The organism is Nonomuraea sp. ATR24 (genome assembly GCF_041950485.1).
GTDB classification, from domain to species: domain Bacteria; phylum Actinomycetota; class Actinomycetes; order Streptosporangiales; family Streptosporangiaceae; genus Nonomuraea; species Nonomuraea ceibae.
Map to the genome: position 1 here is coordinate 166,133 of NZ_JBGNUU010000007.1, position 54,066 is coordinate 220,198.

Sequence of the window (54,066 nt, forward strand, 5' to 3'; positions counted from 1 at the left end):
GGCTGGTCGAGCGGCCGGAGGCGGGCAAGCGGCTGCAGCACGCCATCGACGAGCTGGACGAGACCATCCGGCAGATCCGCTCGTCCATCTTCGCCCTCCAGGGCCCGCGCGAGGAGGCGGCGCCGAGCCTGCGCGGGCAGATCGTCGACCTGGTCGAGGGCGCGGGCGGGCATCTCGGCTTCATGCCGGGCCTCCGGATGGAGGGCCAGTTGGACACGCTCGTCCCCGACGCGGTCGCCGAGCACCTGCTGGCGGTGCTGCGCGAGGCGCTGTCGAACGTGGTGCGCCACTCCCGGGCCACCCGCGCGGACGTGCTGGTCGAGGTCGCCGGCTCGGCGCTCACGCTCGTGGTGAGCGACGACGGCGTCGGCGTGGGGGAGCGGGCCCGGCACAGCGGCCTGCGCAACATCGGCGAACGGGCGGCGCTGCTGGGCGGCGAGGCGGACGTGGAGTCGCCCGAGGGCGGCGGCACGCGGCTGCTCTGGCACGTGCCCCTCTGACGCGGTCCGCGCGGGCCCATCGGGCCCGCACCTAGGGACTTTGGTCCCTGCCGGGACAGGCGCCGACAGCACGAGGCTGAACTCATCCGACGGTGAGGAAGACCTGTGACTGATATCGACGCCATCCCCGGCATGGGGCCGCTGCTCGCCGCCCGCGCCTTCTTCACCAGGTCGGAGGTGTCGGCGGACGGCCGCACCCTGCACCAGGTGGACCCGAGCGCCTGGGACCGCTTCTACCGGGACCGGTGGTCGCACGACAAGGTGGTGCGCTCGACCCACGGCGTGAACTGCACCGGCTCGTGCTCCTGGCAGGTGTTCGTCAAGGACGGCCTGATCACGTGGGAGCACCAGGCGACCGACTACCCGTCGGTGGGGCCGGAGTCGCCCGAGTACGAGCCGCGCGGCTGCCCCCGTGGCGCGTCCTTCTCCTGGTACACCTACTCGCCGTCGCGGGTGCGCTACCCGTACGTGCGCGGGGTGCTGCTGGAGATGTGGCGCGAGGCCCGTGCCCGGCTGGGTGACCCGGTGCTGGCGTGGGCGGAGCTGACCGGCGACCCGGAGCGGGCGCGGGCCTACAAGCGGGCGCGCGGCAAGGGCGGCATGGTCCGGGCGAGCTGGGACGAGGCCGTCGAGCTGATGGCCGCCGCGCACGTCCACACGATCAAGGAGTACGGGCCGGACCGGGTGGTGGGGTTCTCGCCGATCCCGGCGATGTCGATGGCCTCGTTCGCCGCGGGCACCCGGTTCCTGTCGATGATCGGCGGCACGCTGCTGTCCTTCTACGACTGGTACGCCGACCTGCCGATCGCCTCCCCGCAGGTGTGGGGCGACCAGACGGACGTGCCGGAGGCGGCGGACTGGTGGAACTCCCGCTACCTGATCATGTGGGGCTCCAACATCCCGGTCACCCGCACGCCCGACGCCCACTTCATGACCGAGGCGCGCTACCAGGGCACCAAGGTCGTCGCGGTCAGCCCCGACTACGCCGACAACGTCAAGTTCGCCGACGACTGGCTGGCGCCGCACCCGGGCACGGACGGGGCGCTGGCCATGGCGATGGGGCACGTGACGCTGACGGAGTTCTTCCGCGACCGCACGGTGCCGTACTTCACCGATTACGTCAGGAAATACACCGATCTGCCGTTCCTGGTGACGCTGGAGCCGCGCGGGGACGCGTACGTGCCCGGCGGGTTCCTGACCGCCGCCGACCTCGGCGAGGAGAGCGAGAACGCACGGTTCAAGACCGTCCTGCTGGACGAGCCGACCGGCCGCCCGGTCGTGCCGAACGGATCGCTCGGCTTCCGCTGGGGGCAGGAGGGCGAGGGCCGCTGGAACCTCGGCCTGGACGGCGTCACGCCGAAGCTGACGCTGCTCGGCGCGCCGGACGCGGTCTCCGTCGACCTGCCGCGCTTCGACACCGGCGACACCGAGGGCGGCGCCGCGATGCGGCGCGGCGTCCCGGCCACCGAGGTCGGCAGCAGGCTCGTCACCACCGTGTTCGACCTGCTCATGGCCCAGTACGGGGTGGCCCGCGACCTGCCGGGCGAGTGGCCGGCGTCGTACGACGACGCCGCCCAGCCGTACACGCCCGCCTGGGCGGAGGAGATCACCTCCGTGCCCGCGGCGACGATCACCCGGATCGCGCGGGAGTTCGCCCGCAACGCCGAGCGCACCCGCGGCCGGTCGATGATCGCAATGGGGGCGGGCACCAACCACTGGTTCCACTCCGACCAGATCTACCGCTCCTTCCTCACGCTGGTGCTGCTGACCGGCTGCCAGGGCGTCAACGGCGGCGGCTGGGCGCACTACGTCGGCCAGGAGAAGGTCCGGCCGGTGACCGGCTTCCAGCACCTGGCGTTCGCCTTCGACTGGCAGCGGCCGACCCGGCACATGGCCGGCACCGCGTTCTGGTACCTGGCCACCGACCAGTGGCGCTACGAGCGGATCGGCGCGGACGAGCTCGCCAGCCCGCTCGGCCCCGGCAGATTCGCGGGCAGGTCGTTCGCCGACTGCAACGCCCAGGCCGCGCGGCTCGGCTGGCTGCCCTCGCACCCGACGTTCGACCGCAACCCGCTCACCCTCGCCGACGAGGCCGCCGCCAAGGGCGTCCCGGCGGCCGAGCACGTCGTGGCCGAGCTGAAGTCCGGGCGGCTGCGCTTCGCCGCCGAGGACCCCGGCGACCCGGCCAACTTCCCGCGCGTGCTGACCGTGTGGCGGGCCAACCTGCTCGGCTCCTCGGGCAAGGGCAACGAGTACTTCCTGCGCCACCTGCTCGGCGCCGACGCCGAGACCCGCAATGAGGAGGGGCTGCGGCCCGCCGAGGTGACCTGGCGCGAGGAGGCCGCCGAGGGCAAGCTCGACCTGCTGACCACGATCGACTTCCGGATGACGTCCACGGCGCTGTTCGCCGACGTGGTGCTGCCCGCCGCGACCTGGTACGAGAAGCACGACCTGTCCTCAACCGACATGCACCCGTTCGTGCACGCGTTCAACCCGGCCATCGCGCCGCCGTGGCAGGCCCGCAGCGACTACGACGCCTTCCTCACGCTGGCCGACCGCTTCTCCGAGCTGGCCGCCGCCCACCTCGGGCGGCGCACCGACGTGCTGGCCGTGCCGCTCGCCCACGACACCCCGGACGAGCTGGCCCAGCCCGGCGGCCGGGTCCTGGACTGGAAGCACGGCGAGTGCGAGCCCGTCCCCGGCCGGACCATGCCGAAGATCGTGACGATCGAGCGCGACTACGCCGCCGTCGGCGAGCGGATGCGCGCCGTCGGCCCGCTCTTCGAGGAGCTGGGCCTGACGACCAAGGCCGTCACGTACGAGGTCGGCCCCGAGCTCGACCACCTGCGCGCCAAGAACGGCGTCACCCCCGGCGGCCGGATCTCCCTGGAGAGCGCCGACCGGATGTGCGAGGCGATCCTGGCGCTGTCCGGCACCACCAACGGCAGGCTGGCCACGCAGGGCTTCGAGACGCTGGAACGGCGCACCGGCACCCGGCTGGCCGACCTGGCCGCCGAGCACGAGGGCAAGCGGATCACGTTCGCCGACACCCGGACCCGGCCGCAGCCCGTCATCACCTCACCCGAGTGGTCGGGCTCGGAGACCGGCGGGCGCCGCTACTCCGCCTTCGTCATCAACGTCGAACGCGACAAACCGTGGCACACGCTGACCGGCCGCCAGCACTTCTTCCTCGACCACGAGTGGATCGCCGAGCTGGGCGAGCAGCTTCCCGCCTACCGGCCGCCGCTCAACATGCGCCGCCACTTCGGCGAGCAGGGCGACGGGGACGCGGCCGAGGTCACGGTCCGCTATCTGACCCCGCACTCCAAGTGGTCGATCCACTCCGAGTACCAGGACAACGCCTACATGCTGGCGCTGTCACGCGGCGGGCCGACGATCTGGATGAGCGACGCCGACGCGGCGAAGATCGGGGTCGCCGACAACGACTGGATCGAGGCGTACAACCGCAACGGCGTCGTGGTCGCCCGCGCGGTCGTCTCGCACCGGATGCCGGCCGGGACCGTGTACATGTACCACGCCAAGGACCGCAACGTGAACGTGCCGCTGACGGAGAAGTCCGGCAGGCGCGGCGGCGTGCACAACTCGCTCACCCGCCTGCTGCTCAAGCCCAGCCACCTCATCGGCGGCTACGCCCAGTTCACCTACGGCTTCAACTACTACGGCCCGACCGGCAACCAGCGTGACGAGATCACGGTGATCCGCCGGCGCGGCCAGGAGGTGACGTACTGATGCGCGTGCTCGCCCAGGTCGCCATGGTGATGAACCTGGACAAGTGCATCGGCTGCCACACCTGCTCGGTCACCTGCAAGCAGACCTGGACCAACCGGGACGGCGTCGAGTACGTGTGGTTCAACAACGTCGAGACCAAGCCCGGCGTCGGCTACCCCAAGCGCTACGAGGACCAGGAACGCTGGCGCGGCGGCTGGCAGCTCGACCGGCGCGGCCGGCTCAAGCTCCGGGCCGGCGGCCGGGCCAGGCGGCTGCTCAACCTGTTCGCCAACCCCGACCTGCCGCAGCTCGACGACTACTACGAGCCGGCGACCTACGACTACGACACGCTGATCAACGCGCCCGCCGGCCCGCACACCCCGGTCATCCGCCCCAAGTCGGCCATCACCGGCGACGACATGGCCATCACCTGGGGCGCGAACTGGGAGGACGACCTCGGCGGCGCCCCCGAGCACGCCCACGGCGACCCCAACCTGGCCGCGATGGCGGAGAAGGTGCGCCTGGAGTTCGACCGGACGTTCATGTTCCACCTGCCGCGCATCTGCGAGCACTGCCTCAACCCCGCCTGCGTCGCCGCCTGCCCGTCGGGCGCCATGTACAAGCGCGAGGAGGACGGCATCGTCCTGGTCGACCAGGACCGCTGCCGAGGCTGGCGCATGTGCGTCTCGTCGTGCCCGTACAAGAAGGTGTACGTCAACCACCGGACCGGCAAGGCCGAGAAGTGCACGTTCTGCTTCCCGAGGATCGAGGCCGGGCAGCCGACCGTGTGCGCCGAGACGTGCGTGGGCCGGCTTCGCTACATCGGCCTCGTCCTGTACGACGCCGACGCGGTCCTGGACGCGGCCCGGGTCGCCGACCCGCGCGACCTGCTGGAGGGGCAGCGGAAGGTGTTCCTGGACCCGGACGACCCCGCCGTGGCCGAGGCCGCCCGCGCCTGCGGCATCAGCGACGACTGGATCGAGGCGGCGCGGCGGTCGCCGATCTACCGGCTGGCCATGCGCTACCGGGTGGCGCTGCCGCTGCACCCGGAGTACCGGACGCTGCCCATGGTCTGGTACATCCCGCCGCTGTCGCCGGTGCTCGACGCGGTCACCGGGGCGGGCGCCGACGCCGACGACCCCGACAACGTCTTCCACGCCATCACCGACCTGCGCATCCCGCTGGACTACCTGGCGAGCCTGTTCTCCGCCGGCGACACCGAGGTGGTGGCCGGGGTGCTGATGAAGCTGTCGGCGATGCGCGCCCACATGCGGGCCCGGACCCTCGACGGCGCCGTCTCCGGCGACCTGCTGGAGTCCGTCGGCATGCCGGCGGCCGACCTAGAGGAGATGTACCGGCTGCTGGCCATCGCCAAGTACGAGGAGCGCTACGTCGTGCCCGCCGCGCACCGCGAGGACGCCGCCGCGCTGTCCGCCCAGGCCGGCGGATGCAGCCTGGACGGCGACGGCGGGCCCGGCATGAGCGAGTTCCACCCCGCCGCGCTCACCGGCCGCCGCACCGACGGCCGGACGGGCCTGAAGCTCTTCGTGGGCAAGGGAGGCACGCCGTGAAGCTCCTGACCAGACGCACCCCGCGCGCCGAGGACGCGCCCGGCCGGGCGACCCTGTTCCGGCTGGTCTCCCTGCTGCTGCAGTATCCCGACGCCGGGCTGCTCGCCGCCCGCCCCGGGCTCGGCCGCGCCGCCGCGGCGCTGCCCGCCTCGCCCGCCCGCGACGCGCTGGAGCGGTTCCTGCGCTGGTTCGCCGACGCCGAGCCGATGCCGCTGGCCCGCGCCTACGTCGAGACGTTCGACCTGCGCCGCCGCTCCAGCCTCTACCTCACCTACTACCTGCACGGCGACACCCGCCGCCGCGGCATGGCCCTGCTCACGCTGAAGCAGCGCTACCGGGTGGCCGGGCTCACCCCGCCCGACGGCGAGCTGCCCGACTTCCTGCCCGTGGTGTGCGAGTTCGCCGCCCTGGCCGGGCCCGCCGCCGGCGAGGCGCCGCTGCGCCAGCACCGCAAGGGCCTGGAGCTCATCCGCACCGCCCTGCACGACAGCGGCTCCCCGTACGCGCTCGTCCTCGACGCGCTCTGCGCGGAGCTGCCCGGACTGTCGGCGGCCGAGCAGGCCGCCGTCGCCGACCTCGCGCTCGCCGGGCCGCCCGCCGAGGAGGTCGGGCTCGCGCCGTTCGGGCCGGCCGTGAACGAAATGGAGGCGCGGCCATGAGCGTCGCCCTGTGGGTCGTCGTCCCGTACATCGCCCTGACGGTCTTCGTCGTCGGGCACGTGTGGCGCTGGCGCGTCGACCAGTTCGGCTGGACCACCCGCACCACCCAGGTGCTGGAGAGCCGGCTGCTGCGGCTCGGCTCGCCGCTGTTCCACCTCGGCGTGCTCGCCGCGATCGGCGGGCACGCCCTGGGCCTGCTGGTGCCCAAGGGCTGGACCGAGGCCGTCGGCGTGTCCGAGCACGCCTACCACCTGGTGTCGGTGACCGCCGGGACCGTCGCCGGGGTGATGGTGGTGGCCGGGCTGGCGCTGCTGCTGGCCCGCCGCCTCACCAGCCCGCGCGTCCGCCGCACCACCACCCGCACGGACAAGGCGCTGTTCGCCGTCATGGCGGTGGTGATCCTGCTCGGCATGGCCGGGACCGTGGGCGAGAACCTGATCGGCGGCGGCTACGACTACCGGGCGACGATCGCCGTCTGGTTCCGCGGCGTGCTGACCCTGCGCCCCGACCCGTCGCTGATGACGGGCGTGCCGCTGATCTTCCAGCTGCACGCGCTGTCGGCGTGGGTGTTCCTGGCGATGTGGCCGTTCACCCGGCTCGTCCACGTGTGGTCGGCGCCGGTCGCCTACCTGTGGCGGCCCTACGTCGTCTACCGCCGCCGCACCGCGCGCCCCGGGAGCACCCGGTGACCGGCCGCCGGTTCGCCACCCCCGGCGGCACGGACGCGCTCGTCGGCGCCGCCGCCCCGGCGGTCCCGCTCCTGATCCAGGGCGGCATGGGCGTGGGGGTGTCCGGGTGGCGGCTGGCCCGCGCCGTGGCCGCCACCGGGCAGCTCGGCGTCGTGTCCGGCACCGCGCTGGACGCCACCCTGGCGCGGCGGCTGCAGCGCGGCGACCCCGGCGGGCACCTGCGCCGGGCGCTGGCCCGCTTCCCGGCGCCCGAGGTCGCCGAGCGGGTGCTCGCCCGCTACTTCGTGCCCGGCGGGGCCGATCCCGGGCTGCCGTACCGGCCGGTGCCCCGGCTCGGGCTGCGGCCCAGCCGCGCCCGCGACGAGCTGGCCGTGGTCGCGAACTTCGCCGAGGTGTTCCTCGCCAAGGAGGGCCATGACGGCCCGGTCGGGATCAACTACCTGGAGAAGATCCAGATGGCCACGCCCGCCGCCGTCTACGGGGCGATGCTGGCCGGCGTCGACTACGTGCTCGTGGGCGCCGGCATCCCGGCGGAGATCCCGAGGCTGCTCGACGACCTGGCCGCGCACCGGCCCGCCCGCGTCACCGTCACCGTGGCGGGCGGCGACGACACCGGCCACCACGCCGAGCTGGACCCGGGCGCGCTCCTCGGCCTCACCCGGCCGCTCGCCCGGCCCCGGCTGCTGGCCATCGTGTCCTCGCACGTCCTGGCCCTCTACCTGGCGCGCACCCCGGCCACCCGGCCGGACGGCTTCGTCCTGGAGACGCCCGTCGCCGGCGGCCACAGCGCGCCGCCGCGCGGCCGGATGCGGCTCGACGCCGACGGCCAGCCCGTCTACGGGCCGCGCGACGAGGCCGACCCCGCCAAGATGGCGGCGCTCGGGCTGCCGTTCTGGCTGGCCGGAGGCTACGGCACGCCCGGCGGCCTGGCGCGGGCGCGGGCGGCCGGGGCCGCCGGCATCCAGGTCGGCTCGGCGTTCGCGCTGTGCCGCGAGTCCGGCCTCGACCCCGGGCTGCGGCGGCGGCTGCTGCGGCAGGCCGCCGACGGCACGCTGGAGGTCCGCAACGACCCGCGCGCCTCGCCGACCGGCTTCCCGTTCAAGATCGCCGACGTGCCGGGCACGCTGTCGGACGCCACCGTGTACGCCGACCGGCCCCGCCTGTGCGACCTGGGCTACCTGCGCACCCCGTACGTGCGACCGGGCGGCGGGATCGGCTACCGCTGCGCGGCCGAACCGGTCGACGCCTACGTGCGCAAGGGCAGGCCCGCCGAGGAGGCCGACGGCCGCCGGTGCCTGTGCAACGCGCTGCTCGCCGCCGTCGGCCTCGGCCAGCACCGGGCCGACGGCTACCGCGAGCCCGCCCTGCTCACGCTCGGCCAGGACACCGGCTTCCTCACCGGGCTCCCCGAGGACCACTCGGCCGCCGACGTCGTGGACCGCATCCTGCGCGAGGTGACCCGGTGACCAGGCAGGAGATCCCCGTCGGGGTGCGCCTCCGGCCGGGCCCTGCGCGTCCGCGCGCGTCGTGGCACCTGCGGGCGAACGCCATCGTCGTCGGCTGGCTCGGACTGACCCTCGCCACGGCGCTCGCGGGCGACGCGCTGCCCGCGCCGCGCTGGCTGCTCGTCCACGTGTTCCTGCTCGGCGCGGTCTCGACCGCGATCCTCATCTGGAGCGAGCACTTCGCCGTCGCGCTGCTGCGCGCCCGCGCGCCCGCCCGGCACGGCAGCCTGGCGCGGCTGGCCCTGCTCAACGCCGCGACGGCGGCGATCCTGTACGGGGTCGCCGCCGGCCCGTGGCAGCCCGCCGTCGCCGGGGCGGCCGTGGTGGTGGCGGTCGTGCTGTGGCACGCGTACGTGCTGGTCACGCTGCTGCGCCGGGCGCTGCCTGGCAGGTTCGGGCACGTCATCGGCTGGTACGTGAGCGCGGCCGTGGCGCTGGCGGCCGGCGGCGCGCTGGGCGGGCTGCTGGCCGCCCAGCCCGGCGGCGGTGTGACGCACGAGCGGCTGCAGGCGGCGCACGCCGAGGCGAACGTGCTCGGCTGGGTGGGCCTGACCGTGCTGGGCACGCTGTTCACGCTGTGGCCGACCGTGCTGCGCACCCGCATGCCGGACGGCACCCGCCGCGCCTCCCGGATCGGGCTGTGGCTGGCCGCGCCGGGTCTGGCCGCCGCCGTCGGCGCGCTCGCGGCGGGCTGGCGGTGGGCGGCCGCCGCGGGACTGGTCCTGTACGCGGCCGGGGCGCTGACGGCGCTGGCCCCGCTCGTCCCGGCGGTACGCGCCCGGCGCCCGCACACCGGGGCGGCCTGGACGCTGGGGGCCGGTGTGGTGTGGTTCGAGGTGGCGCTGGCGGCGAACCTGGTCGTCGTGGCCACCCGGCCGGCCGGGCAGGTGGCCGCCGCGCTGGAGCCGCTGCTGCCGCTGGTGCTCGCCGGGTTCGTCGCCCAGGTGCTGCTCGGCTCGCTGCTGCACCTGCTGCCCGCCGTGCTCGGCGGCGGCCCGGTCCGGTTCAAGGAGAACGCCGCCCTGCTGGAGCGCGGCTGGAAGGCGCGGCTGGCGGCGCTCAACCTGGGCGTGCCGCTGCTCGCGCTCCCGGTGCCCGAGCCGCTGCGGCTGCTGGGCTGGGCGCTGGTGCTGGCCGCCGTCGCCGCGTTCGTGCTGCTGGCCGTGCTCGCGCTGGTCCGGTCCCGCACCGGGGCGGACGCGGACGGGACGCGGGCCGGGCGCGCGTCCGCGTGGCCCGCGGTGGCCGGGGTGGCGGCCGGATGCCTGCTGACGGCGGGCGCGGTCGTCGTGTCGATGACCGGCACGGGCGGCCCGCCGGTGACCGTCACCGCCACCGGGGCCCGCACCGTGGAGGTGACGCTGTCCGGCATGAAGGTCCGGCCCGCCGTGATCGAGGCCCCCGCAGGCACCGTGCTGACCCTGCGCGTCACCAACGCCGACGCCCAGCGGCACGACCTGCGGCTGGCCACCGGCGAGCGCACCCCGCTGCTGGGAGCGGGGGAACGCGCCACGCTGACGCTGGCCCCGCTCGCCGCGCCGGTGGACGGCTGGTGCACGGTCGCCGGGCACCGCGCCGCCGGCATGACCATGCGCATCGTCCCCTCAGGCGCCCGGACCGAGGCCCGGTCCGACGTCCGGGCCGACGCCCGGTCCGACGCCGGGGCCGCCACCGGGCACGGCGGGCACGCCACGGCGGGCGGCCTCGACCTGGCCGCCCCCATGTCGCCGGGCTGGAGCCCGTACGACGCGGCGCTCGACCCCGCGCCGGGCGGCACCGAGCACGCCGTCGAGATCCGCGTGGACGACACCGTCGTGTGGGAGGTCGCGCCCGGCGTGCGGCAGCGGGTGTGGACGTTCGACGGCACCGTGCCCGGCCCGGTGCTGCGCGGCAAGGTCGGCGACGTCTTCACCGTCACGTTCGTCAACGGCGGCACCACCGGCCACGGCATCGACTTCCACGCCGGGGCCAACGCGCCCGACGGCGTCATGCGCACCATCGAGCCGGGGGAGCGGCTCACGTACCGCTTCCGGGCCGGGTTCGCCGGGGCCTGGCTCTACCACTGCTCCACCATGCCGATGAGCCAGCACATCGCCAACGGCATGTTCGGCGCGGTGATCATCGACCCTCCCGGCCTGCCCACCGTGGACCGGGAGTACCTTCTGGTACAGAGCGAGCTCCACCTCGGCGAGCCGGGCGGCGACGCGCAGGTGGCCAAGATCCGCGAGGGCCGGCCGGACGGCTGGATGTTCAACGGCACCGCCGCCGGCTACGACCACGCGCCGCTGACCGCCAGGGCCGGCGAGCGGGTGCGGATCTGGATTGTGGCCGCCGGTCCCAGCTCGGGCACGGCCCTGCACGTGGTCGGGGCGCCGTTCGACACGGTCTACAAGGAAGGGGCGTATCAGGTGCGCACGGACGATCCGGGCGGCGCCCAGGTGCTGGACCTGGCCCCCGCCCAGGGCGGCTTCGCCGAGCTGGTCTTCCCCGAGCCGGGCACGTATCCGGTGGTCGACCACACGATGCGGCACGCCGAGGCGGGCGCGCACGGCCTGTTCCGGGTGGGCGCCCGATGACGTGGTGGGCGGTGGTGCGGTTCCTGCACGTGCTGGCGGCGGCGCTGTGGGTCGGCGGGCAGCTCACGGTCTCGCTGGTGGTGCTGCCGCTGGCCCGGCGGCAGCTCGACGACCGGCTGCGGGCCCAGATGCTGACCGCGGTCGGCCGCCGGTTCGGGGTGATCACCGCCGCGGTGTTCCTGCCCGTGCAGCTCGCCACGGGTGTGGCGATCGCCTGGCACAAGGGCGTCACCTGGGACTCGCTGGCCGAGCCCGGCTACGGGCGGATCCTGGCGGCCAAGCTGCTGCTCTTCTGCGCGGTCATGGTGGCCGCCGCGCTGCACGGCTGGGCCAGCGCCGCCGGCCGCCGCGCCCTGGCCCGGGCGCTGGCGATCTCGTCGCTGATCGGGTCGATCGGCGTCATCCTGCTGGCCACCGCCCTGCCCGTGACCTGAGCCGGTGCGGGCCCGGGCGGCGTCAGTGCGCCCCGGCCCCGCGCAGCAGGGCGGCCACCTCGGTCTGCTGCTTGGCGACGGCGTGGGCGAGCGGGGTGACGCCGTCGCGGTCGGCCAGGTCGACGTCGGCGCCGGCCGCGATGAGCAGGCGGACGATCTCCTGGTGGGCGGGGCCGCCGTCGCCCAGGATGACGGCCTCCAGGAGGCCAGTCCAGCCGAGGTCGTTGACGTGGTCGACGTCGATGCCGGTCTTGAGCACCTCGCGCACGTAGTCGACGTGGCCGCGCTCGCAGGCCGGGATGAGGGAGACGCCGCCGTAGCGGTTGCGGATTGTCAGGTCGGGGCCGGCCGGGAGGAGCGCCCGCAGCATCTCGACGCTCCCGGTCACGCCGGTGACCAGCCACGGGGTGTCCTGCCTGGCGTCCTGCGCGTCGGGGTCGGCCCCGGCGGCGACGAGCACCTTGGCGGCCTCGACGTGGTCGGCCGCCGCGGCCAGCAGCAGCGCGGTGCGGCGCTGCCCGTCACGGGACTCGACGTCGGCCCCGGACGCCAGCGCGTCGCGCACCGCTGCGGCGTCACCGCGCGCGGCGGCGGCCCGTAGTTCCTCGTTGAGCACGTTGTCTCCTTTCACACCGTCTCGCGTCCGGGAACCGCAGGCCGCGAGCAGCAGCCCGATCCCGCAGGCCAGAATCGTCCGGCGCCTCATCCCATCATCCTGCACGTCGGAGGGCGGTTCAGCCGAGCTGCCCGGCGACCGCCTTGGCGCCGGCGAGGGCGATGGCCTCGTCGATCTCGCCGCTGGGGGCGCCGCCGACGCCGATGCCCGCGACGGGGGCGCCGCCGGAGGCCAGGGGGACGCCGCCGCCCAGGAACAGGGTGCCCGGGATGTCGGCGATGTTCGGGCCGGAGCCGGTCAGGCCCTTGGCGAGCTCGCTGGTCGCCCGGCCGAAGGACACGGCGGTGAATGCCTTGCGCCGGGCCGACTCCTCGGTCTGCGGGCCCGCGCCGTCGCCCTTGAGCACCAGCCGGGTCGCGCCGGACCGGTCGACGATCACCACCGTGACGCGCTGCTTCAGCTTGGCGGCCTCCTTCAGTGCGGCGTCGGCGACCTTGAGCGCGGCGCCGGCCGACAGCGTGCCCGTCTGGACGACGGCGGGGGCGGGCGCGGCGGCCTGGACGGGGGAGGGGGCGGCGGTCAGGAGCGCGAGCCCCGTGACGGCGCCGGCGATCAGGCGGGTGCGGAACGATCCGGTCATCAGGTCTCCCAAGGTCAGCGGGTGAAGCTTGCGGTCCCAGCCTGCCGCCGGGCGGGCCTGCCGCCATCGCGAGGACGGACGATCCCCGCGCGCCGATCGGCCGGGCCGCCGGTCAACCGATCGGTTGATCCGCCCTCCGACCACAGGGGATAACGTCGGAAGATGAGCGGACGGGGAGGGGTGATGAGGGAGCGCACGTGGCTCAACTGGGCCATGCACGTGGGGTTCTACCTGCTGCTCGTGGCCTCCGCGCTGCGGCTGGTGTCGCGGCACGGGCTGGTCGCGCAGACCGTCGCCGCCCTGGTCGTCTGCGCCGTCCTCGCGGTGGCGTACGCGGTGGGGATCGTGTTCTGGGGCCGGCTCGGGCGCGGCCGGCTGGTGTGGCTCTGCTGCGTGGCCGTGATCTGGCTGGCGCTGGTGGTGCTCGCGCCGTCGTTCAGCTGGTGCGCGGTCCCGCTGCTGTTCGTGTGCCTGCGGCTGCTGAGCGCGCGGGGGTTCGCCGTGGCCGCCGCGACGCTCACGCTGATCGTCATCGCGGCCCAGCTCAAGATCGCCCGGGAGATCGACCCCAGCCTCATCCTCGCGCCGATCGGCATCGCCACCATGACCGCGGTGATCTTCTGGGAGCTCCAGCGGGAGAGCGCCGCCCGGCAACTCCTCATCGACGACCTGATCCGCACGCGCGGCACGCTGGCCGACTCGCGGCACCGCACCGGTGTCCTGGAGGAGCGAGAGCGCCTGGCCAGGGAGATCCACGACACGCTCGCCCAGGGGCTGACCAGCATGGGCCTGCTGCTGCAGGCGGCCGACCGGATGTGGACGGCCGACCCCGACCGGGCCCGCGCCCACGTCCGGCGGGCCGCCGCGGCGGCCGAGCAGAACCTCGACGAGGCCCGCCGGTTCGTCCGCGACCTCCAGCCGCCGGGCCTGGTCGACGTGACGCTGCCCGAGGCGCTGGCCCGCCTCGGCGAGAGCGAGGCGGGCGCGGCCCGGGTCCGCTTCCGGCTGGAGGGCGAGCCGTACCCGCTGGAGCCCGACGTGCAGGCGGCGCTGCTGCGGGTCGCCCAGGGCGCGCTCGCCAACGTCCGCGACCACTCCGGCGCCCGCACCGCCACCGTGACCCTGTCCTACCTCGACGGCGAGGTGACGCTGGACGTCTTCGACGACGGGACCGGGTTCGCCGAGCCGGTCCCGGCCCCCGGCCGGGGCTTCGGGCTGCGGGCGATGCGCGACCGGCTGGCGGAGGTGGGCGGCGTGCTGACCGTCGAGAGCGCGCCCGGCGAGGGGACGGCGGTCGCCGCCCGGGTGCCCGGCAGGATCGGGGAGCGATGAGGCTGTTCCTGGTGGACGACCATCCCGTGGTGCGGGCGGGGCTGGTGGCGTTGCTGTCCGGCGAGGACGACATGGAGATCGTCGGCGAGGCCGAGGGCGGGGCCGAGGCGCTGCGCGGCATCGCCGCCGCGCGGCCGGACGTCGTGCTCATGGACCTGCAGCTCGGCGACGGCATCGACGGCGTCGAGGTCACCCGGCGGGTCCGCGCGCTGTCCCCGCCGCCGCAGGTCCTGGTCCTGACCACGTACGAGACCGACGCCGACCTCATGCGGGCCGTCGACGCCGGGGCCACCGGCTACCTGCTCAAGGCCTGCCCGCCGGAGGAGCTGTTCCAGGGCATCCGGGCCGCGGCGCGCGGCGAGACGGTGCTGTCGGCCAAGGTGGCGACGCGGATGCTGCGGCGGATGCGCGAGCCCGCGCCCGCGCTCAGCGGCCGTGAGGTGGAGATCCTGGAGCTGCTGGCCAGCGGGGCGGGCAACCGGGAGATCGCCAGGCGGCTGTTCATCACCGAGGCGACGGTCAAGACCCACCTGGTGCACATCTACGGCAAGCTCGGCGTCGACACGCGCACGGCCGCCGTCACCGCCGCCGTCGAGCGGCGTCTCATCCGACTCCCGTGACGGCCAGGCCCGCGCCGTGGAAGGGCGGGTAGCTGTCGGCGCTCGTGCGCTCGGCCGCGACGATGTAGCGGGCCAGGGCGTCGCGCGACTGGGCGAGGCGGTCCATCTGGTCCTCCAGCCGCCGCATCCGCGCCCGCATGGCGTCCAGCAGCTCGGGACAGCCCAGCAGCTCAGGCTCCTCGCCGGCCGCGCACGGCAGCAGGTAGGCGATGTCCTCCGACGACAGCCCGGCCCCGAGCAGGTGGCGGATCTGTTTCACCCGCAGCACGGCGTCCTCGTCGTACTCGCGGTAGCCGTTGGACCCGCGCTCGGCCTCCAGCAGGCCCTGGGCCTCGTAGTAGCGCAGCTGGTGGGCGTTGACGCCCGTCCGGCGACTCAGTTCCCCGATCCGCATCGCACCCTCACTTGACCTTCATACCGGTATCAACGTTGACGATGCTGGCATGAACAACGAAACCACCTCTTCCGTTACCGTTCTCGGGCTCGGGCTGATGGGCCGGGCGCTGGCCGGGGCGTTCCTCAGGGCCGGGCACCCCACCACCGTGTGGAACCGCACGGCGGCCAAGGCCGGCGAGCTGGTCGCCGAGGGGGCGCGACTGGCCCCCACTGCCGCCGACGCGATCAAGGCGAGCCCGCTGACGATCATCTGTCTCACCGACTACCAGGCCGTGCGCGAGCTGCTGGCCACGGCCGACCTGGACGGCGCCACGCTGGTCAACCTGACGTCGGGCGACTCGGCCCAGGCCAGGGAGACCGCCCGGCGGGCCGGGGAGCGCGGCGCCCGCTACCTCGACGGCGCCGTCATGGCCATCCCGCCGTCCATCGGGACCGCCGGGGCGGTGATCCTGCACAGCGGGCCGCACCAGGACTTCGAGACGCACCGGCCGGTCCTCGAAGCGCTCGGCACCCTCACCTACCTGGGCGAGGACCACGGGCTGGCCTCGCTGTACGACGTGGCCGGGCTGGCCATGATGTGGAGCGTGCTGAACGGCTGGCTCCAGGGCGTGGCGCTGCTCAGGACGGCCGGCGTGGACGCCGCGACGTTCACGCCGTTCACGCGGATGATCGCCGAGGAGGTGGCCGGCTGGCTGCCCGGATATGCCGACCAGGTCGACGCGGGCTCCTACCCGGCCGACGTGTCGGCCCTGGAGACCGACGTGCGGGCGATGGCGCACCTGGTCGAGGAGAGCGAGGCGGTCGGCATCAACGCCGAGCTGCCCAAGCTCATCAAGGCGCTGGCCGACCGCGCGATCGCCGCCGGACGCGGCGGGGAGCAGTATCCGGCGCTGATCGAGGAGTTCGTCAAGCCCGGCGCCTGACCTGGGGCGTCAGCGGCGGGCGTGGCGGACCCGGCGGCCGCGGCGATCTCGGCCGTGGTGCCCGGGTCCTCCTCCGGGAGCGTGGCCAGCGCCGCCCGGAGCTCGCCGCGCGTCCCGGTCCTCCTCGGTGACCACGATCTCCTCCATGAGGCGTTCAGCGTCCTTTGCGCGCGTAGGCGCGCAGCGACAGCGGGACGAAGATCACCAGCAGCGCGGCCGACCAGAGCAGGACGGCGGCCACCGGATGCGCGAGCGGCCAGGCCGCGTCCCCGGGCAGGGCTCCCGGGCTGCCGGAGAGCCGCCGGATGGCGGCGGTGAGCGCGCTCACCGGGTTCCACTCGGCGACGAACCGCAGCCAGGCGGGCATGCCGTCCGTCGGGACGAACGCATTCGACAGCATCGTGAACGGCAGGCCCAGCGGCACCATCGCCTCGGCGACCTGCTCGTCCTTCACCGCCAGGCCCAGGTAGACGCCCACCCAGCCCAGCGCGTAGCGCAGCAGCACGATCAGCGCGAACGCCTCGGCGGCGGGGAGCAGGCCCTGCTGCGGCCGCCAGCCCACCAGCAGGCCCGTGACCACCATGACGCCCAGCAGCGGCACGCCGATCAGGGAGTCGGCCCCGCTGTGGCCGAACGGCACCGCCAGCCGGGCCATCGGCATGGAGCGGAGGCGGTCCATCACGCCACGGGAGGCGTCGGCGGCCATCCGCCCCATGACCCCCTGCACGGCGGTGAAGGTCACCATCGCGAACAGGCCCGGCATGAGGTACGCGCGGTAGTCGCCGCCGCCCGGCACCTGGATGGCGCTGCCGAAGACGTAGCCGAACAGCACCACCATGACGACCGGGAAGAGCAGCGCGGCGACGATCTGCCCGGGTTCCTGCCGTAACCGGCTCAGCTCGCGGCCGGCCAGGGTGAGGCCGTCGGTGAGCGTCCAGCGCAGGCGGTCCAGCGGCACGGGGATCGCGGTCATCGGACGGGCTCCTTGCGGTCGGTGAGGCGCAGGAACACCTCGTCGAGGGTGGGGCGGCGCAGGCTCACATCGGCGACGGCGACCCCGGCGCGGTCGAGGTCGCGCACGATGTCGGCGAGCCGGAGGCCGGTGGCCGGCAGGGCGACGCTGAGCCGGTCGGCGTCGGCCGTCGCGGGCTCGGCGCCGGCCAGGGCGTTCAGGACGGCGGCCGCCGCGGGCCGCGTGGCGGGGTCTTCGAGGACGACGTCGAGGCGGTCCCCGATCGTGGCCTTCAGCTCGTCCGGGGTGCCGGTGGCGATCACTTTCCCGTGGTCGATGACGGCGATGTCGTCGGCCAGCCGGTCGGCCTCGTCCAGGTACTGGGTGGTGAGCAGCACCGTGGTGCCGTCGGCTACCAGTTCGCGGACGCTGTCCCAGATCTCGCCGCGGCTGCGCGGGTCCAGGCCGGTGGTCGGCTCGTCCAGGAAGAGCACGTCGGGGCGGAGGATGAGGCAGGTGATCAGGTCGAGGCGGCGCCGCATGCCGCCGGAGTAGCCGCCGACCGGCCGGTCTGCGGCCTCCGTCAGGCCGAAGCGCTCCAGCAGCTCGTCGGCCCGGCGGTGCGCCTGGCGCCGTGGCAGGTGGTAGAGCCGCCCGAACATGCGCAGGTTGCCCCGGCCCGTGAGCTTCTCGTCCACGGCGGCGTACTGGCCCGCGAGCCCGATCCGCTCGCGCACCTGGGCGGCCTCGCGGACGACGTCGTGGCCGGCGATGCGGGCGTGCCCGGCGTCGGGGGCGGACAGGGTCGCCAGGATGCGCACCGCCGTGGTCTTCCCGGCGCCGTTGGGCCCCAGCAGGCCGCAGACCGTTCCTCTCGGGACGCTCAGGTCCAGGCCCCGCAGGGCGTGGGTGTCGCCGAAGGACTTGCGCAGCCCTTCGGCGACCACGATGGGATCAGACACGGACACCTCCACTGGGTACGTTGTACGCGGTTATGTCGGCAAGGCTAAGCCACTGGGTACTATGTACGCAACAAGGAGGTGCGACGGTGGCGGACGCCGAGTACGTGAACATCTGGATGCGGCCCGAGCGCCCCGCCCGGGGGCCGAAGCCGGCCTACAGCCGCGCCCAGATCACCGAGGCGGCCGTCCGCATCGCCGACGCCGAAGGGCTGGAGGCCGCCACCATGCGGCGGATCGCCGCCGAGATCGGCGCCGGGGCGATGTCCCTCTACCGCTACGTCCCGAGCCGCGACAACCTGATCGAGCTCATGGCCGACCGGCTGATGGGCGAGATCGACGTCACCGGCCTGCCCTCCGGCGACTGGCGGGCCGACCTCACCCGCTACGCCGGCGAGCTGCGGGCCATGTGGCTGCGCCACCCGTGGATCGCCGCCGTGCAGCGGTCGCTGCCCAGCTTCGGGCCCAACCAGCTGCTCCTGATCGAACGGCTGATGGGGGTGCTCGACCCCTTCGTCCCCATCGACGAGAACCTCAGCCTCGTGGGCCTGCTGAACAGCTACGTCGAGGGCACCGTCCGGGAGGAGATCAGCTCGGCCAGGGAGTTCCGCCTCAGCGGGCTCACCGAGTCGGAGTGGATGGCGCGCAGCTACCCGTACATCGACCAGCTCGTGAAGAGCGGACAGTACCCGATCTTCACGAAGATCGTGACGGAGGCGCGCCAGCCGCACCTGAGCCGCGACGAGCAGTTCCGCTACGGGCTCAGGCGGGTCCTCGACTGCATCGCCACGGCCGTCCCGTCTACGCCGGCCGGCGATCCCCGGCCAGGAACCCGGTGATCGACGCGGCCTGGCCGAAGATCGCGTGACCGACGCCGGGAAGCAGCTTCACGCTCGCCCGAGGGACGCACCGGCGGATCCGCCGGGCGGTCCCCCGGGAGTCGAACATCGCGTCACGGTCCCCGGCGATCACGAGGACCGGCATGGCGAGGCCGCGCAGCGCCTTGTCGGGGAACACCGGCAGCCGCTCCCTGCGCGGGTTGAAGTGCGTGAACGTCAGGACGACGGAGTCGAGCGCCTCCCGGTCCCGCTCCGCGTCCAGCCCGGCGACCGCCATCGCCGACTCGCGCACCCCGCCGCGCCGCGACAGGGTGCGCGACAGCACGGCCCTGACGACCCAGCCGACCTTCTGCCGCCCCACGCCGCCGGGGCACAGCAGGGCCAGGCGCGTCACCCGCTCCGGACGGCGGACGGCGTAGTCCAGGGCCGTCCAGCCGCCGAGTGACGTGCCCGCGAACGCGGCGCCGGTGAGCCCGAGCCCGTCCAGCACGTCGTCCAGCCAGGCGGCCACGGCTCCGGAGCCCAGCGCGGGACGTGACGGCGCGCTCAGCCCCGGCTCGCCGACGAGGTCGACGGCGTACACGCGGAAGTGCCGGGACCAGGTGGCGACGTCCCCGCGCCACATCGACGCGTTCGCGCCCGAGCCGTGCAACAGCACCAGCGGCGGCGCGTCCCGGGGGCCGGACACCAGCACGAACGTCTCACCCTCGCGCGTCGGCACCCGTACGTGCTCGGCGGGCACCGGCCACGCCGCCAGCTCCCGCAGGTAGCGCTCCCGGAGCTCGCGCCCGCCCGCCTCGGACTTGTAGATCGCGGTCATGCCGCCCAGCGAAGCCCTTGTCACCGTGTCAAGGTCAACCGGGGGCTCCGCGGTTCGCCCCCGCTGTGGTGCAATGGCGGGACCAGCGGGGAGAGGCAGGGCTGATGTCCGGCACGCAGTTGTACGACACCATCGGAGCCGCCTACACCGCGACTCGGCGACGCCAGGACCGTGCTCAACGTCGGGGCGGGCACCGGCTCGTACGAGCCCCGTGACCGCCGGGTCGTCTCGGTGGAGCCGTCGGCGCTCATGCGGTCGCAGCGCGCCCCCGACGCGGCGCCGTGCCTGGCCGGGTCGGCGGAGAGCCTGCCGTTCGGCGACCGGTCCTTCGACGCCGCGATGACTGTCTCCTCCGTCCACCACTGGCGGGACCCGATCGCCGGGCTGCGCGAGATGCGGCGGGTGGCCCGGCGCGTGGTCGTGTTCACGCACGACACCAGCGAGGGCGGATGGCTGCGGCGGTTCTGGCTCACGCGCGACTACCTGCCGGAGGTCGCCGGCCTGCTCACCGGCCGCCCGGCGATCACCGAGCTGGCGGCCGCGATCGGCGCCCGCACGGAGCCGGTGCCGATCCCGTGGGACTGCGCCGACGGCTTCTTCGAGGCCTACTGGCGGCGGCCGGAGGCGTACCTGGACGAGCGGGTCCGTCGCGGGATGTCGGTCTGGTCCAGGGTCGGGCCGGAGGCCGAGCGGCGCACGGTGCGCGCCCTGCGCGACGACCTCGCCTCCGGCCGCTGGGCCGAACGCAACCGGGAGCTCCTCGGCCTCGACGCGGCCGAGCTCGGCCTGCGCCTCCTGATCGCCTGAACGCGCGGGCCGCTAGGCGCCGGGGCGCTCGTCGTAGTTGAAGCCGAAGGCGCGCACGCCGGTCTCGGTGCGGGGCCGGTGGCTGGTGCGCGGCCCGAAGGCGACGTACGTGCCGGGGCCGTGGGTGCGCTCGCCCTCGATCAGCTCGCCGCTGACGACGAAGTACGCCTCGCCGTACGTCTCGTGGACGTCCACGTCAGGCCATTCGGCCCCCGGGGCGAGGTCGATCACCCACGTCCGGATGCCCGGCATGCCGGGGAGCGTCCGCACGACCACGCCGGGAGCCAGCTCGTACGGCGGGACCGTCTCGACGTCCACGGGGAGCACCTGCCCGGGTTGTACCTCCATGAGGTCCACGATCTCACAGGTCCAGATCTTTCAGCTCGCCGCGGGAGACGATGCCGAGCTTCGGGTAGGCCTTGTACAGGTGGTAGCCGACCGTCCGGTGGCTGAGGAAGAGCTGGGCGGCGATGTCGCGGTTCGACAGGCCCCGCGCGGCCAGCCGGGCGATCTGCAGTTCCTGCGGGGTGAGCGCGGAGGCGGCGCCTTCGGCCTGCTCGGCGGCCTGGGCGCCGGTGGCGGTCAGCTCGGCGCGGGCGCGGGCGGCCCACGGCCGCATGCCGAGCCGGTCGAAGACCTCCAGGGCGTCGCTCAGCGAGCCGCGCGCCTCGGCCTTCCTCTTGGCCCGGCGCAGCCACTCGCCGTGGAGCAGCGCGGTCCTGGCGTACTCCAGCGCGCGGCCGTCCTGGTCGTGGCGTTCGAGTGCCGCCGTGTAGAGCGACTCGGCCCGGTCGTCGTCGGCGAGCAGCGCGCGGCAGCGCAGGACGAGCGCGTCGGCCCACGGCTGGCGGACCGTCTCGGCCCACCGTTCGAAGCGGGCCAGCGGCTCGGCGGCGCGTTCGGGCGCGCCCACCCGTACGGCGGACTCCACGAGGTCGGGGGTGGAGCGGGTGGCGCAGATGTGGTGGCGCATCGGCTCGCGGGTCAGGCGCTCGAAGCGGGCCAGCGCCGCCTCGGCGCGGCCCAGACCCAGGTCGAGCAGGCCGAGCGACCAGTGCGCCCAGGGCGCGCCGGGGGAGACGGCCCCGGCTGTGGCGCCGGCCAGCCCCGCCTCGGCGTGGCTCCGGCAGGCCGCCTCGTCGCCCTCGGCGGCGGCGAGGTAGGCGAGCACGCTGCTGAACTGGCTGACCCACTGCTGCTGGCCGGTGTCGCGGGCGAGCCGGAGGGCCTCGGCGGCCGTGGCGAGCGCGTCGCGGTGCCGCCCGGTGAACACCTCGCCCTCGGCCACGAAGAACAGCACCGTGGGCAGCCGCCCGGCGCCGCCCCGGTCCCGCTGCTCGGCGGCGAGGGCGGTGGCCAGCTCGTAGGCGTCGGAGTCCTGGCCCAGCACGAGCGCCGCGCCGCAGAGGATCATCAGCACCTGGCCGGGGACCTCGCCCCGGCGCCGGATCGCGGCGAGCGTGCCGGCCAGCGGCGGCGGCCCGCCGGCCCGGCCCCGGTCGAGCCGGCCCAGCGGGTCGAGATGGACCAGGTACGGGCCCACGGGCGCGAGCGGGTCCGCGTCGTCCAGCGGCAGCGCGGCCAGCCGGTCCAGCGTGCCGGCGAGCTGCTGTTCGCCCAGGTACCAGGCGGTGTGCACGGCCTGGACGAGCAGCGTGGCGGCCTGGCCGGGGTCGGTGTCGCGGACGAGACCGGCGCCGTCGAGCAGCAGCCGGTGGGCGGCCGGGTAGGCGCCCTGCCAGAAGTCGGCGAGCGCGCGCACCTGCGCCATCCGCGCCCGTACCGCCGGGGGCCTGTCCGGCCCGGTCGCGCGGTCGCCGAAGGCGCGGGCGCGGTCCATGTCGCCGGCCTCCAGCGCCGCCTCCGCGGCCAGGGCCTCGCGGCGGGCCTTGGCGGAGGGGTCGGCGCTCAGCCGGGCGGCCCGCTCGTACGCGGCGGCGGCCGCCTCGTGGCCGCCGCGCTCGCGGGCGCGGGCGGCGGTGCGTTCGAGGGCGGCGGCGGCCTCCTCGTCGGCGCCGGTGGCGGCCGCCGCCAGGTGCCAGGCGCGGCGGTCGGCGTGCTCGGGCGAGCCGAGCGCGGCGGCGAGCGCGCGGTGCGCGGCGAGGCGTTCGCCGAGCGGCGCGCGCTGGTGGACGGCGGCGCGGATCAGCGGATGGCGGAAGCGGATCACGGTGCCGTCGGCGTCGCCGCGCACCACCAGGCCGGCCCGTTCGGCGGGGGACAGGTCCTCGACCGTGGCGCCCAGCTCGGCGGCGGCACGCAGGATCACGGCCAGCTCGCCGGTCTCGTCGGCCGCCGCCACCAGGAGCAGGCTCTGGCAGGCCGCGGGCATCCGGCTGACCTGGCCGTGGAAGGCCAGTTGCAGGCGGCCGGTGAGGGGCAGCGCGCCCGGCGCGAACGCGCTGCCGCCCTCGGCGGCCAGCGCGATCGGCAGCTCCAGCAGCGCCAGCGGGTTGCCGCCCGCCTCGGCGAGCAGCCGGAAGCGGACGGCGGGCGCGAGCGGATGCCGGTCGAGCAGGGCCGCCGCGGCCTCCGGGGCCAGCCCGGACAGGCGCAGCTCGGGCAGGCCGGGGGCGGGGAAGGAGCCTTCGCCGTCCCGCGCCGCGAAGATCATGACGATGCCCTCGGCGTGCAGGCGCCGGGCGGCGAACAGGAGCGCGTCCCGTGACGCCCGGTCGAGCCACTGCGCGTCGTCGACGAGGCACAGCAGCCCCGTCTCACCCGCGTGCTCGGCCAGCAGGGAGAGCGCGGCCAGCCCCACCAGCATCGGTTCGGAGCCCGTCGCGGGCCCGAGCCCGAACGCCGCCTCCAGGGCGGCGCGCTGCGGGCCGGGCAGCGCGCCGAGTGATCCGAGCGCCGGGCGCAGCAGCAGTTGCAGGCCCGAGAACGGCAGCTCCGCCTCGAACTCGACCCCCGTGCCGCGCACCACCCGCAGGTCGCCCGCGGTGGCGGCGGCGTGGTCGAGCAGCGCCGTCTTGCCGATGCCCGCCTCGCCGCGCAGCACCAGCGCCGAGCTGGCGCCGCCCCGGGCCGCCGTCAGCAGCTCGGCGATCGTGTCCTCTTCGGGCTTTCTCCCGTGCAGTTCCCCCGCGCCCATGCGCCCCATCCTGGCATTCTTCGCGAACCGGGTTCACCGCCTCCCCAGGCGCATCAGGGCGTTGCGCGGCCCGGCCAGGCGGCCCGCTCCGGCCAGGCGCGTCATCCAGCGCGAGGCGGTGACCATCCGCTCGGCCGCCGGACGCCGCCTGGCGTCGTACAGGCGCAGCGCCCCGGGCACGTCGCCGGGGTGGTCGCGCAGGCAGGCGGCCAGCGCGGCCGCGTCGAGCAGCGCCTGGCAGGCGCCCTGCCCGAGCGCGGGGGTCATGGCGTGGGCGGCGTCGCCCAGCAGGGCCACGTTGCCGGTCACGTACGAGGGCAGCGGCGGGGCGAGGTCGTGGACCTCGTGCCGCAGCACGGCGTCCGCCTCGGCGGCGGCGAGCACGCGCGGGATCGGGTCGTGCCAGCCGGCGAAGCGGGCGCGCAGGTCGCCGAGGGTCTCGCGCACCCCCTTCGGGGTCCGTACGGGCGCGTACCAGTTGGTGACGCCGGGGGACTGCGGCGTCATGCCGAACATCTGCCCGCGCCCCCAGGTCTCGCCGTAGTCCTGCGGCTCGAAGCCGTGGACGACGCCGCGCCAGGCGACGATGCCGGCGTAGCGGGGCCGGGTGGGGGCGGCGAAGAACGCCCGGCGCACCGCGCTGCGCACGCCGTCGGCGCCGATCACCAGGTCGTGGGAGTCGCGCAGCGCGGCGGGGTCGGTGATCTCCACGCCGGTGCTGATCGTCGCCGGGTCCACCTCCTCCACCAGCATCTCGATCAGCGACACGCGCGACAGCATGCGGACGGGCGCTCCGCCGCGCCGTTCGATGCGCTCCAGCGGCAGGTCGGCCAGGTGGCGGCCGTCGGGGGTGCGGATGCGGGCGTGCCGGTAGGGGACGGTGCGCTCGCGCAGCCGTTCGCCCAGGCCGAGGCTCGCCAGGGCGGCCTGGGCGTCGGGCCGGATGCCGAGAGCCGTGCCCTCGGCGACGATGCGCGGCCAGCGTTCGAAGATCGAGACCTCCCAGCCGATGCGGCGCAGGGCGATGGCGGCCGTCAGCCCGCCGACCCCGGCTCCCACGACGGCGGCTTTCCTCATTCTCATCACCCCAAATGTGGTACCACGCTTGTGGTGGTTGTGTCGAGCGGGAGAATGGGCCGTCATGGTGGAGAACAGGGACCGGCGCGACCGGCTGCGCGACGCGGCCATCGAGGTGCTGGCCGGGGAGGGCGGGCGCGGACTGACCCACCGCGCGCTGGACCGGGTCGCCGGGCTGCCGGAGGGCACGGCCAAGAACTACTTCCCGACCCGCGACAGCCTGCTGCGGGCCGCCGCCGAGCGGTGCGTGGAGCGCTACTGGAGCGACCTCCAGCAGGCCGAGGTCCACGACGTGGACGGACTGCTCGCGCTGCTGCGCCGCATGATCGACCGGGCGCTGACGGACAACCGGTCCCGCATCCTGGCCTACCTCGAACTGCACGCCGAGGCCGCGCGCAACGCCCAGGTGCGCGAGACCCTGGCCCGCCTCACCCGCGCCGACCTCGACCTGCACCTGGCCGCCCAGCGGGCCGCCGGGCTCCCGGCCACCCGGCACGGCGCGGCCACCGTGACGCTGGCGATCAACAGCGCGCTGACCTACCTGCTCACCCAGCCGCCCGACGTCCTGGCCGCCTACGGCCTCGACGACCTGGACGCCTTCCTGGCCCGCCTCGTCTCGACGGCCTACCCGCCCGCCTAGAGCGGCTCGTCGGCCAGATACGGCGGGGCGGGGTCGTACTGGATCTCGCGGCGGACGGCGCGCGCGTGGTCGCGGCCGTGCAGCCGGCCGACGAGCCACAGCGCGCTGTCGATCCCGGCGGAGACGCCCTGGGTGGAGATCACGTTGCCGTCCACGACATAGCGGGCGTCGCGGACGACGGTGACGTCCCCGCGCGCCTCCAGGGCGTCCTCGTAGGCCCAGTGGGTGGCCACCCGGCGCCCGCGCGCCGGTCCGGCGGCGTGGAGCAGGAAGGCCCCGGTGCACACGCTGGCCACCCAGGTGGCCTGCTCGGCGGTCTTGGCGATCCAGCCGGTGACGGCCGGGTTGTGCGGCTGGACCTCGCGGGCGCCGCGCCCGCCCGGCACGAGCAGGACGTCCAGCGGCGGGTTGTCGTCCAGGGTGCAGTCGGGCAGCACCCGCAGGCCCTTGCCGGCCCGGACCGGGCCGGGCCGTTCGGCGACGAGCACCGCTAGGTCGGCGTCGGCGCGCAGGATGGCGGAGGTGGTGAACACCTCCCAGGGCCCGGCGAAGTCCAGCTCCTCGACGTCGTCGAAGATCAGCAGTCCGTACGTGGTCACGGATGTCCTCCCGTGGTGGATCGGAAACGGTCTCGGTAGTCGGAGGGCGCGACGCCCAGGCGTCGGTGGAAGCTGCGCCGCAGGGTCTCGGCGGTGCCGAAGCCGTAGCGGCGGGCGATGACGTCGACGGGGTCGCCGCCGTCCTCCAGGGCCCGCTGCGCCGCCTCCACCCGGACCCGCTCGACGTAGGCGCCTGGCGGCAGGCCGAGCTCGGCGGTGAAGCGGCGTTGCAGGTGGCGGGGGCTGAGCCCGGCGTGCGCGGCCAGGTCGGTGATGTCGTGGCGGGCGCCGGGGTCGGCGTGGATGGCCGCCACGGCCCGGCGCACCGGGTCGGAGGAGGGCTGCGCGGACCACAGCCCCACGCTGAACTGGGACTGGTTGCCCGGCCTGCGGAGGAACAGCACGAGGTGGCGGGCCACCTCCAGCGCGGCCCGCTGCCCGTGGTCCTCTTCCACCAGCGCCAGCGCCAGGTCCATCCCGGCGGTCACCCCGGCCGACGTCCAGACGGGCCCGTCACGGACGAAGATCGGATCGGGGTCGACGGTGACCTCCGGGTGTTCGCGGGCCAGCCGCTCGGCCCTGGCCCAGTGGGTGGTGGCGCGGCGACCGGCCAGCAGCCCGGCCTCGGCCAGCAGGAACGCCCCGCTGCACACCGAGGCGACCCGCCGGGCGCCGCCGGCCGCGGCGGCGATCCAGCCGGTCAGCGCCGGGTCGTTCCTGGCCTCGTAGACGCCCCCGCCGCCCGCGACGACCAGTGTGTCGAAGCCGGCGGGCGGGAGGTCGGCGACGCCGTGGGAGGCGTGCACCGGCAGCCCGTGCTCGGCGCGGACCGGCCCGGGGACGGGGGCGACGATCGCGCAGTCGTAGCCTCCGGCGAGCTGGAACACCTCGTGCGGCCCGACCAGGTCGAGCGACTGGAAACCCTCGTAGATCACGAAGGCGATGCGGTGTGCTTGCACCCTTCCACGGTCCAGCCCGCACCCCGATGGCGTCAACGACACGCACCCCACAGATCGCGCCATCGGCCCTCGTCAGGGCGACAGGTGGGGGTGCCGCATCCGCCAGACGGTGCCGCGGGTGATGACCTCCTTGAAGAGCGCGGAGGGCCGCCCGGTCAGGACGGGCCCGCTCGGGCTGTCGTCGGCGCGGGTGGCCTGGGTGACGCCGTCGTGGCGGCCCAGGCTGATGTTCTGCCACACGTACCGGATCCGCGCCGGTCGCGGGGCGCGGCCGGTGAGCAGCGCGGCCGCCGCGTCGCCTGCCTGGAGGCCGAGCGGCAGGCCGGTCTGGCACGACATGCGCGAGCCCCGCACGGCGGCGGCGTCGCCGGCGCCGAGCACCTCCGGATGCGAGAGCGAGCGCAGGGTCGCGTCGACCAGCATGCGGCCGTGCTCGTCCGTGGCCAGCCCGCAGGCCGCCGCGAGCTCCGGGACGCGGAACCCGGCCGCCCACACCACCGTGTCGGCGGGCACCTCGCCGCCGTCGCGCAGGAGCAGCCCGCCGGGGCCGACCTCGGCGACGGGGGCGTGCTCGCGCACGGCGACGTCCAGCCGGTCGAAGGCCCGGCGCAGGTGGCGGCGGGCCCGCGGGGACAGCCCGGCCCCGATCGGGCCGCCGGACACCAGCCGGACCTCCAGTCCCGGGCGGGCCGCCTTGAACTCGGCCGCGGCCTCGATCCCGGTCAGCCCGCCGCCCACCACGGCGACCGACCGCGCCGCCGCGAGGCGGGAACGCAGCCGGGCCGCCTCGCGCTCGGTGGCGACCGTGTACGCGTGCTCGGCCAGCCCTTGCACCGCGCCGAGGTCGGCGCCGCTGCCGAGCGCGTAGACCAGCACGTCGTAGCCCAGCTCGTACGGGGCCGCGTCGAGGCGGACGACCCGGGCGGCGAGGTCGATCCCCGTCACCGTGGCCACCGCGAGCTCCACCCCGGCGCCGTCGAGCAGGCCGCGCAGGGGCAGGTCGGGCAGCCGCTGCCCGGCGGCGAGCTGGTGCAGCCGCACCCGCTCCACGAACCGGTCGGCCGCGTTCACCAGCGTCACCCGGGCCCCGGCGCCGCGCAGCCGCCGGGCCGCCCGCTTGGCCGCGCCCAGCCCGGCGTAGCCGCCGCCCAGCACGACGATGTGTCCTGTCATGGTTCCTCCCGTTCGAAGTCCCCACCTGAACCGGCGAGCCGGGCGATTCGTGACAGCGTCGCGCTGTGAGCGTGCTCACACGAGCTGGGCGGCGGCGAATGCCAGCTTGTCCGGGTTCACCATCGTCCGCACCGCGGTGACATGCTCGCCGGCGACCTCCACGGCCATGACCGCGCGCAGCTCGCCGTCGTGCCGCAGCAGCGCCGCGTACTCGCCGTTGACCTCGGCGATCACGGCCGTCACCGCCGCCGCCTCGGGACGGAGGCTGAGCCCGCCCAGGTAGCGCAGCACCCTGAGGCGCCCGCGCACCGGCCGCCGCGCCGCGGTCGAGCCGCCGCCGTCCGCCCAGGCGACGACGTCGGCGGCCAGCAGCCGTTCCAGGCCCGCCACGTCGCCGTCCAGGGTCGCGGCCAGGAACCTCTCGACGATGCGGCGGTGCTGGCCGCGGTCGGCGTCGAACCGCTTGCGCGCCGCGCCGACGTGCTCACGCGCGCGGCGGTGGAGCTGGCGGGAGTGCGCCTCGCCGAGGCCGAGCATGGCGGCGATCTCGGCGTGGCTGTGCCCGAACGCCTCGCGCAGCACGAACACGGCCCGCTCGGCCGGGCTCAGCCGTTCCAGCAGGACGAGCAGGCCCAGCGACACCGACTCGCGCTGCTCGACGGTCTCCAGCGGCCCGAGCGCGCCGTCGCCGGTGAGCACGGGCTCGGGCAGCCACGGCCCCGCGTAGCTCTCCCGCCGCCGCCGCGCGGAGGCGAGCTCGTTCAGGCACAGGTTCGTGATCACCCTGGTCAGCCAGGCGGCCGGCACGTCGGCCCGGCCGGCCTGACGCCAGCGCAGGAACGTCTCCTGGACCAGGTCCTCGGCCTCGGCCGCCGAGCCGAGCAGCCGGTAGGCCAGGCCGAACAGCCTGGGCCGCTGCTCCTCGAACACTGCCTCCAGCGTCTCTTCACCCATCGCTTCCACGCGCCCGATGCTAGGCCGCCGGGTAGTTCGCGGCACGAATTTGTTACGCTTGGCCGATGAGTGAGAATGTCGCCGGCGAGATAGGGGCGGTGGCCGCGCTGGTGCGCTCCACGTTCCTGGTCAATGCCGTGTACGTGGAGTCGGCCCGCGAATACGGCATCACCCAGCAGCAGGGTCAGTTGCTGTGCGTGCTGATGGCGCAGCCTTATGGCATGACCGAGCTGGGCGGGGTGCTCGGCCTGGCCAAGTCGAGCCTCACCGGCCTGGTCGACCGGACCGAGCGCAACGGCCTGGTGGAGCGCAGGCCCGACCCCGGCGACTCCCGGGCGGTGCGGGTGGCGCTCACCCGGCGCGGCGCCAGGCTGGCCGACGAGTTCTACGCCGAGACCTGCCGCCGCGTCGAGGAGCTGACGGCCGGGTTCACCGCCGCCGAACGCGACACGCTGGCCGCCCTGCTGGGCCGCGTGGTGACCGACAACCAGGTGCCGACCGTCTTCCTGGAGCCCGATCAGGTGCGCTGAGACGAAAGCCGGAATTTGCGGTTCGTGCCACGAACTAATATGGTTCGTGGCACGAACCGCAAACTTTTTTGGGCGCGGCCTGAGGGAAAGGCATAACCATGTCCGCACATGACGTCGTCTTCGGCTTCGGCGCGCATTCCGGCATCGACGACGTGCCGGAGCTGTTGCGCATGGCCCAGCAGGCCGACCGGGACGGGCTCGACATCTTCACCCTTTCCGACCACCCGTACCTCGGCGGGCGCCTCGACGCCTACGCCGCGCTCGGCTTCCTGCTGGGCCGCACCGAGCGCATCGCGGGATTCGCCAACGTGACCAACCTGCCGACCCGGCCCGCCCCGATGCTGGCGCGGACGGTGACGTCGCTGTCGGCGCTGTCGGGCGGCCGCGTCGTGCTCGGCATGGGCGCGGGCGGGCTGTGGGACCGCATCACGGACATGGGCGTGCCCCGGCTGTCGCCGGGCGCGGCCGTGGACGCCTTCGAGGAGGCGATCGTCCTGGTCAAGCTGCTGTCCGGCGGCGGCCCTCCGGTCACCTACGAGGGAAACCACTACCGGGTGCGCCGCATCGAGCCCGCGCCCGTCGCCGCGCCGCCGGTGTGGACGGGCTCGGTCGGGCCGAAGTCGCTGGCCGCCACCGGGCGGGTGGCCGACGGGTGGATCCCCGGCCACGCGGCCGACTGGCTCAGCGAGCGCTACCGGACCTCGCGTCCCGTCATCGACGAGGCGGCGGCAGCGGCAGGCCGGGACCCGGGCGAGATCCGTACCGTGTTCAACCTGCCCGGCCGCATCACCGACCGGCCGCTGCCCGCCACCCGCGACCGCGACGGCCGGTGGATCGGCGGCTCGGTGGCGCAGTGGGTCGAGGAGCTGACCGGGGCGGTGCTGGAGCACGGCGCGTCCGGCTTCACGCTCTTCGACACCGGCCACGGCGCCGCCGACCTCACCCTGCTGGCCCGCTGGGGCCAGGAGGTCGCCCCCGCCGTCCGCGAGGCCGTCGCGAAGTAACCGCTCAGGCCCGGCCGGCGGGCCCGCCGTCACGGGTCCCACCGCCTCGGGCGCGGTCGGCGGCATCCAGGGCGGGGGCGAGGGGGGCGAGCGCGGCGCGAAGGAGGTCCGGGAGCGACCCGGACGGCACGACCAGCCCGCCGGCCGTGACGGACGAGACGGTCGCGCTCAGCCACTGGTCCAGCGCCACGCGGACCGCGGCGGCGACGCTCGCGGCGAGCACCCGCGCGGCGTGCTGATGCTCGCCGCCATCGCCGACGCGCGCGGCGATGGCCTCGGCGAGAGGGTGCTCGATCGCGGTGGTGGCCTCGACGAACGCCTCGCGCAGCGCGGGGCGGGTGGTGATCAGCAGCAGCGCGTCCCGGCCGGCGGCGTCCGGGGCGGTGTACTGGTCCACGACCGCCTCGATGACGGCGTCGGCGAGCCCGACATCGGCGGGCCGGGCGGCCACCGCCGCCGCCACCCGCGCCTCCCGCTCGCCGGTGACGGCGGCGACGATCGCCTGTTCGCGGCTGGAGAAGTAGTTGTTGTACGTCCTGGGGGAGACCCCGGCGGCCTCGGCGATGTCGTCGACGCGGACGTTGTCCGGTCCGCGTTCGAGCGCCAGGCGCAGGGCGGCCGTGCGCAGGGCGTCCCGGGTGGCCTGCTTCTTCTGCTCGCGCAGCCCCGTCCGTCTCGTCGTCACGCGCCCAGCATCCCACCTTTCGATGCGTGTACGCAAACTTGCGTGCGCGCACTTTTCTGGCCTAGCGTGAGCGTCCCATCCCACCGGAAGGACCCATGCCATGAGAGCCAAGGGCATCACGTACGACACAGGGTTCGTACGCAACGGAGGGTCGTCCCGCGAGCGCTTCGACCCGGTCGCGGTCAGGCGCGAGCTCGGCATCATCCGGGACGACCTGCACTGCACCGCGGTCCGCGTCATCGGCGGCGACCCGGAGCGGCTGGAGCTGGCCGCCACCTACGCCGCCGAACTCGGGCTGGAGGTCTGGTTCTCGCCCTACCCGCTGGAGCTGACCCCCGAGGAGACGCTGTCGCTGTTCGCCGACTGCGCCGGGCTGGCGGAGCGGATCCGGCGGCAGGGCGCCGCGGTCGTGTTCGTCACCGGCGCCGAGCTGAGCCTGATGAACAAGGGGTTCCTGCCGGGCGGCACCCAGGAGGACCGGCTCGCCCTGCTGACCGACCGGGACCGGCTGCCCGAGCGGATCGGCGAGCTCAGCGCGCGGCTCAACGACTTCCTCGTCGAGGCCGTGGCCCTCGTCCGCGAGCGGTTCGGCGGCCGGATCACGTACGCCGCCGTCCCGCTCGAACGCGTCGACTGGACGCCCTTCGACCTCGTGGGCGTCGACCTCTACCGGTCGGCCGAGGTCGCCGGCCGGTTCGCCGAGGCCGTCCGCGCCCTGGTCGCGCAGGGGAAGCCGGTCGCGATCACCGAGTTCGGCACCGCCGCCTACCGGGGCGCGGGCGACAGCGGCGGCCGCGTCCTGGAGGTCGTCGAGTTCGACCGGGAGACCGGCGCGCCGATCCGGCTGAACCGCGCATGCGTCCGCGACGAGCCCGGCCAGGCCGCCTACCTGCGGGAACTGCTGGAGATCTTCGACGCCGCCGGTGTCGACAGCGCCTTCGTCTTCCTCTTCTCCCTCGGCAACTTCCCGCACCGGCCCGGCGGGGACCCGCGTGACGACCTCGACCTCGCCAGCCCCGGCATCGTCAAGGTCCTCGACGGCCGCCACGGGGACGCCTACCCCGGCCTGCCCTGGGAGCCCAAGGCCGCCTTCACCGCCCTCGCCGGCCACTACCATGGGAGCACACGTTGATCACCGATGTCGTCATCGCCGGCGGCGGCCCGAACGGGCTGATGCTGGCCTGCGAGCTGAGCCTGGCCGGCGTCCGGCCGCTCGTGCTGGAGCGGCTGCCCCGGCCGAGCGAGGAGCCGAAGGCGAACGGGCTGCTCGGCCAGGTCGTCCGCATGCTTGACCACCGAGGACTGTGCGAACCCCTCAGCGGCAGCGCGGAACCGCCGCGGCCGAACTCCGCGTACTTCATGTTCGGCGCGCTGGGCCTGGACCTGAGCCTGCTGGAGCACAGCCCCGTCCACACCCTGCCGGTGCCGCAGCGGCGCATCGAGCAGGTCCTGGAGGAGCGCGCCATCGAGCTCGGCGTGGAGATCCGGCGCGGCCACGAGCTCACCGGACTGGCACAGGACGAGGACGCGGTCACCGCCGACGTTGCGGGCCCGGACGGCACGTATCAGGTGCGGGCCCGCTACCTGGTCGGGGCGGACGGAGCGCACAGCGCCACGCGCAAGCTCGCCGGCATCGCGTTCCCCGGCGTCACCTACGACCGCATGACCGTGCGCTCGGCGCACGCGACGGTCCCGGCGGACTGGGTCGATCCCGCGACCGGCGCGCTGCACGTGCCCGGCTACGGCGCCGTCGCGCCGTTCATGCCCCACCGCACCGAGCGCGGCGGGTTCTCCTACGCGCCGATGCCCGGCCACCCTCCGCTGGTCAGCACCACCGAATGGGACCAGCCGGCGACCGCCGCCGCGATGAGCCTGGAGGAGCTGCGGGCGAGCGTCCGCCGAGTCCTCGGCGTCGAGGTGCCGCTCGGCCCGCCCGGCGGCCCGGGGCCGCACGCGCTGCGCCGGCTGACCGGCGGCAACACCCGGGTGGCCGAGCGGTTCGCCGACGGCCGGGTGTTCCTGATCGGTGACGCCGCGCACGTGTACGCCGCCACCGGGGGCGGTCCCGGGCTCAACCTCGGCCTGCAGGACGCGGTCAACCTCGGCTGGAAGCTCGCCGCCGAGATCCGGGGGAGCGCCCCGCCCGGACTGCTGGACACCTACGAGCCGGAGCGGCGCGCGGCCGCCCGCCGCATGGTGCTGAACGCGCAGGCGCAGGCGGCCCTGATCGCCCCCGGCAGCGACGTCACCGGCCTGCGCGAGGTGTTCGCCGAACTGCTCCGCGACCCCGGCGCCGTGCGCCGCCTGGCCGAGCTCACCACGGGCGCCGACGTCCGCTACGACCTGGGCGGCGGCGAGGCGCACCCGCTGACCGGCCGCTTCGCCCCGGACCTGGACCTGCGCACCCCCGCCGGACCGGTCCGCCTGGCCGAGCTGACCAGGACCGCGCGCCCCCTGCTGCTCGACCTGACCGACGACGCCTCACTGTCGCGGGCTCTCGGCCACGACCAGGTCGACATCGTCACGGCCCGCGCCGAGGCTCCCGCGCCGACGGCCCTGCTCCTGCGGCCGGACTGCTACGTGGCCTGGGCGTCCGCGTCTCCCCGGCCCGGCCCCGCGGAGGTCGAGGCGCTCCGGGCGGCCCTGCGGCGGTGGTTCGGCGTCAGCGAACCCGCCCGTACGTGAGCTCGGCGCGGTCGCGCCAGGCCTGCTCCCATCGGCGGGTCATGGCCGGGTAGACGACGAGGTAGCGGAACGGCTTGATGAGGGCCATGTACGCCCTGCCGAACAGGCCGTTGGGCTTGACCAGGGCCGCCATGCGCAGTTCGTACTCGCCGCCGGCGGTGGGCACCCAGCCCAGGTGGCAGACGGTGTGGACGGTCTTGTTGGCCAGTTCCTGGGCGGATTCCTCGGCGACCGCGTACAGCGGTGTGAACGGGATGTTGGGGTCGTTCACGCCGGGGGAGCGGCGCAGGTCGTCGGGCAGGCGGTCGAGCAGGGAGCCGACCCGCCCGCCGAGTCCGGCGCCGGGCTCGTCCCAGCCCAACAGCGCGCCGAGCTTCCACCGGACCGCGAACAGGAACCGGACCGGCCAGGACTGATATTGCGGCGCGGTGCGGGCACGCAGCGCGGCCAGCATCGCGGGGAAGTCGTCCGGGCCGGCGCCGGGCGTGCGGAAGGCCCACACGTCCTCGATGCGGAAGTCCGGGGCGATCTCGTGGATGCGCCACGGCCGCGAGGTGTGCTCGGTGACGGGGAGCCTCATGGACATGTCGGCCGCCCCGTCACCGCGACACCAGGAAGGTGACCTCGCGGGGCCGGACCTCGAGGTCACTGATGCCGTCGGGCGTGGCGCCGATCTCGCGGCCGATCCGGGCCGCCGCCTGGAACGCCTCCTCGGACTCGAACTCGCCGGTGGTGACGACGGCGTCTCCGTCCGGGGTGACCCAGACCCCGACGGACACGAAGCCCGGCTGGCTCCGCGACATCTCGGCGACCTGGTGGCACTCCTTGACGAACGCCTCGAGGTGCTCGGGGGCGGGGTAGTGGAACGCGACGAAACCGAATGACATGACGGGTTTCCTCTCTCCGTTATACGGTGCCGTATAACCTAAGGTTAGACCTGTTGTACGGCACCGTACAACCAGGCGAGAGGTGAGGTGGGCCACAGATGGGCTCGTTGCGTACACCACGGGAGAAGTGGATCGAGGAGGGGCTGCGGGTGCTGGCCGCGTCCGGGGTGGACGCCGTCCGGGTCGAGACGCTGGCCAAGGCGCTGGGGGTGACCAAGGGCGGCTTCTACGGCTACTTCACCGACCGCAACGCCCTGCTGGAGGCCATGCTCGACACCTGGGAGCGGGAGAGCATCGACGAGGTTCTCGACCGGGTCGAACGCGCGGGAGGCGACGCCCGTACCAAGGTCCGGCTGGCCGGGCAGCTCACGCTCTCCGAGCGGCTGCTGCCGATCGACCTGGCGGTGCGGCACTGGGCCCGGCGTGACGAGGCCGTCGCCGCACGCCTGCGGCGCGTGGACAACCGGCGCATGGACCTGCTGCGCGAACAGATCGGCACCTTCTGCGCCGACCCCGACGAGGTCGAGGCGCGCAGCCTGCTCGCCTTCTGCCTGACCATCGGCCAGCACTTCCTGGCCGCCGAGCACGACGGCCGCACCCCCGCCCAGGTGCGCTCCCGCGCCGCCGACCTCATCCTCAACGCCTGACGGAGCCGGCCAGGTCACCCGCCCGCGACGGCGGCCCGTGAAAGCGGCAGGGCGCTTCGGGCAAGAAGGGGCGACCACCGTTCATCTGACCCCGCGGAGACGCCCGCATGGCTGTTCCACCCGACCTGGCCGACCCACCCGATCTACAGGTGGACTTCGAGCACGTCTTCACCGCGCACTTCACCGAGATCCACCGCTACATCGCCAGGCGGCTGTCCGACGACGTGGCTGACGACCTGGCCGCCGAGGTGTTCCTGGCGGCCTGCCGGGGCGGCTACGACGCCGCGCGCGGCGGGGTGCGCCCCTGGCTGTACGGCATCGCCACCCACCTCATCGCCCGGCATCGCCGCACCGAGATCCGCAAGTGGAAGGCGCTCAGCCGGACGGCCGAGCGCGCCGAGCACGATCCGGAGGACGCGGTCCTGACCCGCGTGACCGCGGACCGGCTGACCGGCAAGCTGGCGGGGGCGCTGGCCGGGCTCAACCGGGGCGACCGCGACGTCCTGCTGCTGAGCGCGCTGTGCGACCTCAGCCACGCCGAGGTCGCCGCCGCCCTGGGCATCCCGGCCGGGACGGTCGCCTCCCGGCTCCACCGCGCCCGCAAGCAGCTCCGCAAGGCGCTCGGCGACGTCAACCCGCTGGAGGAGACCCATGGATGAGCTGAGCCTCCTGGCGCGGGCGCTGCCCGACGCCCCGCCGCCCTCGCCCGAGGTGGTCGAGAGGGCCCGACTCCGGCTCGCCGCCGCCCGGCGCGAGCAGGGACCGCCGGCAAGAGCGCGCCGGCGCGGCCCCGCCTGGGGATGGACTCTGGGAGCCGCCGCGACGACGATCGCCGTCGTCCTGGCCATCGTCACGCTGGTGGCGAACATGACGCCCGCTCCCGCACCGGTGCTCGTGCCCGAAGGCGGCAACAGCGCCCTGCTCCAGCTGGCGGACCGGGTCGCGAAGCTGCCGGACGAGCGCGGCGCCTACTGGCGGCGGCCACTGCTCAACGACGCGCTGATCCGGGTCCGGGCGGGCAATCAGGCGTTCAACGTGCTGTTCTCGTCACGGATCGACCTCTGGCAGCCGCGCGACCCCCGCGACCCCGTACAGGCGGAGCAGTGGCAGCAGTTCGTCCGCCCCGCCACCGAGGCGGACGAGCGGGCGTGGCGGGCGGCGGGCTCCCCGGGCACGGTCCAGCGCGTGTGCACGCCGGGCACCCGGGCGGGAGACTGCGCGAAGCTCCGGCTGCGGTCCAAGCCCACGCAGTGCGTCTACACGCGCGCGGTCGAGCCGGACGGCGTGCTCGGCGACTCCCGGATCGGTGAGCTCACGCTGGCCGACCTCGCGGAGCTGCCCGGAGACGCCGGACAGCTCCGGGAGAAACTGCGTGCCTACTGGAAGATCCTGCGGGACAAGGAGCCCGGCTACAGCTTCGAGAAGTTCCTCGCCACCTCCACCGCCCTGCTGGAGCTCCCGGTGAAGCCCTCGGTCAGGGCGGCCGCCCTGCGTCTGCTCGCCGGACTGCCGACGACCCGGGTGCGCGGCACGATCACCGACCCGCTGGGACGTCCGGGAATCGCGGTCACCTTCAGGGAGAGCGAGGGCTTCACCGCCGAGTTCGGCGCCGACGACGAGGTGGCGCAGCGGTACACCACCATCCTCGACCCCCGGACCGGCGCCGTTCTGGCGGAGCACGCCGCGATCGCGGACGAGAGCACGGACGGGCTCGCCAAGGGGACGTTCATGACCTACCAGGCCTGGGCCCCCGAGGCGGGCTGGACCGGCGAGCGCCCCCAGCGGCCCCGCGACTGCCGGCTCAGCGCCCGCCCGCTGCCGTGACGGACCGCCCGGGCGGCGGGGGCGTCACCACGGGACCGGGCCGCTGTCGTTGAAGAAGCCGCCGCTCGGCCCGTCGTCGTCGAGCGTCGCCAGCCGCACGAGGACGGCCGCGCCCTCGTCGGGTGTGCGGAAGCCGTGGTGGTCGTTGATGTCGGTGTCGACGTAGCCGGGGTCGGCGGCGTTGACCAGGATGCCGTCCTCGCGCAGCTCGTTGGCGTACTGCACGGTCAGCGCGTTCAGCGCGGCCTTCGACGGCGTGTAGGCGGCCGAGGCGGGCAGCGCCGCCAGCGGCCCGCCCGGGGTGGCGGCGATGGTCAGCGACGCGGCCCCGCTGCTGACGTTGACGATGCGCGGCGCGGGGGCGCGGCGCAGCAGCGGCAGCATGGCGTTGGTCACCGTGATCACCCCGAACACGTTCGTCTCGAAGACCGCCCGCACCATGTCCACGTCGACGACACTGGGGAGCTGGTCGAGCGCGTCCTGCGGCGCGACCTGCCCGGACCCGGTGATGCCGGCGTTGTTGACGAGCACGTCCAGGCGGCCGAATCGCTCCTCGGCCAGCCGGGCGGCGGCCCGTGCCGTGGCCGGGTCGGTGACGTCCAGGGTGACGGCGTGCGCGTCCCCGCCGGCCGCGCGCAGGGCCGCCGCGGCTTCCTCGCCGCGCCGCGCATCCCTGGCGCCGACCAGCACCGTCATGCCCAGCGCCGCCAGTTGGGCGGCGGCGGCCCGGCCGATGCCCTTGTTGGCGCCGGTGACCAGCGCGACCTTCCGCTCGTTCATGATCAACCCCTTGTCGTCCGTACGGTGTGTCCGCCCCGAGACGAGACAGCCCGGCGTTCTGTGACATGCGGGCCGATGTCACAGAACGGCGGGCTGTGTCGTCTCAGGTACCGGAAACAGGCGCGACGACGGGAAGGAGCCCGCATGAGCAGGGCCGAGGAGTTCGAGGAGTTGCGGCCGCTGCTGTTCTCGATCGCCTACCGCATCCTGGGCAGCGTGAGCGACGCCGAGGACGCCGTACAGGAGACCTGGCTGCGCTACGAGGCGATCACGACGCCGCCCGCGTCGGCCAAGGCGTTCCTGTCGGCGGTGGTGACCCGCATCGCGATCGACGTGCTGCGCTCGGCCCGTGTCCGGCGGGAGGAGTACGTCGGCACGTGGTTCCCCGAGCCGCTGCTCACCGACCCGTACGACGATCCGCAGCGGGCGGCCGAGCTGGCCGATTCGGTGTCGATGGCGGCCCTGCTGCTGCTCGAACGGCTGAGCCCGCTGGAGCGGGCCGTGTTCGTGCTGCGTGAGGTGTTCGGGTTCGGCTTCGGCGAGGTCGCGGCGGCGGTCGGCAGGTCGGAGGCGGCCTGCCGCCAGCTCGCCGTGCGGGCCCGCCGCCACATGGACGCGGGACGCGCCCGCTTCGAGGCCGGCCGGCGCGAGCGGGAGGAGCTGGCCGGGCGCTTCTTCGACGCCTTCGCCGAAGGTGACGTCGCCGGGCTGCGCGAGCTGCTGGCCGCCGACGTCCAGCTGGTCGCCGACAGCGGCGGCAAGGCCCCGCTGTGGGGCGAGGGCGTGTTCGGCGCCGCGAACGTGGCCCGCACGCTGGCCTCGATCGTGCCGCCGTTCGTCCGGATCGGCGGCGCCGTGGAGCCGCGCGAGGTGAACGGGCGGCCGGGCGCGATCTTCCGCGACCGCGACGGCCGGATCGTCAACATCTGGTCGCTCGACATCCTCGACGGACAGATCCAGACGATCCGTACGGTGCTGAACCCCGACAAGCTCGCCCATCTGGGCCCGGTCGCGGACGCCTGGGCCGTGGTCCGCGAGGCCACGCGGGCCCGCCGGCTCCCGCCCGAGCCCGGCGGCTAGGACTCCAGCTCCACGGTGAGGTCGGCGGACAGCGCGCGGAGGAAGTCCGGCGCGTCGAAGACCTCACCGGCGGAGACGACGCCGGTCGCCCTGGTCCGTCCCGTGAGCAGGCGGTCGACCGCCTCGACCACGAGCGGCGCGGTGAAGGCGTAGATGTCGCGCCCTCGCGCCACGGCCCGCCGCTCGGCGCCGCCGGAGCGCACGACGACCTCCACGAGGAACGTCTGCTCCGACCGTCCCAGCTCGTCGGCCGGGGCCGGCGTCGGCGTGTCGGGCGCGACGACCTCCCTGGCCGCCTCGACCGTCATGTACGTGCGCACCTCGGGGATGGACAGGTGGCTCGGCACGGTGACGATGTCGGCCATCGAGAACTCGCCCACGACCGGCCGGGGCCCCAGCGGCGCGGGGAAGGGCCACTCCAGGACCGGCGGCTCGTCGTGGCGGTACTCCAGCCGGCCGTTGGCGAAGCGGACCCGCTGCCCGTCCCGCCGCTGCCGGGAGACCACGCCCGCCGCCCGCGTCCCGGCGGTCGGGTGCCAGCCGCTCAGCCCGTACGCGATGTGCGCCTCGTCGGCCGACGTCCAGTCGCCCATCGCGGCCGTGGCCAGCAGGTCGCCCAGGCCGCCGTAGAAGGCCATCGCGGGGACGATCACCGCGCCCGCCGCCCGGGCCCGGTCGCCGAAGTGCGCGAACGTGTCGGCGTTGGCCTCGATCTCGGCCGCCACGTCCACGTACGGGATGCCCGCGCGCAGCGCCGCCTCGATCACGGGGGCCGCCGTCGTGGCGAACGGCCCGGCGGCGTTGACCACGGCCGCCGCCCCGGCCAGCGCGTGGTCGAGCGCGCCGGGGTCGTCGACCGACGCCGTGCGGAACTCCAGCCCCGTCTCGTGGGCCAGCTCCTTGAGCCTGGCCGAGTCGCGCCCGGTCAGCAGCGGGACGAACCCGCGCTCCCGCAACCGCGCCACGACGAAACGCCCGGTGTGCCCGTACGCGCCGAAAACCGCCACCGTGTGCGCTGATGATTGCATGGGTGCTCCCCGAACTCGCGTCGATCTGTTGCGTTCATCCTTCCGATCACGGGCGGCCCGCACGAGTGTCCGGAACGCCATTACCCATACAATTCCGGACATGACCACCGTCGCGCTGGCCGTCACCGACGGCATGCTGCACTTCGAGCTGTCCCTCGCCTACGAGGTGTTCGGGTTCGCCCCGGCCGGCGTCGAGCCCTGGTACGACCTGGCCGTGTGCGGCCCGGCCCCGGTGCGCGCCGGCCGGTTCCTGCTGGAGCCCGACCACGGCCTCGGCCACCTCCCGCGCGCCCACACCGTGATCGTCCCGGGCTGGGCCGACGTCGACGTGGACCCGCCCGCCGACCTGGTCGACGCGGTGCGCGCCGCGCACGAGGCGGGCGCGCGCGTGGTCTCGCTGTGCACGGGCGTGTTCGTGCTGGCCGCCGCCGGGCTGCTCGACGGGCGGCGCGCCACCACCCACTGGGCGCACACCGAGGTCCTGGCGTCCCGCTACCCCGAGGTGACGGTGGACCCCGACGTCCTGTACGTGGACAACGGCAGCGTGCTGACCTCCGCCGGGAAGGCCGCCGCCATGGACCTGTGCCTGCACCTGGTACGCCTCGACCGGGGCTCCTCGGTGGCCAACGTGGTCGCCCGGCGGCTGGTCGTGCCGCCGCACAGGGACGGCGGCCAGGCCCAGTTCGTCACCACGCCGGTGCCGGAGCCGGGCAACCATCCGCTCACCGGCCTGTTCCCCTGGGTGATGGCACGGCTCGACCAGCCGCTGACCGTCGAGGACCTGGCCCGCCAGGCGCGGATGAGCTCGCGCACCCTGGGCCGCCACTTCAGGTCGGTCACCGGCACCACGCCGCTGCAGTGGCTGCTGACGCAGCGGATCCGGCGCGCCCAGGAGCTGCTGGAGACCACCGGCGAGAGCATGGACGCCATCGCGGCGGCCACCGGCATGGGCACCGCCACCACGCTGCGCCGCAACTTCAACCGCGCGGTGGGCGTGGCCCCGGACGCCTACCGCCGCACCTTCCGCTCACGCGCCGCCGATCAGCGCCTCCAGAACAGCAGGTGAGTCATGCCGCTCGGGCTCGGCACCGTGTCGAGATGGAAGCGGTCGAGCAGCTCGGTGTGGCTCTCCCACAGCCGCTCGCCCCGCCCGAGCTCGACCGGCGCGACGGCGATGTGCAGCGTGTCGACCAGGTCGGCCGCCAGGAACTCGCGGATCGTGGCCACCCCGCCGCCCAGGCGCACGTCCCGGCCGCCGGCCGCCCGCCTGGCCCGCTCCAGCGCCTCGGCCGGGCTCGCGTCGAGGAAGTGGAACGTGGTGTCGGCCAGCGTGAACGACGGCCGTACGTGATGGGTGAGCACGAAGACCGGCGTGCGGAACGGCGGCCGGTCACCCCACCACCCCTGCCAGTCGTGGTTCTCCCACGGGCCCCGCTGCGGGCCGAACTTGTTCCTGCCCATGATCTCCGCGCCCATGTTGTTGCCCCAGTCGCGGGTCAGGTAGTCGTCGAGGCCGCGCGTGCCGCCCGGGTCGGTCCGGTTCACCCAGCTCGCGGTGGCGCCCGCCCAGGACCACATCGGGCCGGGATCGGCGTGGCCGAACGGCCGCTCCAGGCTCTGCCCCTCGCCGGCGCCGAACCCGTCCCTCGACACGGTGAAGCACTGCACCTTCAGCAACTGCGACATTCGTCCTCCTCTGACAGCTTCATCTCGGAGGTGGTCGGAGCCGCCGGCGGATTCTTGCGGTCAGGCCAGCAGCCGCCGCAGCCAGCGCAGCCGGGCCGCCCTCGCCTCCTGTGACAGCACCGCCTGCGGCGCCATCAGGTCGAACCCGTGGAAGGCGCCCGGCCACACGTGCAGCTCCGCCTGTCCGCCCGCCTGCCAGAGCCGGGTGGCGTAGGCGACGTCCTCGTCGCGGAACGTCTCGGCCGAGCCGACGTCGACGAACGCGGGCGGCAGCCCGGACAGGTCGCCGGCCCGCGCCGGGGCCGCGTACGGGGACACGTCCGGCCCGCCGCGCGCGTCGCCGAGCAGGGCCGTCCAGCCGGTCTCGTTCGAGGTGCGGTCCCAGATGCCCAGGCCCGCCATCTGCGCCGCCGACGGCGTGTCGTTGCGGTCGTCGAGCATCGGGCACATGAGCAACTGGCCGATCAGGGCCGGGCCGCCCCGGTCACGGGCCATCAGGGCCAGCGCCGCCGCCAGTCCGCCGCCCGCGCTGGGCCCGCCCACGACGAGGCGCGCCGGGTCGGCGCCCAGCTCGGCGGCGTGCTCGGCGGTCCACACCAGGCCCGCGTAGCAGTCGTCCACCGGCACGGGATGCGGATGCTCGGGGGCGAGCCTGTACTCCACGGACACCACCACCAGGCCCAGCTCCAGCGCCCAGTCGAGCAGGTCGTCGAGCCCGGTGCGGGCGTCGCCGAACATCATGCCGCCGCCGTGCGTGTAGTAGATCGCCGGAAGCGGCGTGGCGGCACCCGCCGGGCGGCACACCAGCAGCGGCACGTCGCCGTGCGGGCCGGGGGCCGTGTGCTCGCCGACGACGAGCGCGCCGCCCCGGGACAGCTCCTCGTCGGTCTGCGACGGGATGACCTCGCGGGCCGCCCGCAGGGCGTCGAGCGTGTCCAGGGTCATCGACGGCGACACGTACTCGGCCAGCACGGCCAGCGCCGCGCCCAGCTCCGGATCGAACGGCACCGGTGGTGAGCTCAAGGAAGTCCTCCGGACTCTCGGTGGCTTTCGGCTGTGGTGCCATCGTGCGCCCCGAACGGCCCGCGGGCGAGGGCCCCGGCGGTCGCGGCGAAAGCGCGTCGAAAGCGGGCGGGCGTAACGTCCCTGGTCAGGTAAGCCGAACAAAGCCCCCGCCGCCTAACGGAAAGGACCGCTCATGACCAGGAAGAGCACCGTGATCGCGCTGTCCGCCGCCGCGACCCTCGCGCTGGCGCTGATGGCGCCCCCGGCCTCGGCCGGCGACACCACCGTCTGGGGCTGCAAGCCGGGCAACGTGTGCCTGTACAACGGCAACCAGACCCCGGACTACCTCCACTACCAGACCGCCGGGAACGTTCCGGACGGCAAGTCGTTCTGGGTGATCGTCAACAACGGCCGTCAGCAGAACGGCGCCGACCACGTGTACTTCGAGTACCGGCACCAGGGCGGCTCGAAGTGGTATCCGAAGTGCCTGCACTTCTACCCCGGCAGCGGCTACAAGCTCGACCTGCGTGACGGGGCCGTGGGCGCGACGATCAGGAACATGTACTGGGGCGGCGAGTGCTGAACCGCCCCGGGGCGGTTCAGCCGATGACGAAGGGCAGCCTGGCCGCCAGCTCGCCCAGGTCCGCCGCCTCCGCGCGGGTGGGCGCGCGCCGTCCGGTGCCGACCAGCAGCGCGTCGGCGTCGGAGAACGACGCGGGGAACGCGGCGCCGGCGATCCGCTCCAGCATCGCCCTGGACCGGGCCGCCCCTTCGGCGGGCGGCCCGGCCGCGCCGGGCAGGTGCGCGACCAGGTCGAGGTGGTGCAGCGTCCACTCCAGGACGTAGGCGGTGAGGTAGTCGCCCGCGGTGAGCACCACGTCACGGGTGCTCACCCGCAGGCTCGGGTCGGCGAGGGCGGCGGCGCGCCCGGCGGCCGAGCCGACGTCGTCGAGGTGGAACTTGAGCAGCCGGGGCTCCTCGTATGCGGCGGCGAGCCGGACGATCAGCGCGTCGAGCGGGTCGTCACCGGTCGGCGGCGTCCGGCTGACCTCCCAGTAGGTCACCGCGTCGCGGGTCGGCTCCGCGTCGGCGGGGGTCACGAGCGTGATCAGGACGTCCTGGGCGTCGATGACCAGGTGGCACACCAGGTCACGCACCAGCCAGCCGGCGCAGCCGGACGGCCGCGCGAAATCGTCGTCGGTGAGCTCTGCGACCGCGGCGCGCAACGCCGCCCACGACCGGATGAAGGACTCCACGACGAGTACGCTAACCGACGCCGCCGCTGACGGGCCGGTCGCTACGCGCCCACGTAGTCGGCCAGGTGCTCGCCGGTGAGGGTGGAGCGGGCGGCGACGAGGTCGGCGGGCGTGCCCTCGAAGACGACCCGGCCGCCGTCGTGCCCGGCGCCGGGTCCGAGGTCGATGATCCAGTCCGCGTGCGCCATGACCGCCTGGTGGTGCTCGATGACGATGACCGACTTGCCGGCGTCGACGAGCCGGTCGAGCAGGCCGAGCAGTTGCTCGACGTCGGCGAGGTGCAGCCCGGTGGTCGGCTCGTCGAGGACGTAGACGCCGCCCTTGTCGGCCATGTGGGTGGCGAGCTTGAGCCGCTGCCGCTCGCCGCCGGACAGCGTGGTGAGCGGCTGGCCGAGGCTGAGGTAGCCGAGCCCGACGTCGGCGAGGCGGCCGAGGATGGCGTGCGCGGCCGGGGTGCGGGCCTCGCCGGAGCCGAAGAACTCGGCGGCCTCGGTCACCGGCATGGCGAGCACCTCGCTGATGTCGCGCCCGCCGAAGCGGTAGTCGAGCACCGCCGGCTGGAACCGCTTCCCCTCGCAGTCCTCGCAGGTGGTGGCGACGCCGGCCATCATCCCCAGGTCGGTGTAGACGACCCCGGCGCCGTTGCAGGTGGGGCAGGCGCCCTCGGAGTTGGCGCTGAACAGCGCCGGTTTGACGCCGTTGGCCTTGGCGAACGCCTTGCGGATCGGTTCGAGCAGCCCGGTGTAGGTCGCCGGGTTGCTGCGCCGCGAGCCCTTGATCGCGCTCTGGTCGACGGAGACGACGCCCGCCCTGGCCGGGATCGATCCGTGGATCAGCGAGCTCTTGCCGGATCCGGCGACGCCGGTGACGACGCAGAGCACGCCGAGCGGGATGTCCACGTCGACGTCGCGCAGGTTGTGCCGGTTGGCGCCGCGGATCTCCAGCTTGCCGGTCGGCTTGCGTACCGTGTCCTTGAGCCGGGCGCGGTCGTCGAGGTGGCGGCCGGTGATGGTGCCGCCGGCCCGCAGGCCCTCGTAGGTGCCTTCGTAGCAGATGCTGCCGCCGTCCGTGCCGGCGCCGGGGCCGAGGTCGACGACGTGGTCGGCGATGGCGATCGTCTCCGGCTTGTGCTCGACGACCAGGACGGTGTTGCCCTTGTCGCGCAGCCGCTTGAGCAGGTTGTTCATCCGCTGGATGTCGTGCGGGTGCAGGCCGATGGTGGGCTCGTCGAAGACGTAGGTGACGTCGGTGAGCGCGGAGCCGAGGTGGCGGATCATCTTGGTGCGCTGCGCCTCGCCGCCCGACAGCGTGCCCGCGGGCCGGTCGAGCGAGAGGTAGCCGAGCCCGATCTCGACGAACGACTCCAGGGTGTGCAGCAGCTTGGCGAGCAGCGGCGCGACCGACGGCTCGTCGAGGCCGCGGATCCACTCGGCCAGGTCGCTGATCTGCATGGCGCAGGCGTCGGCGATGTTGATCCCGGCGATGCGCGAGGAGCGGGCCTCCTCGCCGAGCCGGGTGCCGTCGCACTCGGGGCAGGTGGTGAAGGTGACCGCCCGGTCGACGAACGCCCGGATGTGCGGCTGCATGCCTTCGCGGTCCTTGGACAGGAACGACTTCTGGATCTTGGGGATCAGGCCCTCGTACGTGAGGTTGACGTCGTCGACCTTGACCTTGGTCGGCTCCTTGTAGAGGAAGTCCTGCAGTTCCTTCTTGGTGTAGTCGCGGATCGGCTTGTCGGGGTCGACGAACCCGGACTCGGCGTAGACGCGGACGGTCCAGAAGCTGTCGGACTTCCAGCCGGGGATGGTGAACGCGCCTTCGGAGATCGACTTGGAGTCGTCGTAGAGCTGGGTGAGGTCGATGTCGGAGACCGTGCCCCGGCCCTCGCACCGGGTGCACATGCCGCCGATGCGGGTGAAAGTCGCCTTCTCCGTCTTGCGCGCGCCGCGTTCGACGGTGATCGCGCCGCTGGCCCGGACGGTGGGGACGTTGAACGAGAACGCCTGGGGGGAGCCGATGCGCGGCTGCCCGAGGCGGCTGAACAGGATGCGCAGCATCGCGTTGGCGTCGGTCGCGGTGCCGACGGTGGAGCGCGGGTCGGCGCCCATCCGCTGCTGGTCGACGATGATCGCGGTGGTCAGCCCGTCGAGCACGTCGACCTCGGGCCGGGCCAGCGAGGGCATGAAGCCCTGGACGAACGCGCTGTAGGTCTCGTTGATCAGCCGCTGCGACTCGGCGGCGATCGTGCCGAACACCAGCGAGCTCTTGCCCGAGCCCGAAACGCCGGTGAACACCGTCAGCCGGCGCTTCGGGATCTCGACGCTGACGTCCTTGAGGTTGTTGACGCGGGCGCCGTGGACGCGGATCAGGTCGTGCGTGTCGGCGTCGTGCCGCGCAGGCGACTGCGCGTCCTGGCCAGGGGCCGTGCTCATGCTCTCTCCATCTGTTTCTGCTCAGGCTCGCTGAGGTCGCCTTCGCGCACTCGCCGGGGTGTGATCCGACCAGCTTCGAGGTTATTCGTCGGTCTCAGGTACGTGGCGCGCCGGTCACCGCGCTTCGTTGATGCGGACCAGGTTGCCCGCCGGGTCGCGGAAGGCGCAGTCGCGCACGCCCCACGGCTGGCTGGTCGGCTCCTGGACGACGTCGGCGCCGGCGGCCTGGACGCGCTTGAACGTCTCGTCGAGGTCGGGGGTGGCCAGCGTGATACCGGCGTAGACGCCCTTGTCCATGAGGCTGGCGATGGCGCGCTGCTCGTCCTCGCTGACGTTCGGGTCGGTGACGGGCGGCTCCAGCACGATGCACGTGCCGGGCCGGCCGGGCGGGCCGACGGTGATCCAGCGCATCCCCTCGGCGCCCACGTCGCCGCGCACCTCGAAGCCGAGGGCGTCGCGGTAGAAGGCCAGGGAGGCGTCCGGGTCGTCGTACGGGAGGAAGCTTGCGTAAATGGTGATGTCCATGCAGGTCACGCTAGGCGGGGGGAGGGGCGGGGCGCTTCTCCATTCCTGACCGATGCGCTCAGCACGCCCGCATCGCCGCGCGGGCCTGCTCGGCCGACAGGGGAGGGGCGGGCAGCGGCCGGGCGGCGGCGGCGCGCAGGCCGTCGAGCGAGAGCGCCAGGTGCCGCCGCCAGGCTCCCGGCGCGACGTCGTGCGTGGCCTTGACGGTCGCCGCGACGCCCCAGATCACGAAGGCCAGGTCGGTGAGCGTGACGTCGTCGCGCAGGTCACCGGACCGCCGGGCGCGGTCGAGGATCTCTTCCATCAGCGCGGGGCCGCGGTCGCCGGCCGCCGCGGTCCGCGCGGCGAGGTCGTTGTAGCCGAGGTCGGCGGCCTGGAGCTCGCACACGCCGGTCAGGAACGCGGTGAACCCCTCCCAGGCGTCGCCGGCCGCGAGCGCCTGTTCGGCCAGTTCGCTCACCCGGGCGACCCGGTCGGCGAACACGGCCTCCACCAGGGCGTCGCGGGTGGGGAAGCGGTTGTAGAGCGTCCCGATGCTCACCCCGGCCGTGCGGGCGATCTCCTCGAGCGGCACGTCGAGCCCGCGGTCGGCGAACAGCCGCCGGGCCGCCTCCAGGAGGCGTTCGCGGTTGTGCACGGCGTCCTTGCGCATGTCCGCAAGCTTAGCTAACTTGAGGTCCATCTCAACTTGAGGAGGACCTCAACTTATGTCCCGCACCATCGTGATCACCGGCGGCACGAGCGGCATCGGCCTCGCGCTCGCCCGCCACCACGCCGGGCGCGGCGACCGCGTCGTGGCCGTGGGCAGCAGCGAGGAAGGCGGCCGCCGCCTGCGCCAGGAGGCGCCGGGAGCCCGGTTCGTCAGGTGCGATCTCAGCTCGGTGAGCCGGACCCGCGACCTGGTGGCACGGCTCGCCGCCGAACACCCCGTCATCGACGCCCTGGTGCTCGCCGCGTTCCGGTTCAACCCGGCGCGGGTCGAGACGGAGGAGGGCTTCGAGCACACCTTCGCCCTGTACGTGATCAACCGCTGGCTGATGGCCGAAGGGCTGCGCGGCCCGCTGGAGCAGGCGCCGCGACCGGTGATCGTCAACCTGTGCGGCGCCGGGCAGGGCGGCCGCATCCACTGGGACGACCTCCAGCTCAGGAACGGCTACCGGGGCTTCACCGCGACCATGCAGGGCGCCCGCGCGAGCGAGCTGCTGGGGGCGGCCTACGGGTCCGCCGGCATCCGGTACGTGCTCTACAACCCGGTGTTCGTCGCGACGAGCCTGCACACGCCCTTCCGGCAGCCGTTGCGCGCGCTCGTGCGGGCGGGGTCGGCCGTGTTCGCGCAGTCCGTGAGCAAGGCCGTGCCGCCGATCGCCGCGCTCGTCGAACAGCCGCCGGTGGCGCCGCTCACGGCCTGGAAGAAGGGCAGGCCCGTCGCCATCACCGTGGACCCGGCCGAGGCGCGGCGCTTCGAGCAGGCCGTCCGCGCCCTGGGCGGCCCCGTCAGAGCGTGACCTCCGCCTCCCGGACCAGCCGGTGGAGCGTGTGCAGGGCGCGCAGGAAGGTCTCGCGGTCGGCCTCGGGCAGGTGGGCGAGCAGGCGGTCCTCGGCCTCCTGGATCCGGGCGCGGATCGAGCCGCACAGCCGGTGGCCTTCGCCGGTGATCGCCAGGATGCGGGCGCGGCGGTCGCGCGGATCGGGCTCGCGGGTGATGAGCCCGGCGGCCTGGAGCCGGTCGAGGGTGCCGATGATGCGGGTCTTGTCGGCGCCGATCGCCTCGGCCAGCGCCGCCTGGGTGCGCACCGAGCCGTCGTGGAGCGCGCCGAGCACGGCGTAGCCCCACATGGTCACCCCGTGCTCCGCCAGCACGGGCCGTTCGGCGGCGATGAGCGCCTGCAGGAGCGGATGCAGCATCTCGGCCAGGTCGCGTCGGCTCATGACGCGCCCGCGAAAACCTTTTGACAGATGATAAGCATGCGCAGATCATAAGCCAATGCCTACAAACGGGGAACCGATCGTCGCGCTCGACGCCCAGGCGGTCCAGGTCAGCGTGGAGCTGGCCGCCAGGGTGCGGCAGCCGGACCTGTCACGCCCGACGCCCTGCGCCGGATGGACGGTCCACGACCTGCTCGCGCACATGGCGGCCCAGCACCACGGGTTCGCCGCGGCGTCCAGGGGCGACGGCGGCCTGGCCCATTGGGAGACGCGCCCGCTCGGCGCCGACCCGGCGGCGGGCTACCGGGCCTCGGCCGAGCACGTGCTGGCGGCGTTCGCCGTCGACGGCGTGCCGGAGCGCGACTTCCCGCTGCCCGAGTTCGGCAGCGGGGCGGTCTTCCCCGGCAGGCAGGCGATCGGCTTCCACTTCATCGACTACGTCGTCCACTCCTGGGACCTGGCCAAGGCGCTGGGCGCCGGGGTCGAGTTCCCGCCCGGCCTGCTGGAGGCCGCGCTGGCCGTGGCCAAGGCCGTGCCCGACGGCGACGCCCGCCGCGCGCCACGGGCGCCCTTCGCGCCGGCGCTCGCCTGGGAGGGCGGGACGAAGCTGGACGAGATCGTCGCACACCTGGGCCGCTCACCGAGCTGGCCCCGGCAACAACCATGAGGAGCATGCCATGAGCAGTGTCAGATTGGTCCGCAACCCCCGGCTCACGCAGCAGGTGGACTACGCCTACGCCGCCGTCGCCGACGCGCCGGTGCGCAACATCTGGGTGGCCGGCGCGTGCCCCCTCGACCTCGACGGCGACACCGTCGCGGCCGGCGACTACGTCGCCCAGACGCACCAGGTGATGCGCAACCTCGTGATCTCGCTGGAGGAGGTCGGCGCGTCACTGACGGACGTCGCCAAGACCACCGTGTACGTGGCCTCCTCCCGGCAGGCCGACCTGGTCGCCGCCTGGGAGGTCTATCGGGAGTACATGGGCGAGCACGACGTGCCCAGCACCCTGCTCGGCGTGACCGTGCTCGGTTACGACGACCAGCTCGTCGAGGTGGAGGCCGTCGCCGTGCTCCCGGGCGCGGGCGGCTGAGCTCAGAGCCCTCGTCGTACGGGCGGAACCACGGCCGTACGACGAGGACGGCCAGCGGCAGGGCCGCGAGGGCGCCGTCATGTCCGGCGCGGCGGCGGCTTGACCGGCTGCCGGGGGGCGCTCCAGAGCGCGCTCAGCGGCCGCATGCCCTCCTCGACGTAGTCAGCGATGGGGCGCTCGCCGCCGTCGAGATACCACTGCTCCAGCGCGGCGAAGTAGCCGAAGGCGAGCGCGTTGGCGATCACCCGGGCCTGCGTCCGGCTCACCTCGCCCGACTCCGCGATCAGCGGGGCGATCCGCTGACCGGCGCGGTCGAGGGTGCCGCAGACGGCCGTGCGCACCGACGGCTCGGCGAAGAAGTAACGCACCCTGCGCCACGGGCTCCTGCCGGCCGGCGCCGCCTCCCCGGGAACGGGCGCGGCCTCGTAGGCGCGGACGGCGCGCAGCAGGCTGCCGACGGGGTCGCGCGGATCCAGGAACTCCTTGAGCCTTTCCGGGCTCATGGTGTCGAACTCGTCGGCGACCAGGATGCCCTCCTTGGTGCCGAAGTAGCGGTAGACGGACGACGGCGACACCTCGGCGGCGGCGGCGATCTCCTCGATCGTGACGGCCCCGAAGCCCTTCTCGTCGAACAGGTCGAGGGCGCTTTCCTGGATGGCGCGCATGGCCTTGAGCCGCCAGCGTTCGCGTAGCCCGGTCATGCCGGCACCCTACCAGGTTCCAGCAAGCTGCTCTCTTCTGACATTGACTGTCTGAAACACGGGACGTACAGTCACATGCTTGAGACAGTGACTGTCTCAAACCAAGAAGGGGTAAGACGATGACGAGAGACCGAAGCGCGCTGGCGCTGCTGTATCTGGGGGCCGGGCTCACCGCCCTGGCCGCCCTCGTCCCGTTCGCGAGCCGGTCACTCCTGGCCGGTCACATCAGGGCGGGCTACCCGTCCTACGGAACGGGCGCGATCGACGCCGCCGTCACCGCCTACCTGGTGATCCTGGCCACGGCCGGGGCACTGGGGCTGGCCGGCTGGCTCGGCACGGCCTGGGCGGCCCGCGCGGGCAGGCGGTGGGCCCGCGCGGCGGCGATCGGCCTGCTCGTGGCCGGGGCCTGCGTCGCGGTCGCCGCGCTGACCGTCCGCGACACCTCGGGGGACGTGGGGCTCGCGCCGCTGCTGGGCTGGCTGCAGGTCCTGCCGTGCGCGGCCGGACTCGCCGCCGTCGCGCTCTGGAGAAGACCGGCGTGACCGGCCGCGCGCTCGCCGCGCTCAAGCGCCGGAGCACCGGGCCGGGATCCTGCGCGGCTACGTCACCGCCGCCCCCGGCGCCCGCCCGCACCTGGGGCTCACCCCGAGGTCACCGATGCGGGAGTTTCACCGGATCGCGCCCGCCCACCCGGTCTCCCGCGTCCACCGGCGCACCCTCCAGCGGGGTCAGCCGGCAGGCAGCACGCAGAACTCGTTGCCGTCGGGGTCGGCCATGACCACCCAGGGGACGTCGCCCTGGCCGAGATCGACCCGCTGCGCGCCGAGCGAGAGAAGGCGGTCCACCTCGGCCCGCTGGTCGCCGTCCGCGGGCGTGAGGTCGAAGTGCGGCCGGCATTTGCCGTGCTTCTCCTCCACCGGCGGGCCGCCCCAGGCGATCTTGGGGCCGCCGTGCGGCGAGCGGATCGCGGTCTCCTCGTCCTGGTCCCAGACCAGCGGCCAGCCGAGCGCCTCGCTCCAGAAGTAGCCGACCTGCTGCGAGCCGTCGCAGGAGAGCGCGCCGATGGACCCGCAGTCGGCGAGGAACTTGTTGCCCGGCTCGATGACGCAGAACTCGTTGCCCTCGGGGTCGGCGAGGACGACGTGCGGATCGTCGGGGCTCTGCCCGATGTCGATGTGCCGGCCGCCCAGTTCGAGCGCGCGGGCCACCGTCTCGCGCTGGTTCTCCAGCGAACTGCTGGTCAGGTCGAAGTGCATCCGGTTCTGGACGGGCTTGTCCTCCTGGGACGGGAGGAACCGCAGCCGGAACCCGGTGTCGTCGGCCGGCAGGAGCGTGATGCCCTCGCGGGGATCGTCGGCCGACTCCCAGCCCAGGACTCCGGCCCAGAACCGGGCGAGCCGGACGGGATCGTGGGCGTCGAAGCTGAGCGCGACGAGCTGAGAGGTCATCCCGCGTCTCCAATCAATCAGGTACGGGTCTGTCACGTATGGGCGGATCGCGGCAGCAACGCTAGCCCGCGCCCGAGCCGCCACGCCAACGAATATGCGCCGGACGGCGACGCACGGTTGGCATGCCTTTGACCAGGACTGGTGAACTCCTTCGTACGGTCACGCGTGTCACGCGGCTCGTGCTGACCGTCCGCCGCCCAGCATGTGATGACGTCCTGCTCGCGCGCGTCATCGGGAGGAGTCATCATGAGCGGTGCCGGGGAGCGCGATGGCGACGGTGTCAGCGGGCTGACCTTCGAGGTGCTGGAGCCCGCGCCCGTCGGGATCGCCGTCACCCTCGGCCACGACCACCGGCTGCTCTACACCAACCGCGGCTACCGGTCGCTGTTCGGCGAGCGCCCGCTCGGCGTGCCGATCCGGGAGGCGTTCTCCGACCTCGTCAAGAAGGACTACTTCCTGCTGTTCGACCAGGTCTTCGACACCGGTGAGCCGATCGTCGTCACCGACATGCCGGGCGATCCGACCCTGCTGACCGAGAGCGGGCAGGAGCGGTTCTTCACGTTCAGCCTGTCCCAGACGACGTTCGACGACCGGCCGCTCGCCGACCGGCGCGGCGTCCTGGTGATGTGCCTGGAGGTGACGGACCAGGTCGGCTCCGCCCGCGAGATCCAGCACATCGCCGACGAGCGCCGCCGCATCCTGCGCCGCTACGAGAGCCTGGTACGGGTGAGCGCGCAGATCATCTGGGTGACCGGTCCCCAGGGCGGCGTGAGCGAGCCGAGCCCCGGCTGGGAGCGGGTGACCGGGCAGCCGTGGGAGGAGTTCCGCGGCGAGGGCTGGCTGCACGCCCTGCATCCCGACGACCGGGCCGAGGCGGCGCAGTCGTGGCAGCGCGCGCTGGAGCGGGTGCCCGACCGGTGGGAGCACACCTACCGGCTGCGCACCACGGAGGGCGGCTACCGGCACTTCCAGGTCCGCGCCGTGCCGATCAAGCAGGACGGCCGGGTGATCGAGTGGGTGGGGAGCTGCACGGACATCGAGGAGCAGTGGCAGGCGCAGCGCCGCCTGCGCCTGCTGAGCCGGGCCGCCGAGGCGATGGCCAACCGCACGTCCGTGGAGGAGATGCTCGGCGCCCTGGCCGACGTCATCGTGCCCGAGCTCGCCGACGGCTGCGGCGTCCACTTGGTGACCGATCTGGCGGAGGGGCTGGCGGGGGAGACGACGCTGGTCGTCGAGCGGGTGGCGACGGCGGCGGGCCCCGGGCTGCCGCGCATGCCGCGCTTCAGCGCCCAGCGGCTGCCGTCCGACGCGCGGTTCGTGCGCGCGGTGCGCCAGGCCAGGCCGTTCCTGGAGACGTTCCCGCCGGGCTCGCCGCCGCCCGACCTCGGCCCGGCGGGCACCCGGACCTGGCTGGAGCTCAGCCACGCCAACAGCCTGGCGATCCTGCCTGTGTCGGTCAACGGCACGGTCGCCGCCGTGGTCACCGCGGCGACCTGCGGCGACCGCCCGCCGATCGGCCGGGCCGGGATCGACCTGCTGCGGCAGATCTTCGAGCAGGCCCACGACGCGCTGCAGAACGTCATGCACTTCCAGCGGACCCGCCAGATCGCCTTCGCCCTGCAGCACAGCCTGCTCGCGGACCCGCCGCGCGTGCCCGGCCTGCTGATCACCGCCCGCTACCGGCCCAGCCTGGCCGCCGCCGAGGTGGGCGGCGACTGGTACGACTCGTTCGTGCTGCCGGACGGCGCGACCGTGCTCGCCATCGGCGACGTGGCCGGGC

56 protein-coding genes (2 of these 56 only partly in view) are annotated in these 54,066 nt (G+C 74.3%); 29 read left to right on the forward strand and 27 right to left on the reverse strand.

Features of this window, described 5'->3' with window-relative positions:
• The 8 genes from ACBI99_RS19975 to ACBI99_RS20010 form a co-directional block, all read left to right on the forward strand.
• On the forward strand, positions 1–500 hold the 3' end of the coding sequence (locus ACBI99_RS19975; protein WP_375073038.1) for a GAF domain-containing protein. Its footprint begins 1,198 nt before the window's first position; the window shows 500 of its 1,698 coding nt (coding positions 1,199–1,698); its start codon lies beyond the left edge, outside the window; the stop codon is at positions 498–500.
• Between the two features lie 132 nt (positions 501–632).
• Positions 633–4,250 carry a nitrate reductase subunit alpha gene (locus tag ACBI99_RS19980; protein WP_375073145.1) on the forward strand — a complete coding sequence of 1,206 codons (3,618 nt, stop codon included), beginning with the start codon at positions 633–635 and terminating at the stop codon, positions 4,248–4,250.
• A complete protein-coding gene (gene narH, locus ACBI99_RS19985) occupies positions 4,250–5,800 on the forward strand; it encodes a nitrate reductase subunit beta (RefSeq protein WP_375073039.1) in 1,551 nt (516 codons plus the stop codon). Before ACBI99_RS19980 ends, narH begins: the two co-directional genes overlap by 1 nt.
• Entirely contained in the window at positions 5,797–6,459 is a 663-nt protein-coding gene (narJ, locus tag ACBI99_RS19990) for a nitrate reductase molybdenum cofactor assembly chaperone (protein ID WP_375073040.1), read from the forward strand. The genes narH and narJ overlap by 4 nt, the downstream gene beginning before the upstream one ends.
• Positions 6,456–7,148: a respiratory nitrate reductase subunit gamma gene (narI, locus tag ACBI99_RS19995; RefSeq protein ID WP_219510742.1), complete on the forward strand. Its 693-nt coding sequence runs from the start codon at positions 6,456–6,458 to the stop codon at positions 7,146–7,148. The genes narJ and narI overlap by 4 nt, the downstream gene beginning before the upstream one ends.
• The gene (locus ACBI99_RS20000; RefSeq protein ID WP_308126039.1) at positions 7,145–8,614 is read left to right on the forward strand and encodes a nitronate monooxygenase; all 1,470 of its coding nucleotides are present in this window, start codon (positions 7,145–7,147) and stop codon (positions 8,612–8,614) included. Before narI ends, ACBI99_RS20000 begins: the two co-directional genes overlap by 4 nt.
• Entirely contained in the window at positions 8,611–11,229 is a 2,619-nt protein-coding gene (locus tag ACBI99_RS20005; protein ID WP_375073041.1) for a multicopper oxidase domain-containing protein, read from the forward strand. Before ACBI99_RS20000 ends, ACBI99_RS20005 begins: the two co-directional genes overlap by 4 nt.
• Entirely contained in the window at positions 11,226–11,663 is a 438-nt protein-coding gene (locus ACBI99_RS20010) for a hypothetical protein (protein WP_375073042.1), read from the forward strand. The genes ACBI99_RS20005 and ACBI99_RS20010 overlap by 4 nt, the downstream gene beginning before the upstream one ends.
• A gap of 22 nt (positions 11,664–11,685) precedes the next feature.
• On the opposite strand, the gene ACBI99_RS20015 is transcribed toward ACBI99_RS20010, so the two are convergent.
• Positions 11,686–12,279 (reverse strand): ankyrin repeat domain-containing protein, encoded by a 594-nt coding sequence (locus ACBI99_RS20015; RefSeq protein WP_375073043.1) that lies wholly within the window; start codon positions 12,277–12,279, stop codon positions 11,686–11,688.
• Between the two features lie 118 nt (positions 12,280–12,397).
• Positions 12,398–12,919, reverse strand: a complete 522-nt coding sequence (locus ACBI99_RS20020) for a heme-binding protein (protein WP_219510752.1) — start codon at positions 12,917–12,919, stop codon at positions 12,398–12,400.
• Positions 12,920–13,102: 183 nt separating this feature from the next.
• On the opposite strand from ACBI99_RS20020, the gene ACBI99_RS20025 reads away from it, so the two are divergent.
• Entirely contained in the window at positions 13,103–14,251 is a 1,149-nt protein-coding gene (locus tag ACBI99_RS20025; RefSeq protein ID WP_375073044.1) for a sensor histidine kinase, read from the forward strand.
• Positions 14,248–14,871: a response regulator gene (locus ACBI99_RS20030; protein ID WP_375073045.1), complete on the forward strand. Its 624-nt coding sequence runs from the start codon at positions 14,248–14,250 to the stop codon at positions 14,869–14,871. Before ACBI99_RS20025 ends, ACBI99_RS20030 begins: the two co-directional genes overlap by 4 nt.
• Here ACBI99_RS20030 and ACBI99_RS20035 read toward each other — a convergent pair.
• Positions 14,855–15,265: a MerR family transcriptional regulator gene (locus tag ACBI99_RS20035; RefSeq protein WP_219510757.1), complete on the reverse strand. Its 411-nt coding sequence runs from the start codon at positions 15,263–15,265 to the stop codon at positions 14,855–14,857. The genes ACBI99_RS20030 and ACBI99_RS20035 overlap by 17 nt on opposite strands.
• Positions 15,266–15,314: 49 nt before the next feature.
• Here ACBI99_RS20035 and ACBI99_RS20040 point away from each other — a divergent pair, with 49 nt between their 5' ends.
• Complete coding sequence (locus tag ACBI99_RS20040) at positions 15,315–16,190, forward strand: NAD(P)-dependent oxidoreductase (protein ID WP_375073046.1); 876 nt, start codon at positions 15,315–15,317, stop codon at positions 16,188–16,190.
• A gap of 154 nt (positions 16,191–16,344) precedes the next feature.
• Here the strand turns inward: ACBI99_RS20040 and ACBI99_RS20045 are convergent, their stop codons facing one another.
• On the reverse strand, positions 16,345–17,163 hold the full coding sequence (locus ACBI99_RS20045; protein ID WP_375073047.1) for an ABC transporter permease: 819 nt from the start codon (positions 17,161–17,163) through the stop codon (positions 16,345–16,347).
• Positions 17,160–18,110: an ATP-binding cassette domain-containing protein gene (locus tag ACBI99_RS20050; protein ID WP_375073048.1), complete on the reverse strand. Its 951-nt coding sequence runs from the start codon at positions 18,108–18,110 to the stop codon at positions 17,160–17,162. Before ACBI99_RS20050 ends, ACBI99_RS20045 begins: the two co-directional genes overlap by 4 nt.
• A gap of 80 nt (positions 18,111–18,190) precedes the next feature.
• On the opposite strand from ACBI99_RS20050, the gene ACBI99_RS20055 reads away from it, so the two are divergent.
• Complete coding sequence (locus ACBI99_RS20055) at positions 18,191–18,940, forward strand: TetR/AcrR family transcriptional regulator (RefSeq protein ID WP_219510765.1); 750 nt, start codon at positions 18,191–18,193, stop codon at positions 18,938–18,940.
• On the opposite strand, the gene ACBI99_RS20060 is transcribed toward ACBI99_RS20055, so the two are convergent.
• Entirely contained in the window at positions 18,903–19,784 is an 882-nt protein-coding gene (locus tag ACBI99_RS20060; protein WP_375073049.1) for an alpha/beta fold hydrolase, read from the reverse strand. The genes ACBI99_RS20055 and ACBI99_RS20060 overlap by 38 nt on opposite strands.
• A 147-nt stretch (positions 19,785–19,931) precedes the next feature.
• On the opposite strand from ACBI99_RS20060, the gene ACBI99_RS20065 reads away from it, so the two are divergent.
• Positions 19,932–20,567, forward strand: a complete 636-nt coding sequence (locus tag ACBI99_RS20065) for a class I SAM-dependent methyltransferase (RefSeq protein ID WP_375073050.1) — start codon at positions 19,932–19,934, stop codon at positions 20,565–20,567.
• A gap of 12 nt (positions 20,568–20,579) precedes the next feature.
• Here ACBI99_RS20065 and ACBI99_RS20070 read toward each other — a convergent pair whose 3' ends face one another.
• From ACBI99_RS20070 to ACBI99_RS20080, 3 genes are read right to left on the reverse strand one after another with little or no spacing between them, the layout of a single operon-like run.
• Complete coding sequence (locus tag ACBI99_RS20070) at positions 20,580–20,915, reverse strand: cupin domain-containing protein (RefSeq protein WP_219510771.1); 336 nt, start codon at positions 20,913–20,915, stop codon at positions 20,580–20,582.
• Positions 20,916–20,928: 13 nt separating this feature from the next.
• Positions 20,929–23,664 (reverse strand): AAA family ATPase, encoded by a 2,736-nt coding sequence (locus ACBI99_RS20075; protein ID WP_375073051.1) that lies wholly within the window; start codon positions 23,662–23,664, stop codon positions 20,929–20,931.
• A 33-nt stretch (positions 23,665–23,697) separates the two neighbouring features.
• Positions 23,698–24,747 carry an FAD-dependent monooxygenase gene (locus ACBI99_RS20080; protein WP_357587934.1) on the reverse strand — a complete coding sequence of 350 codons (1,050 nt, stop codon included), beginning with the start codon at positions 24,745–24,747 and terminating at the stop codon, positions 23,698–23,700.
• A gap of 58 nt (positions 24,748–24,805) precedes the next feature.
• On the opposite strand from ACBI99_RS20080, the gene ACBI99_RS20085 reads away from it, so the two are divergent.
• Positions 24,806–25,381, forward strand: coding sequence for a TetR/AcrR family transcriptional regulator (locus ACBI99_RS20085; protein WP_357587936.1), 576 nt, complete (start codon positions 24,806–24,808; stop codon positions 25,379–25,381).
• Here the strand turns inward: ACBI99_RS20085 and ACBI99_RS20090 are convergent.
• The 4 genes from ACBI99_RS20090 to sigJ form a co-directional block, all read right to left on the reverse strand.
• Positions 25,378–25,980, reverse strand: a complete 603-nt coding sequence (locus ACBI99_RS20090) for a DJ-1/PfpI family protein (protein ID WP_219507593.1) — start codon at positions 25,978–25,980, stop codon at positions 25,378–25,380. The two genes, ACBI99_RS20085 and ACBI99_RS20090, sit on opposite strands and share 4 nt — an antisense overlap.
• Positions 25,977–26,939 carry a GlxA family transcriptional regulator gene (locus ACBI99_RS20095; protein ID WP_308125859.1) on the reverse strand — a complete coding sequence of 321 codons (963 nt, stop codon included), beginning with the start codon at positions 26,937–26,939 and terminating at the stop codon, positions 25,977–25,979. Before ACBI99_RS20095 ends, ACBI99_RS20090 begins: the two co-directional genes overlap by 4 nt.
• Before the next feature lie 72 nt (positions 26,940–27,011).
• Positions 27,012–28,112, reverse strand: a complete 1,101-nt coding sequence (locus tag ACBI99_RS20100; RefSeq protein ID WP_375073052.1) for an NAD(P)/FAD-dependent oxidoreductase — start codon at positions 28,110–28,112, stop codon at positions 27,012–27,014.
• A 75-nt stretch (positions 28,113–28,187) separates the two neighbouring features.
• Positions 28,188–29,066 (reverse strand): RNA polymerase sigma factor SigJ, encoded by an 879-nt coding sequence (gene sigJ, locus ACBI99_RS20105; protein ID WP_375073146.1) that lies wholly within the window; start codon positions 29,064–29,066, stop codon positions 28,188–28,190.
• A 65-nt stretch (positions 29,067–29,131) separates the two neighbouring features.
• On the opposite strand from sigJ, the gene ACBI99_RS20110 reads away from it, so the two are divergent.
• Complete coding sequence (locus tag ACBI99_RS20110; protein WP_219507596.1) at positions 29,132–29,596, forward strand: MarR family winged helix-turn-helix transcriptional regulator; 465 nt, start codon at positions 29,132–29,134, stop codon at positions 29,594–29,596.
• A gap of 98 nt (positions 29,597–29,694) precedes the next feature.
• A complete protein-coding gene (locus ACBI99_RS20115; protein ID WP_219507597.1) occupies positions 29,695–30,600 on the forward strand; it encodes an LLM class flavin-dependent oxidoreductase in 906 nt (301 codons plus the stop codon).
• A gap of 4 nt (positions 30,601–30,604) precedes the next feature.
• Here the strand turns inward: ACBI99_RS20115 and ACBI99_RS20120 are convergent, their stop codons facing one another.
• Positions 30,605–31,285, reverse strand: a complete 681-nt coding sequence (locus ACBI99_RS20120; RefSeq protein WP_375073053.1) for a TetR/AcrR family transcriptional regulator — start codon at positions 31,283–31,285, stop codon at positions 30,605–30,607.
• Between the two features lie 115 nt (positions 31,286–31,400).
• Between ACBI99_RS20120 and ACBI99_RS20125 the strand changes: the two genes are divergently transcribed.
• Positions 31,401–32,417 (forward strand): hypothetical protein, encoded by a 1,017-nt coding sequence (locus ACBI99_RS20125; RefSeq protein ID WP_375073147.1) that lies wholly within the window; start codon positions 31,401–31,403, stop codon positions 32,415–32,417.
• Entirely contained in the window at positions 32,414–33,970 is a 1,557-nt protein-coding gene (locus ACBI99_RS20130) for an FAD-dependent monooxygenase (RefSeq protein WP_375073054.1), read from the forward strand. The genes ACBI99_RS20125 and ACBI99_RS20130 overlap by 4 nt, the downstream gene beginning before the upstream one ends.
• On the opposite strand, the gene ACBI99_RS20135 is transcribed toward ACBI99_RS20130, so the two are convergent.
• Both ACBI99_RS20135 and ACBI99_RS20140 read right to left on the reverse strand, forming a co-directional pair.
• On the reverse strand, positions 33,948–34,556 hold the full coding sequence (locus tag ACBI99_RS20135; RefSeq protein WP_357587944.1) for a DUF2867 domain-containing protein: 609 nt from the start codon (positions 34,554–34,556) through the stop codon (positions 33,948–33,950). The genes ACBI99_RS20130 and ACBI99_RS20135 overlap by 23 nt on opposite strands.
• Positions 34,557–34,569: 13 nt before the next feature.
• Positions 34,570–34,857, reverse strand: a complete 288-nt coding sequence (locus ACBI99_RS20140) for an antibiotic biosynthesis monooxygenase family protein (protein WP_219507604.1) — start codon at positions 34,855–34,857, stop codon at positions 34,570–34,572.
• 98 nt (positions 34,858–34,955) lie between these two features.
• Between ACBI99_RS20140 and ACBI99_RS20145 the strand changes: the two genes are divergently transcribed.
• The 3 genes from ACBI99_RS20145 (at position 34,956) to ACBI99_RS20155 (ending at position 37,328) form a co-directional block, all read left to right on the forward strand.
• A complete protein-coding gene (locus ACBI99_RS20145; RefSeq protein WP_219507606.1) occupies positions 34,956–35,504 on the forward strand; it encodes a TetR/AcrR family transcriptional regulator in 549 nt (182 codons plus the stop codon).
• A gap of 107 nt (positions 35,505–35,611) precedes the next feature.
• Positions 35,612–36,163, forward strand: a complete 552-nt coding sequence (locus ACBI99_RS20150; RefSeq protein ID WP_375073055.1) for an RNA polymerase sigma factor — start codon at positions 35,612–35,614, stop codon at positions 36,161–36,163.
• Positions 36,156–37,328, forward strand: a complete 1,173-nt coding sequence (locus ACBI99_RS20155; RefSeq protein WP_375073056.1) for a CU044_5270 family protein — start codon at positions 36,156–36,158, stop codon at positions 37,326–37,328. Before ACBI99_RS20150 ends, ACBI99_RS20155 begins: the two co-directional genes overlap by 8 nt.
• Positions 37,329–37,352: 24 nt before the next feature.
• Here ACBI99_RS20155 and ACBI99_RS20160 read toward each other — a convergent pair whose 3' ends face one another.
• Positions 37,353–38,108, reverse strand: a complete 756-nt coding sequence (locus ACBI99_RS20160; RefSeq protein WP_375073057.1) for an SDR family NAD(P)-dependent oxidoreductase — start codon at positions 38,106–38,108, stop codon at positions 37,353–37,355.
• Positions 38,109–38,252: 144 nt separating this feature from the next.
• Between ACBI99_RS20160 and ACBI99_RS20165 the strand changes: the two genes are divergently transcribed.
• Positions 38,253–39,188, forward strand: coding sequence for an RNA polymerase sigma-70 factor (locus ACBI99_RS20165; RefSeq protein WP_219507608.1), 936 nt, complete (start codon positions 38,253–38,255; stop codon positions 39,186–39,188).
• On the opposite strand, the gene ACBI99_RS20170 is transcribed toward ACBI99_RS20165, so the two are convergent.
• The gene (locus ACBI99_RS20170) at positions 39,185–40,216 is read right to left on the reverse strand and encodes a trans-acting enoyl reductase family protein (protein WP_219507609.1); all 1,032 of its coding nucleotides are present in this window, start codon (positions 40,214–40,216) and stop codon (positions 39,185–39,187) included. The genes ACBI99_RS20165 and ACBI99_RS20170 overlap by 4 nt on opposite strands.
• A gap of 100 nt (positions 40,217–40,316) precedes the next feature.
• On the opposite strand from ACBI99_RS20170, the gene ACBI99_RS20175 reads away from it, so the two are divergent.
• Positions 40,317–41,282 (forward strand): helix-turn-helix domain-containing protein, encoded by a 966-nt coding sequence (locus ACBI99_RS20175; protein ID WP_357587954.1) that lies wholly within the window; start codon positions 40,317–40,319, stop codon positions 41,280–41,282.
• Here ACBI99_RS20175 and ACBI99_RS20180 read toward each other — a convergent pair.
• Both ACBI99_RS20180 and ACBI99_RS20185 read right to left on the reverse strand, forming a co-directional pair.
• A complete protein-coding gene (locus tag ACBI99_RS20180; RefSeq protein ID WP_219507611.1) occupies positions 41,258–41,902 on the reverse strand; it encodes a dihydrofolate reductase family protein in 645 nt (214 codons plus the stop codon). The two genes, ACBI99_RS20175 and ACBI99_RS20180, sit on opposite strands and share 25 nt — an antisense overlap.
• Before the next feature lie 60 nt (positions 41,903–41,962).
• Positions 41,963–42,925 (reverse strand): alpha/beta hydrolase, encoded by a 963-nt coding sequence (locus tag ACBI99_RS20185; RefSeq protein ID WP_246645325.1) that lies wholly within the window; start codon positions 42,923–42,925, stop codon positions 41,963–41,965.
• Positions 42,926–43,100: 175 nt separating this feature from the next.
• On the opposite strand from ACBI99_RS20185, the gene ACBI99_RS20190 reads away from it, so the two are divergent.
• Positions 43,101–43,490 carry a hypothetical protein gene (locus ACBI99_RS20190; RefSeq protein ID WP_219507612.1) on the forward strand — a complete coding sequence of 130 codons (390 nt, stop codon included), beginning with the start codon at positions 43,101–43,103 and terminating at the stop codon, positions 43,488–43,490.
• Between the two features lie 16 nt (positions 43,491–43,506).
• Here ACBI99_RS20190 and ACBI99_RS20195 read toward each other — a convergent pair whose 3' ends face one another.
• The 4 genes from ACBI99_RS20195 to ACBI99_RS20210 all read right to left on the reverse strand — a co-directional run bounded on the left by ACBI99_RS20195 (position 43,507) and on the right by ACBI99_RS20210 (position 47,772).
• Positions 43,507–44,163: a maleylpyruvate isomerase N-terminal domain-containing protein gene (locus ACBI99_RS20195; RefSeq protein ID WP_219507614.1), complete on the reverse strand. Its 657-nt coding sequence runs from the start codon at positions 44,161–44,163 to the stop codon at positions 43,507–43,509.
• A 41-nt stretch (positions 44,164–44,204) separates the two neighbouring features.
• Positions 44,205–46,595 carry an excinuclease ABC subunit UvrA gene (locus tag ACBI99_RS20200; protein WP_219507616.1) on the reverse strand — a complete coding sequence of 797 codons (2,391 nt, stop codon included), beginning with the start codon at positions 46,593–46,595 and terminating at the stop codon, positions 44,205–44,207.
• Positions 46,596–46,709: 114 nt separating this feature from the next.
• The gene (locus ACBI99_RS20205; RefSeq protein ID WP_219507617.1) at positions 46,710–47,120 is read right to left on the reverse strand and encodes a VOC family protein; all 411 of its coding nucleotides are present in this window, start codon (positions 47,118–47,120) and stop codon (positions 46,710–46,712) included.
• A gap of 58 nt (positions 47,121–47,178) precedes the next feature.
• On the reverse strand, positions 47,179–47,772 hold the full coding sequence (locus tag ACBI99_RS20210; protein ID WP_219507619.1) for a TetR/AcrR family transcriptional regulator: 594 nt from the start codon (positions 47,770–47,772) through the stop codon (positions 47,179–47,181).
• Between the two features lie 55 nt (positions 47,773–47,827).
• Here ACBI99_RS20210 and ACBI99_RS20215 point away from each other — a divergent pair, with 55 nt between their 5' ends.
• Positions 47,828–48,625 (forward strand): SDR family NAD(P)-dependent oxidoreductase, encoded by a 798-nt coding sequence (locus ACBI99_RS20215; protein WP_375073058.1) that lies wholly within the window; start codon positions 47,828–47,830, stop codon positions 48,623–48,625.
• On the opposite strand, the gene ACBI99_RS20220 is transcribed toward ACBI99_RS20215, so the two are convergent.
• On the reverse strand, positions 48,615–49,049 hold the full coding sequence (locus ACBI99_RS20220) for a MarR family winged helix-turn-helix transcriptional regulator (protein ID WP_219507623.1): 435 nt from the start codon (positions 49,047–49,049) through the stop codon (positions 48,615–48,617). The genes ACBI99_RS20215 and ACBI99_RS20220 overlap by 11 nt on opposite strands.
• Positions 49,050–49,104: 55 nt before the next feature.
• Between ACBI99_RS20220 and ACBI99_RS20225 the strand changes: the two genes are divergently transcribed.
• Both ACBI99_RS20225 and ACBI99_RS20230 read left to right on the forward strand, forming a co-directional pair.
• Positions 49,105–49,713, forward strand: coding sequence for a TIGR03086 family metal-binding protein (locus ACBI99_RS20225; RefSeq protein WP_375073059.1), 609 nt, complete (start codon positions 49,105–49,107; stop codon positions 49,711–49,713).
• A gap of 10 nt (positions 49,714–49,723) precedes the next feature.
• The gene (locus ACBI99_RS20230) at positions 49,724–50,137 is read left to right on the forward strand and encodes a RidA family protein (RefSeq protein WP_219507627.1); all 414 of its coding nucleotides are present in this window, start codon (positions 49,724–49,726) and stop codon (positions 50,135–50,137) included.
• A 77-nt stretch (positions 50,138–50,214) separates the two neighbouring features.
• On the opposite strand, the gene ACBI99_RS20235 is transcribed toward ACBI99_RS20230, so the two are convergent.
• Positions 50,215–50,838 carry a TetR/AcrR family transcriptional regulator gene (locus ACBI99_RS20235; protein ID WP_375073060.1) on the reverse strand — a complete coding sequence of 208 codons (624 nt, stop codon included), beginning with the start codon at positions 50,836–50,838 and terminating at the stop codon, positions 50,215–50,217.
• A gap of 119 nt (positions 50,839–50,957) precedes the next feature.
• Here ACBI99_RS20235 and ACBI99_RS20240 point away from each other — a divergent pair, with 119 nt between their 5' ends.
• On the forward strand, positions 50,958–51,380 hold the full coding sequence (locus tag ACBI99_RS20240) for a hypothetical protein (protein WP_219507631.1): 423 nt from the start codon (positions 50,958–50,960) through the stop codon (positions 51,378–51,380).
• Between the two features lie 186 nt (positions 51,381–51,566).
• Here ACBI99_RS20240 and ACBI99_RS20245 read toward each other — a convergent pair whose 3' ends face one another.
• Positions 51,567–52,286, reverse strand: a complete 720-nt coding sequence (locus tag ACBI99_RS20245; RefSeq protein ID WP_375073061.1) for a VOC family protein — start codon at positions 52,284–52,286, stop codon at positions 51,567–51,569.
• A 246-nt stretch (positions 52,287–52,532) separates the two neighbouring features.
• On the opposite strand from ACBI99_RS20245, the gene ACBI99_RS20250 reads away from it, so the two are divergent.
• On the forward strand, positions 52,533–54,066 hold the 5' portion of the coding sequence (locus tag ACBI99_RS20250; RefSeq protein ID WP_375073062.1) for a SpoIIE family protein phosphatase. Its footprint extends 536 nt past the window's final position; only the first 1,534 of its 2,070 coding nucleotides appear in the window; it begins with the start codon at positions 52,533–52,535; its stop codon lies off the right edge, out of view.

Coding starts and splice junctions, on each gene's coding strand:
- ACBI99_RS19980 (WP_375073145.1), top strand. CDS start 633: ATGGGGCCGCTGCTCGCCGCCCGCGCCTTCTTCACCAGGTCGGAGGTG.
- narH (WP_375073039.1), top strand. CDS start 4,250: ATGCGCGTGCTCGCCCAGGTCGCCATGGTGATGAACCTGGACAAGTGC.
- narI (WP_219510742.1), top strand. CDS start 6,456: ATGAGCGTCGCCCTGTGGGTCGTCGTCCCGTACATCGCCCTGACGGTC.
- ACBI99_RS20010 (WP_375073042.1), top strand. CDS start 11,226: ATGACGTGGTGGGCGGTGGTGCGGTTCCTGCACGTGCTGGCGGCGGCG.
- ACBI99_RS20020 (WP_219510752.1), bottom strand. CDS start 12,919: ATGACCGGATCGTTCCGCACCCGCCTGATCGCCGGCGCCGTCACGGGG.
- ACBI99_RS20025 (WP_375073044.1), top strand. CDS start 13,103: ATGAGGGAGCGCACGTGGCTCAACTGGGCCATGCACGTGGGGTTCTAC.
- ACBI99_RS20030 (WP_375073045.1), top strand. CDS start 14,248: ATGAGGCTGTTCCTGGTGGACGACCATCCCGTGGTGCGGGCGGGGCTG.
- ACBI99_RS20035 (WP_219510757.1), bottom strand. CDS start 15,265: ATGCGGATCGGGGAACTGAGTCGCCGGACGGGCGTCAACGCCCACCAG.
- ACBI99_RS20040 (WP_375073046.1), top strand. CDS start 15,315: ATGAACAACGAAACCACCTCTTCCGTTACCGTTCTCGGGCTCGGGCTG.
- ACBI99_RS20045 (WP_375073047.1), bottom strand. CDS start 17,163: ATGACCGCGATCCCCGTGCCGCTGGACCGCCTGCGCTGGACGCTCACC.
- ACBI99_RS20070 (WP_219510771.1), bottom strand. CDS start 20,915: ATGGAGGTACAACCCGGGCAGGTGCTCCCCGTGGACGTCGAGACGGTC.
- ACBI99_RS20075 (WP_375073051.1), bottom strand. CDS start 23,664: ATGGGCGCGGGGGAACTGCACGGGAGAAAGCCCGAAGAGGACACGATC.
- ACBI99_RS20080 (WP_357587934.1), bottom strand. CDS start 24,747: ATGAGAATGAGGAAAGCCGCCGTCGTGGGAGCCGGGGTCGGCGGGCTG.
- ACBI99_RS20085 (WP_357587936.1), top strand. CDS start 24,806: ATGGTGGAGAACAGGGACCGGCGCGACCGGCTGCGCGACGCGGCCATC.
- ACBI99_RS20100 (WP_375073052.1), bottom strand. CDS start 28,112: ATGACAGGACACATCGTCGTGCTGGGCGGCGGCTACGCCGGGCTGGGC.
- sigJ (WP_375073146.1), bottom strand. CDS start 29,066: ATGGGTGAAGAGACGCTGGAGGCAGTGTTCGAGGAGCAGCGGCCCAGG.
- ACBI99_RS20110 (WP_219507596.1), top strand. CDS start 29,132: ATGAGTGAGAATGTCGCCGGCGAGATAGGGGCGGTGGCCGCGCTGGTG.
- ACBI99_RS20115 (WP_219507597.1), top strand. CDS start 29,695: ATGTCCGCACATGACGTCGTCTTCGGCTTCGGCGCGCATTCCGGCATC.
- ACBI99_RS20135 (WP_357587944.1), bottom strand. CDS start 34,556: ATGTCCATGAGGCTCCCCGTCACCGAGCACACCTCGCGGCCGTGGCGC.
- ACBI99_RS20140 (WP_219507604.1), bottom strand. CDS start 34,857: ATGTCATTCGGTTTCGTCGCGTTCCACTACCCCGCCCCCGAGCACCTC.
- ACBI99_RS20145 (WP_219507606.1), top strand. CDS start 34,956: ATGGGCTCGTTGCGTACACCACGGGAGAAGTGGATCGAGGAGGGGCTG.
- ACBI99_RS20150 (WP_375073055.1), top strand. CDS start 35,612: ATGGCTGTTCCACCCGACCTGGCCGACCCACCCGATCTACAGGTGGAC.
- ACBI99_RS20155 (WP_375073056.1), top strand. CDS start 36,156: ATGGATGAGCTGAGCCTCCTGGCGCGGGCGCTGCCCGACGCCCCGCCG.
- ACBI99_RS20160 (WP_375073057.1), bottom strand. CDS start 38,108: ATGAACGAGCGGAAGGTCGCGCTGGTCACCGGCGCCAACAAGGGCATC.
- ACBI99_RS20165 (WP_219507608.1), top strand. CDS start 38,253: ATGAGCAGGGCCGAGGAGTTCGAGGAGTTGCGGCCGCTGCTGTTCTCG.
- ACBI99_RS20170 (WP_219507609.1), bottom strand. CDS start 40,216: ATGCAATCATCAGCGCACACGGTGGCGGTTTTCGGCGCGTACGGGCAC.
- ACBI99_RS20175 (WP_357587954.1), top strand. CDS start 40,317: ATGACCACCGTCGCGCTGGCCGTCACCGACGGCATGCTGCACTTCGAG.
- ACBI99_RS20180 (WP_219507611.1), bottom strand. CDS start 41,902: ATGTCGCAGTTGCTGAAGGTGCAGTGCTTCACCGTGTCGAGGGACGGG.
- ACBI99_RS20190 (WP_219507612.1), top strand. CDS start 43,101: ATGACCAGGAAGAGCACCGTGATCGCGCTGTCCGCCGCCGCGACCCTC.
- ACBI99_RS20200 (WP_219507616.1), bottom strand. CDS start 46,595: ATGAGCACGGCCCCTGGCCAGGACGCGCAGTCGCCTGCGCGGCACGAC.
- ACBI99_RS20205 (WP_219507617.1), bottom strand. CDS start 47,120: ATGGACATCACCATTTACGCAAGCTTCCTCCCGTACGACGACCCGGAC.
- ACBI99_RS20210 (WP_219507619.1), bottom strand. CDS start 47,772: ATGCGCAAGGACGCCGTGCACAACCGCGAACGCCTCCTGGAGGCGGCC.
- ACBI99_RS20215 (WP_375073058.1), top strand. CDS start 47,828: ATGTCCCGCACCATCGTGATCACCGGCGGCACGAGCGGCATCGGCCTC.
- ACBI99_RS20220 (WP_219507623.1), bottom strand. CDS start 49,049: ATGAGCCGACGCGACCTGGCCGAGATGCTGCATCCGCTCCTGCAGGCG.
- ACBI99_RS20225 (WP_375073059.1), top strand. CDS start 49,105: ATGCCTACAAACGGGGAACCGATCGTCGCGCTCGACGCCCAGGCGGTC.
- ACBI99_RS20230 (WP_219507627.1), top strand. CDS start 49,724: ATGAGCAGTGTCAGATTGGTCCGCAACCCCCGGCTCACGCAGCAGGTG.
- ACBI99_RS20235 (WP_375073060.1), bottom strand. CDS start 50,838: ATGACCGGGCTACGCGAACGCTGGCGGCTCAAGGCCATGCGCGCCATC.
- ACBI99_RS20240 (WP_219507631.1), top strand. CDS start 50,958: ATGACGAGAGACCGAAGCGCGCTGGCGCTGCTGTATCTGGGGGCCGGG.
- ACBI99_RS20245 (WP_375073061.1), bottom strand. CDS start 52,286: ATGACCTCTCAGCTCGTCGCGCTCAGCTTCGACGCCCACGATCCCGTC.